This window comes from Pantoea sp. Mhis (assembly GCF_009830015.1).
The window spans coordinates 115343-173013 of sequence record NZ_SZZX01000001.1 but is presented as its reverse complement, the minus strand read 5'-3'; the positions used below and the strand labels follow the sequence as shown (position 1 = coordinate 173013).

At 24.8% G+C, this 57671-nt stretch carries 38 protein-coding genes, 2 tRNA genes and 3 pseudogenes (1 of these 43 cut by a window edge); 24 read left to right on the top strand and 19 right to left on the bottom strand.

Annotation, left to right across the window (positions count from 1 at the left end; genetic code table 11):
* Both FD727_RS04120 and galU read right to left on the bottom strand, forming a co-directional pair.
* Positions 1–12, bottom strand: a pseudogene (locus tag FD727_RS04120) (hypothetical protein); it reaches 435 nt to the left of the window's first position.
* 34 nt (positions 13–46) lie between these two features.
* Positions 47–961 (bottom strand): UTP--glucose-1-phosphate uridylyltransferase GalU, encoded by a 915-nt coding sequence (galU, locus tag FD727_RS00670; RefSeq protein WP_159938246.1) that lies wholly within the window; start codon positions 959–961, stop codon positions 47–49.
* 1300 nt (positions 962–2261) lie between these two features.
* Between galU and gap the strand changes: the two genes are divergently transcribed.
* The 5 genes from gap to minE all read left to right on the top strand — a co-directional run bounded on the left by gap (position 2262) and on the right by minE (position 8291).
* Complete coding sequence (gene gap, locus FD727_RS00665) at positions 2262–3260, top strand: type I glyceraldehyde-3-phosphate dehydrogenase (protein ID WP_159938245.1); 999 nt, start codon at positions 2262–2264, stop codon at positions 3258–3260.
* A 776-nt stretch (positions 3261–4036) separates the two neighbouring features.
* Positions 4037–5764, top strand: coding sequence for a potassium/proton antiporter (locus FD727_RS00660; protein WP_159938244.1), 1728 nt, complete (start codon positions 4037–4039; stop codon positions 5762–5764).
* 686 nt (positions 5765–6450) lie between these two features.
* A complete protein-coding gene (gene minC, locus FD727_RS00655) occupies positions 6451–7158 on the top strand; it encodes a septum site-determining protein MinC (protein WP_159938279.1) in 708 nt (235 codons plus the stop codon).
* A gap of 34 nt (positions 7159–7192) precedes the next feature.
* A complete protein-coding gene (gene minD / locus FD727_RS00650; RefSeq protein WP_159938243.1) occupies positions 7193–8005 on the top strand; it encodes a septum site-determining protein MinD in 813 nt (270 codons plus the stop codon).
* Between the two features lie 4 nt (positions 8006–8009).
* Entirely contained in the window at positions 8010–8291 is a 282-nt protein-coding gene (gene minE / locus FD727_RS00645) for a cell division topological specificity factor MinE (RefSeq protein ID WP_159938242.1), read from the top strand.
* Between the two features lie 118 nt (positions 8292–8409).
* Here minE and tsaB read toward each other — a convergent pair whose 3' ends face one another.
* The 8 genes and pseudogenes from tsaB to aspS all read right to left on the bottom strand — a co-directional run bounded on the left by tsaB (position 8410) and on the right by aspS (position 25493).
* Positions 8410–9111, bottom strand: a complete 702-nt coding sequence (tsaB, locus tag FD727_RS00640; protein ID WP_159938241.1) for a tRNA (adenosine(37)-N6)-threonylcarbamoyltransferase complex dimerization subunit type 1 TsaB — start codon at positions 9109–9111, stop codon at positions 8410–8412.
* Positions 9112–10113: 1002 nt separating this feature from the next.
* A pseudogene (locus tag FD727_RS00635) lies at positions 10114–11397 on the bottom strand (CBS domain-containing protein); the annotation flags it as partial.
* 4714 nt (positions 11398–16111) lie between these two features.
* Positions 16112–17578 (bottom strand): glucose-6-phosphate dehydrogenase, encoded by a 1467-nt coding sequence (gene zwf / locus FD727_RS00630; RefSeq protein ID WP_159938239.1) that lies wholly within the window; start codon positions 17576–17578, stop codon positions 16112–16114.
* Positions 17579–18225: 647 nt separating this feature from the next.
* Entirely contained in the window at positions 18226–19179 is a 954-nt protein-coding gene (gene lpxM, locus FD727_RS00625) for a lauroyl-Kdo(2)-lipid IV(A) myristoyltransferase (RefSeq protein ID WP_159938238.1), read from the bottom strand.
* Positions 19180–20774: 1595 nt separating this feature from the next.
* Positions 20775–21779 (bottom strand): Holliday junction branch migration DNA helicase RuvB, encoded by a 1005-nt coding sequence (ruvB, locus tag FD727_RS00620; RefSeq protein ID WP_159938237.1) that lies wholly within the window; start codon positions 21777–21779, stop codon positions 20775–20777.
* A gap of 8 nt (positions 21780–21787) precedes the next feature.
* Positions 21788–22399 (bottom strand): Holliday junction branch migration protein RuvA, encoded by a 612-nt coding sequence (gene ruvA, locus FD727_RS00615; protein WP_159938236.1) that lies wholly within the window; start codon positions 22397–22399, stop codon positions 21788–21790.
* Positions 22400–22481: 82 nt separating this feature from the next.
* A complete protein-coding gene (gene ruvC, locus FD727_RS00610; RefSeq protein ID WP_159938235.1) occupies positions 22482–22955 on the bottom strand; it encodes a crossover junction endodeoxyribonuclease RuvC in 474 nt (157 codons plus the stop codon).
* A 780-nt stretch (positions 22956–23735) separates the two neighbouring features.
* Positions 23736–25493, bottom strand: a complete 1758-nt coding sequence (aspS, locus tag FD727_RS00605; RefSeq protein ID WP_159938234.1) for an aspartate--tRNA ligase — start codon at positions 25491–25493, stop codon at positions 23736–23738.
* 657 nt (positions 25494–26150) lie between these two features.
* Between aspS and cmoA the strand changes: the two are divergent.
* The 3 genes and pseudogenes from cmoA (at position 26151) to argS (ending at position 29989) form a co-directional block, all read left to right on the top strand.
* Positions 26151–26878: pseudogene (gene cmoA, locus FD727_RS00600) on the top strand (carboxy-S-adenosyl-L-methionine synthase CmoA).
* Positions 26875–27846 carry a tRNA 5-methoxyuridine(34)/uridine 5-oxyacetic acid(34) synthase CmoB gene (gene cmoB / locus FD727_RS00595; protein WP_159938233.1) on the top strand — a complete coding sequence of 324 codons (972 nt, stop codon included), beginning with the start codon at positions 26875–26877 and terminating at the stop codon, positions 27844–27846. Before cmoA ends, cmoB begins: the two are co-directional and overlap by 4 nt.
* 412 nt (positions 27847–28258) lie before the next feature.
* Positions 28259–29989: an arginine--tRNA ligase gene (gene argS / locus FD727_RS00590; RefSeq protein WP_159938232.1), complete on the top strand. Its 1731-nt coding sequence runs from the start codon at positions 28259–28261 to the stop codon at positions 29987–29989.
* 307 nt (positions 29990–30296) lie between these two features.
* Here the strand turns inward: argS and kdsA are convergent, their stop codons facing one another.
* The 3 genes from kdsA to prfA form a co-directional block, all read right to left on the bottom strand.
* Positions 30297–31148 carry a 3-deoxy-8-phosphooctulonate synthase gene (gene kdsA / locus FD727_RS00585; RefSeq protein WP_159938231.1) on the bottom strand — a complete coding sequence of 284 codons (852 nt, stop codon included), beginning with the start codon at positions 31146–31148 and terminating at the stop codon, positions 30297–30299.
* Positions 31149–31455: 307 nt separating this feature from the next.
* Positions 31456–32289 (bottom strand): peptide chain release factor N(5)-glutamine methyltransferase, encoded by an 834-nt coding sequence (gene prmC, locus FD727_RS00580; protein ID WP_159938230.1) that lies wholly within the window; start codon positions 32287–32289, stop codon positions 31456–31458.
* Positions 32289–33374: a peptide chain release factor 1 gene (prfA, locus tag FD727_RS00575; RefSeq protein WP_159938229.1), complete on the bottom strand. Its 1086-nt coding sequence runs from the start codon at positions 33372–33374 to the stop codon at positions 32289–32291. Before prfA ends, prmC begins: the two co-directional genes overlap by 1 nt.
* A gap of 794 nt (positions 33375–34168) precedes the next feature.
* Between prfA and lolB the strand changes: the two genes are divergently transcribed.
* The 16 genes from lolB (at position 34169) to hisIE (ending at position 49788) form a co-directional block, all read left to right on the top strand.
* Complete coding sequence (gene lolB, locus FD727_RS00570) at positions 34169–34801, top strand: lipoprotein insertase outer membrane protein LolB (protein WP_159938228.1); 633 nt, start codon at positions 34169–34171, stop codon at positions 34799–34801.
* On the top strand, positions 34798–35649 hold the full coding sequence (ispE, locus tag FD727_RS00565; RefSeq protein ID WP_159938227.1) for a 4-(cytidine 5'-diphospho)-2-C-methyl-D-erythritol kinase: 852 nt from the start codon (positions 34798–34800) through the stop codon (positions 35647–35649). Before lolB ends, ispE begins: the two co-directional genes overlap by 4 nt.
* Positions 35650–35732: 83 nt before the next feature.
* Positions 35733–36680 (top strand): ribose-phosphate pyrophosphokinase, encoded by a 948-nt coding sequence (locus FD727_RS00560; RefSeq protein ID WP_159938226.1) that lies wholly within the window; start codon positions 35733–35735, stop codon positions 36678–36680.
* A gap of 231 nt (positions 36681–36911) precedes the next feature.
* Complete coding sequence (pth, locus tag FD727_RS00555) at positions 36912–37502, top strand: aminoacyl-tRNA hydrolase (RefSeq protein WP_159938225.1); 591 nt, start codon at positions 36912–36914, stop codon at positions 37500–37502.
* Between the two features lie 97 nt (positions 37503–37599).
* The gene (gene ychF / locus FD727_RS00550; RefSeq protein WP_159938224.1) at positions 37600–38691 is read left to right on the top strand and encodes a redox-regulated ATPase YchF; all 1092 of its coding nucleotides are present in this window, start codon (positions 37600–37602) and stop codon (positions 38689–38691) included.
* 31 nt (positions 38692–38722) lie between these two features.
* Positions 38723–38807: transfer RNA gene (locus tag FD727_RS00545), tRNA-Ser, on the top strand.
* A 1146-nt stretch (positions 38808–39953) separates the two neighbouring features.
* Positions 39954–40026: transfer RNA gene (locus FD727_RS00540), tRNA-Asn, on the top strand.
* Positions 40027–40457: 431 nt separating this feature from the next.
* Complete coding sequence (gene sbcB, locus FD727_RS00535; RefSeq protein ID WP_159938223.1) at positions 40458–41891, top strand: exodeoxyribonuclease I; 1434 nt, start codon at positions 40458–40460, stop codon at positions 41889–41891.
* Positions 41892–42690: 799 nt separating this feature from the next.
* Positions 42691–43590 carry an ATP phosphoribosyltransferase gene (gene hisG / locus FD727_RS00530; RefSeq protein WP_159938222.1) on the top strand — a complete coding sequence of 300 codons (900 nt, stop codon included), beginning with the start codon at positions 42691–42693 and terminating at the stop codon, positions 43588–43590.
* Between the two features lie 6 nt (positions 43591–43596).
* On the top strand, positions 43597–44904 hold the full coding sequence (gene hisD / locus FD727_RS00525; RefSeq protein ID WP_159938221.1) for a histidinol dehydrogenase: 1308 nt from the start codon (positions 43597–43599) through the stop codon (positions 44902–44904).
* 2 nt (positions 44905–44906) lie between these two features.
* Positions 44907–45977 (top strand): histidinol-phosphate transaminase, encoded by a 1071-nt coding sequence (gene hisC / locus FD727_RS00520; RefSeq protein ID WP_204162632.1) that lies wholly within the window; start codon positions 44907–44909, stop codon positions 45975–45977.
* Entirely contained in the window at positions 45977–47041 is a 1065-nt protein-coding gene (gene hisB / locus FD727_RS00515; RefSeq protein ID WP_159938219.1) for a bifunctional histidinol-phosphatase/imidazoleglycerol-phosphate dehydratase HisB, read from the top strand. The genes hisC and hisB overlap by 1 nt, the downstream gene beginning before the upstream one ends.
* Entirely contained in the window at positions 47041–47631 is a 591-nt protein-coding gene (gene hisH, locus FD727_RS00510) for an imidazole glycerol phosphate synthase subunit HisH (RefSeq protein ID WP_159938278.1), read from the top strand. Before hisB ends, hisH begins: the two co-directional genes overlap by 1 nt.
* The gene (hisA, locus tag FD727_RS00505) at positions 47631–48368 is read left to right on the top strand and encodes a 1-(5-phosphoribosyl)-5-[(5-phosphoribosylamino)methylideneamino]imidazole-4-carboxamide isomerase (RefSeq protein WP_159938218.1); all 738 of its coding nucleotides are present in this window, start codon (positions 47631–47633) and stop codon (positions 48366–48368) included. The genes hisH and hisA overlap by 1 nt, the downstream gene beginning before the upstream one ends.
* Positions 48350–49126, top strand: a complete 777-nt coding sequence (hisF, locus tag FD727_RS00500; protein WP_159938217.1) for an imidazole glycerol phosphate synthase subunit HisF — start codon at positions 48350–48352, stop codon at positions 49124–49126. The genes hisA and hisF overlap by 19 nt, the downstream gene beginning before the upstream one ends.
* Positions 49120–49788, top strand: a complete 669-nt coding sequence (hisIE, locus tag FD727_RS00495; RefSeq protein ID WP_159938216.1) for a bifunctional phosphoribosyl-AMP cyclohydrolase/phosphoribosyl-ATP diphosphatase HisIE — start codon at positions 49120–49122, stop codon at positions 49786–49788. The genes hisF and hisIE overlap by 7 nt, the downstream gene beginning before the upstream one ends.
* Before the next feature lie 87 nt (positions 49789–49875).
* Here hisIE and gndA read toward each other — a convergent pair whose 3' ends face one another.
* The 6 genes from gndA to thiD all read right to left on the bottom strand — a co-directional run bounded on the left by gndA (position 49876) and on the right by thiD (position 57242).
* The gene (gene gndA / locus FD727_RS00490) at positions 49876–51294 is read right to left on the bottom strand and encodes an NADP-dependent phosphogluconate dehydrogenase (protein ID WP_159938215.1); all 1419 of its coding nucleotides are present in this window, start codon (positions 51292–51294) and stop codon (positions 49876–49878) included.
* Positions 51295–51567: 273 nt separating this feature from the next.
* Complete coding sequence (glf, locus tag FD727_RS00485; RefSeq protein WP_159938277.1) at positions 51568–52683, bottom strand: UDP-galactopyranose mutase; 1116 nt, start codon at positions 52681–52683, stop codon at positions 51568–51570.
* A 396-nt stretch (positions 52684–53079) separates the two neighbouring features.
* Positions 53080–54093, bottom strand: a complete 1014-nt coding sequence (gene galE, locus FD727_RS00480) for a UDP-glucose 4-epimerase GalE (protein WP_159938214.1) — start codon at positions 54091–54093, stop codon at positions 53080–53082.
* A 467-nt stretch (positions 54094–54560) separates the two neighbouring features.
* Positions 54561–55145, bottom strand: a complete 585-nt coding sequence (gene dcd / locus FD727_RS00475; RefSeq protein ID WP_159938213.1) for a dCTP deaminase — start codon at positions 55143–55145, stop codon at positions 54561–54563.
* 118 nt (positions 55146–55263) lie between these two features.
* The gene (locus FD727_RS00470; RefSeq protein ID WP_159938212.1) at positions 55264–56229 is read right to left on the bottom strand and encodes an aldo/keto reductase; all 966 of its coding nucleotides are present in this window, start codon (positions 56227–56229) and stop codon (positions 55264–55266) included.
* Positions 56230–56441: 212 nt separating this feature from the next.
* On the bottom strand, positions 56442–57242 hold the full coding sequence (gene thiD, locus FD727_RS00465) for a bifunctional hydroxymethylpyrimidine kinase/phosphomethylpyrimidine kinase (RefSeq protein ID WP_159938211.1): 801 nt from the start codon (positions 57240–57242) through the stop codon (positions 56442–56444).
* Positions 57243–57671 lie beyond the last annotated feature (429 nt).

Sequence of the window (57671 nt, the reverse complement as noted above, 5' to 3'; positions counted from 1 at the left end):
TAGACCAAATATAGTAACTTTTATTTAATTATCCTATAATTTATAATTAATCTTTATTATTGTTGATAATACTATAATTAAGCCATTGATAAAAATCTGTTCCTAATATCGGATGATGAATTCCATATTCAACAAATGCTTTCATATAACCTATTTTATTACCACAATCATGGCTTATGCCTTTTAAATAATAAGCTTCAACTATTACTTTTTGCATCATCATTGCAATAGAATCAGTTAGTTGAATTTCTCCATTATTGCCTGGACATGTTTGTGCTAAAAAGGACCAAATATCTGAAGATAAAACGTAGCGTCCTACTACTGCTAAATTAGATGGTGCTTCAGAAGCTTTTGGTTTTTCAATTATACCAAACATTGGTGTACTTTCGCCTGGTTTTAAATTCATACTTTGACAATCAATAATACCGTATTCTGTTACATCGACTACTGGTTTTACCATTATTTGACTATATCCATTTTCCTTATAACGGAATATCATTTCTGCTAAATTGTCTTTTGTTAAATCAGAAGTATACTCATCAATAATAACATCAGGTAAAATAACCGCTACAGGATCATTACCAACAAGTGGATGAGCGCACATTACAGCATGTCCTAAACCTTTGGCAATTCCTTGACGCACTTGCATTATGGTGACATGTGCCGGACAAATAGATTGAATTTCATCTAGTAATTGGCGTTTTACACGTTTTTCTAACATAGCTTCTAGCTCAAAACTAGTATCAAAATGATTCTCTATAGAATTTTTCGAAGAATGCATAACTAATATAATTTCATTAATACCAGCAGCAATACATTCATTTACAACGTATTGAATTAATGGTTTATCAACTAAAGGTAACATTTCTTTTGGAATTGCTTTAGTTGCAGGAAGCATGCGTGTACCTAACCCAGCAACCGGTATTATAGCTTTTTTTAATTTTGATTTATGAGTAGACATTAATTACCTCTTTTTTAATAGATAATTTAAATTACTCCTTAACATTCCATATTAAAGTAAATATACCGCTCGGTATTAAACAAAGCTTTTATATAGAGGTATCTGTGTTTATTGGTATGCTATTAGAATGTAACTATGTTTTTAGTCTATTAAAAACATAAGTCAAATGAACTGAAATATAATTTTCAATATTTTAAAAAAACTTATAGTGTTTTTAACTATACTCTTGTTATAAAGATTATAAAATCTTATTATTTAATCTTAATTAAATTTGTTAATAAAACTTAATATATTGATTATTTTTAAATAAATATGTAAGATGCTTAATAAGCAATAAATTTTAACTGTTACGTTAATAACGTAAGTAGATAAACAATTTTAATATTTTTATTAAATAAGTTAGTAACTATATATGATTCAATTTTAAAGATATTTATTCTCTTTTTTATTTTTTATAATGTAAATATATATTAATAATTCTACTTTTAAAATTAGATAGTAAATTTATTTACTTCAAGATATTTATCTTAATAAGTAAACGATATTAAACGTTTTTAAGCAAAAATATTAAATACACATGTATTTAATATTTAAAATTTTTAAACATAAATCATATATTTAAAATTAAATCTTATATTTAAGTTAAGTAACTTTAAAGTTTATTTAAGTAAAATATCAATATAATTATTTAATATATATATATATTAAAATTTATTTTAAAAAATGGTTTTTAATTTATTTAAAATAAATTTTATTACTATAATGTTTTAAGATTATAATTAAATTAATATTTAAGTGAATGGTAAAATTAATATATTAAATATATATATATATGTTTAAGAATAGACACAATTTTCTTGTCAATTTTATATGTTATTATTATATTTATAAAAAATAAATATAATAATAACATAAAGTCATTTATTTAAATACTTTACTTAAAAGATAATTATAATTAAATTTATATGTTGATATAACATAGTTAATTATTGTTTGTTAGTATTAAAATTAAGTATAGTAGTTATTATATTTAATAAATTTTAATTATTTCTTTTGATATATATAAATAAATAATACATAATAAATATTATTAACTTATTAAATTAAAAAAATTATTATTTTAAGTATCTCTTAAAAAATGAACTATAATTTAAGTAAATTCTTATAACTATAATGTATAAATTATATAAGTACTAAGATCAAATTATTAACATATTCGAATTATATAAAATGTTTAAATTTATATTTAACATAAGTATATAATTTAATGATTAATATCAATTATTATAAATGGTATTGTATGACTATTAAAATAGGTATTAACGGTTTTGGCCGTATTGGACGAATGATTTTTCGAGCAGCACAGCAGCGTTCTAATGTGCAAATAGTTGCAATTAATGATTTATTGAGTCCTGATTATATGGCATATATGTTGAAATATGATTCAAACCATGGTCGTTTTAACGGAAGAATAGAATCAGCAGATGGTATCTTAGTTGTGAATGGTCAAAATATACGCATTACTTCAGAAAAAGAACCAATCAAAATAAAATGGGAAGATGCAGAAGTTGATATTGTTGCTGAAGCAACAGGTATGTTTCTTACTGATAAAACAGCTCGCGGACATATCACTGCTGGAGCTAAAAAAGTAGTTATAACAGCTCCTTCTCAAGATAACACACCAATGTTTGTTCGTGGTGCTAATTTTGATAAATATATAGGTCAAGATATTGTATCTAATGCTTCTTGTACTACTAACTGTTTAGCTCCTTTAGCCAAAGTTATCAATGACAAGTTCGGTATTATCGAAGGACTAATGACTACTATACATGCCGCTACTGCAACTCAAAAAACCGTAGATGGTATATCTCAAAAAGATTGGCGAGGAGGACGTAGTGTATTTCAAAATATCATTCCTTCCTCTACAGGGGCAGCTAAAGCTGTTGGTAAAGTGTTGCCAGAATTAACTAATAAATTAACAGGAATGGCATTTCGTATTCCAATCTCAAATGTATCTGTTGTAGATTTAACCATACATTTAGAAAAATCAGCTTCTTATAAAGAAATTTGTGAAGAAATTAAATATTCATCTCAAAATGAAATGAAAGATGTAATTGGATATATTGACGAAAATGTTGTTTCTACTGATTTTAATGGTGAAACTTTAACTTCAGTATTTGATTCTCATGCAGGTATTGCGTTAAATGAAAATTTTGTTAAATTAGTTTCGTGGTATGATAATGAAACTGGTTATTCACATAAAGTGTTAGATTTAATTGAGTTTATTGCTGATCGATAAATTACATTATATCACATTAAAGATTGTTTAATGTTTAACTCAATAACGTTGAATTTATGAAATATCTGTTAAAATTTATACATATAGTATATGTAATTTAATTTATGTTTAAAACAATATGAGTTTTCTATGAAAAACTTTAAATTTTATTTATGATAAATAAATCATTAACTCAATAATAATAATAAAATTTAAAATAATATTAATTTTTTTCAGTAAATGTTTTTTAAAACTTTTAATTTAAATATATAAATTAAAAGTTATTTATATCAATGATAAAAACTTTAAACTTATATTCATAAAGTACATATATAACAAATATGTTTAATATTTATTATATTATAAGTAGCTTTTTTATAAACATATCAATTTTATTAACAAGATTTTATTTTAAAAGATTGTTTTATGATAACAATTATCAAATTTTAAATTTAAATATATTTATATGTATAAATATATTTATTAACTAGTAATGGATATTTAAAAAATATATATATTATTTCCATTAAATATTTTATATAAAAATATTTATATGTAATAACATATAAAATATCAAATTTAAAATTTTTGCTAATGACCGAATTTTTTAATGTTGATATTTTAATAGTTTGGAATAAACTCAAATATACCAAGTATATCTGAATATTTAGATCACATAATTCAAGCTTATATTTATATATGTATTTAATTATTATTAAACTATTAAAATCACATATTTTTTATTAATATTTGATTAATTTTTAAAAATTTTATGTGACTGTAATAGGAGAATATCATTGAATGTCAGCTTGATTTATAGTTTGTTAATTATGGGTTCTACATTAGTTGCAGCAAGTATTTTGCTGAGTTCTTTATCCTCGCGTCTTGGCATTCCAATTTTAGTTATTTTCCTCGCATTAGGTATGTTAATAGGTATTGATGGTATTGGTGGTATTGCTTTCGATAATTATCCTATAGCTTATTTAGTTTCAAATCTTGCTCTAGCTATAATTTTACTCGATGGAGGAATACGCACTAAAGCTAGTTCTTTTAAAGTAGCATTAGGACCAGCATTATCAATGGCTACTATCGGTGTATTAATTACTGCAGGTTTAACAGGAATAATAGCCTCTTGGATATTTAAAATTGATTTAATTCAAGGTTTTTTAATCGGAGCTATTATTGGTTCAACCGATGCAGCAGCTGTATTTTCTTTATTAGGCAATAAAGGATTAAATGAACGCGTAAGTTCAACATTAGAGATTGAATCAGGCAGTAATGATCCAACTGCTGTTTTTTTAACTATTACTTTAATAGATATGATTCAAAAAGGAAAAACAAAATTAAGTTGGATATTTATCGAACATTTATTACAACAATTTGGTCTCGGCATTATTTTAGGATTAAGTGGTGGTTGGGCATTACAGCAATTAATTAATCGAATTAATTTAGCACAAGGTTTATATCCTTTATTAGCTTTAAGCGGTGGAATTATTATTTTTGCTTTAACAACGATAATGGAAGGTAGTGGTATTTTAGCAGTATATCTCTGTGGTTTTTTATTAGGCAATAGTCCTATTAGGAACCGATATGGAATTTTGCAGACTTTTGATGGAATGGCTTGGTTAAGTCAAATTGGAATGTTTATTGTTTTAGGATTATTAATAAATCCATCAGAATTATGGTATATTGCTGTTCCAGCGATGATCTTATCTTTATGGTTAATTTTAATAGCAAGGCCTATATCAATTATTATAAGTTTATTACCATTCAAAAGTTTTACTAATCGTGAACGAATCTTTATAAGTTGGGTAGGTTTGCGTGGTGCAGTACCTATTATTCTTGCTGTATTCCCAATGATGGCAGGATTAGAAAATGCTAAACTCTATTTTAATATTGCTTTTTTTGTAGTACTGGTATCCTTGATGTTGCAAGGAATGTCGCTCAGTTATGCAGCACAAAAAGCTAAAGTTATAGTACCTCCTACAGCTTCACCAATTAGTAGAGTTGGATTAGATATCCATCCAGAAAATCCATGGGAACAATTTATATATCAATTAAATGCCGATAAATGGTGTATTGATGCTGCGCTACGTGATCTACAAATGCCCAAAGAAACACGTATTGCTGCATTATTTCGAGAAAATACCTTAATACATACGAATAGTCATACTCGATTAAAAGAAGGTGATGTTTTATGTGTTATCGGACGAGAACGAGATTTACCAGCTTTGGGTAAAATGTTTAGTCAATCTCCATCAATATCACTAGATCAAAGTTTTTTTGGTGATTTTATTCTTGATGCAAATACTTGTTTACGTGATGTTGCACAAATTTATGGCCTTGAATTGGATAAAAATACTGATGATCAACAGTCATTAAATCAATTGATGATAAGTGTATTAGGAAATAATCCAGTAGTAGGTGATCAAGTAGAATTAAATCAACTTATTTGGACAATTGCCGAAAAAGAAAATAATCAAATTATGAAAATTGGCGTACGTATCGTTAATAATACCGAATGATTTAAACAATGAATAATAACAAACTTATACAATAATATATGTATTATTATAATTAAATTAATAAAAGAAAACCATAAATGTTTAATTCAAATTAAATGAGTATTAAGATTTATATCTGGATTTAAATATTAATTTATATATAATTATATGTAACTATATAAATTACAATGGGTTATATATGTATATAAGTTATAGTTTACAATGATATAAATCATTTACCAAGATATGAATTATTTATTTGATATAATAATAAAATATTAACGAATAATCTACATTAAATAATAAATAGTAAACTTATTATTCTAATAAATTATTTATAATAGATAATATTTATTAATTGAATAAACATAAAATATCCTTAATTCTATAAAGAATGTGTATTAGCATTAATATTTTATTAATACTTAAATGCTGATAATATCATTATTAATTGTGACATGTTAAAATGATTCAAAATTTTCTTAGAAACTTTTGAATCATTTTGATTTTAATCACAAGATAAATTTAATTACGTTTACACCTCTTCTATAAAAAATAAAAAAATATATTTTGATCCTAAAATAATTAATGATTTAATGATTTATTAATATTGATAACTATAATATGTTAATAGAATTTTATATTCAACGTTTGATGTTAATAAATATTAATTAAAAGATCATAAATATAGGAATAAGATGGGAAAGATACCGCAATCTCCAATTGAATTCAAAGGGAGTAATTTTACACTATCAGTTATTTATTTAAACCATCCGCAACCTGAAGTAATACGTCAGGCACTACAGGATAAGATCAATCAAGCCCCAGAATTTTTACATCATGCACCTGTTATCATCAACATATCTAGATTACAACAAAATATTAATTGGAAACAAATACAAACAGCTGTTAATGCAACAGGTTTGCGTATTATTGGTGTTAGCGGTTGTAAAAATGAATTTTTAAAAAAAATAATTAGTTGTATGGGATTACCAGTATTATCTGAAGGAAAAGAAATAAATAAATGGGAAAATATTAATATAGAAATTACAAAAAAAAATAAAATTCCCTTTACTAAAAATAACAATAAAACTGTTATCTTTAATGAGCTTGTGCGTTCAGGGCAACAAATTTACGCTCGCAATACCGATCTAGTAGTTACTAATAATGTTAGTGCTGGTGCGGAATTAGTAGCTGATGGTAATATTCATATTTACGGAATCATGAAAGGACGTGCATTAGCTGGAGCTACCGGAGATATAAAATCTCAGATCTTTTGTACAAATCTTTTTGCTGCTTTGTTATCTATTGCTGGTAAATATTGGATTATGGATCAAATTCCAGAAGAATTTCTTGGTAAAGCGGCATGTTTATACCTAAAAAAAGGTATGCTTAACATACAAGCGCTTAATTAGTAAACTTTTCTTTTTATTAAGGAAATTAATTTTTATGTCACGTATTATTGTAGTAACATCAGGTAAAGGAGGTGTTGGTAAGACCACATCAAGCGCAGCTATAGCTACAGGACTAGCACAAAATAATAAAAGGACTGCAGTAATCGATTTCGATATTGGATTAAGAAATCTTGATTTAGTAATGGGTTGCGAACGTCGTGTTGTATACGATTTTATAAATGTCATTCAAGGTGATGCTACATTAAATCAAGCACTTATCCGAGATAAACATACTGAACAACTTTACATTCTTCCTGCATCACAAACTCGTAATAAAGACGCTTTAACTCGCAAAGGAGTTGAAAAAGTAATTCAAGAACTGGAAGAAAATGATTTTGATTTTATCATTTGCGATTCACCAGCAGGCATTGAAGCTGGTGCGTTAATGGCATTATATTTCGCTGATGAAGCAATTATTATAACTAATCCAGAAGTTTCTTCAGTACATGATTCTGACCGTATTTTAGGGATTATTTCATCTAAATCTTATCGGGCAGAAAATGGTAAAACACCAATCAAAGAATATTTATTACTAACTCGTTATAATCCTAATCGCGTCACTCGTGGAGATATGTTAAGCATGGAAGATGTATTAGGAATTTTACGTATTCCATTATTGGGTGTTATTCCAGAAGATCAATCTGTGTTACGTTCATCAAATCAAGGCGAACCTGTTATTCTCGATACTAATTCTGATGCTGGTAAAGCATATTTTGATACTGTAGAACGTCTGCTTGGAAAAGAACTTCCATTCCGTTTTATAGAGGAAGAAAAAAAAGGCTTTATTAAAAGATTGTTTGGAGGTTAATTTTATGGCATTACTAAAATTTTTTTTATCTCATAAAAAAAACACAGCTAATATTGCAAAAGAAAGGCTCCAAATTATTGTAGCTGAACATAGAAAAGCAAGAAATGAACCTCATTATTTACCTCAACTTAAACGTGATATTCTTAAAGTAATTTGTAAATACGTAAAAATTAATCCAGAAATGGTAACAGTTCAACTTGAACACAAACAAGATAATATTTCAATATTAGAATTAAATATTGCTTTATTAGAAGTAAAAGATCTTTCAAACAGCAATATGATATAATTTATCACTTTAATATATTAAATAATATATTTTATTGTATATTACATTTAATCAAATGTTTACTAAAAGTAATTTAATTATAAATTAATCATAAATACAACTAATTTATAAATGTTAGTTAACGTCCGGGTAATTTTTTCCACTCTATATCCTTATGTAAATAAGTCAAATCCGCATAATCTACTTGCGTAATGTTATTATTTTGCCATGAATCAGAAGCTAGCGATAACATGTCTTCGGCAACTGAATTTAATACATTACTATTCAAAAATTGAACATTGGATGGTATTAATAAACTAGGATATGCTTGCCAAGCAGAACCAGCAATAGCCCATCTTCCGTATAAAGTAGCAATACGTTTTAGTGCTATCTCTAAAGAAATTAAACTTTCTGTTTCTATACCTAACCATTTTCCTGTTTTATCATCTCGTCTATATTCAGCCCAATAAATTTCTCCTATACGTGCATCTATAGCTACTAAAATTTGCGTAATTCCAGTTTGACACCAAGCTTTTTGTGCTATAATAAGCAATGATGAAATGCCCGTCATTGGTAAATTTGCACCAAAAGCAAGCCCTTGCGCAATACAGAATCCAAATCTTATTCCATTAAAACTACCTGGACCACGATTATACGCTATTAAATCTAAACAACTTAATTTTATTTTTTGTTCATATAATAAATCTTGTATTAATGCTAAAACACTACGTTTATGACTACATGACATTATCTTAAATCTAATACTAATATGTGTATTATTAAGTAATGCTACAGAACAACTATCCATTGTTGTATTTAATGCTAGAATTCTAATAGACATAATAATCTCATAATGATTATTTAGTTAAAAGATATACTTATTAAGTAATCAAGTGCTGTTCTAATTAATAATTAGATAATCAAGTAAATCAAATTTAAATATTTTTTAAAATAATAGCTACTACATAATTTATAAATAATATTTAGTATCGATAATACAACCTATCAGAGGTAACATAAATTTAATATAACAATATAATTTATTACATTTATTAATTATATAATCTTAAAATTAAGTAATTATTTATTAAATTAAATATTTTTTTAAAATTTACATATTATAAATTAATATAAATCTATTAAATCATTATTTTAAATAATGATTTAATAGAAGAATTTAATTTTTAAAATATCTTATTAAAGATAATCATTAAGATATAAGATATTCATGTAATAACCTTATCTCTTAGAGAGATACTTATATAAATATAAAATCCTCTATAAAATGAAGGTATTAATTTAATTAATTAATATATAATAATTTATGTATAAATTTAACCATTAAGATAAATAATCTTAATTAGAGAATAATAAATATAATTATTTATGTATATCTACATTAATTTTTTCTTTAAAACAAATAGATGTTATATAAAAAGACAATTACAAGAATACATATATAATAAAATATTTTGTAAATATCTTTACTAAATAATTAAATTAGAACATCTTATTTAATTAAGATGCTTATATTGTGTCATAAAGATCATCTAGGCTTAAATGATTCTATAATTTATCAGTTTCAAAAAAGAAAATACTAAATATTTAATAAATTAACTTTGATTTTAATAACTTAATTAATTTTAAGATCTAAACGATCATATTTTACAAGTTTATTAATCTATATTAATTAATACATTATAAAATGATTAACTATTAATGTTAGTTATATAAAAATATAATTTATTATCATATGATTTATTTAAAATTTTACTTTAACTGTAAATGTATTTTTCTAAAAAAGTTACAAAAATTTTTATTAATCCACTTATTAAATCTATGTAGTATTGTTAATATGATCAAATTTACCAATAATTGCTTTTAATACATCTGATGGACTAATTAATCCTCTTATTAAACCAACATCGTTATTTACAATAATTAAATTCACTTTAGCATTACGTAATATGCTAAGTAACATGATTGAATCTAGAGTTTCTGGTACCATAACAGCAGGTGATTTAGCTGCGAATTGCATTATATTAAAGCCATCTTCTACTGCAATCAATAGATTTTTAGCTTGTACTACACCTATTATATTATCTAAGGTATCACAACATACAGGCAAAAAATTATAAGATGTATTTAATAATTGTATTTTGATTTCGTCGACTGATTTTGAAGCATTAATCCAAACTATATTATCACGCGGAGTCATAATGCTATTAATTGAAAGTTGTGATAATGTAACTACACCATTAATTATATCTCTTTCATCATGTTTAAATGTTTCTTTTGGAAACATTTTGATTAACATTGAATCTTTAGTACTTATTGAATGATTACGTTGACATCCATCCATTAATCGTAAAATCACCTCAGCAGTACGTTCACGCATTGGACGTCTGGCCTGCTGACGAAGAAAATTACGTCGAGCAATTTGATTAAATAATTCAATAATAATTGAGAAACCAATAGAAGCATAAAGATATCCTTTTGGAACATTAAAACCCAAACCTTCTGCTATTAGAGATAAACCAATCATTAATAAAAAACTTAAACACAACACTACTACTGTTGGATGTGAATTAATAAATTGTGTTAATGAATTAGAAGCTAATAGCATAATGCTCATAGCTATTACTACTGCAGCTATCATAATGGGTAGTTGGTTCACCATACCTACAGCAGTAATTATTGCATCTAGTGAAAAGATAGCATCTAATACTATAATTTGTATTACCACTAACCAAAAATTAGAACAATTTTTATTTCTATGATGTTCAATATCGTGATTTTCTAAACGTTCATGTAATTCAGTAATAGCTTTAAATAATAAAAATATACCACCAATTAAAAGAATTAAGTCTCTCCCAGAACAGCTGAAATTTCCTACCTTAAATAAAGGTTGTCTAAGTGTTACTATCCAAGACATTAATGATAATAAACCTACACGCATAACTAAAGCAAACGATAGTCCAATTAAACGTGCTTTATATTGTTGTTTTGCTATTAATTTATCTGTAATAATTGCAATAAAAACTAAATTATCAATACCTAGAATTATCTCCAACACAATTAATGTAAAGAATCCAGCCCAAATTGGGGGATAAAAAAGTAATTCCATCAATGACTCCTTAAAGAAATCATGGACGAACAAAAATCGATATACATTATTGTATAATGAAACCATGAATTTTGAACTGATAGGAATATATCTAAGAGCATTAGAGCATTAAAAAATATATTAGGTAACATTAGAATAGATTAGAAACTAACACTATAGATTTCACACAGATTAAAAGAGATCCCATTTTACTATATTGGTAAAATTTCATATAAAATCTATAGATAAATTAAATAGGTAAAATAATTTTTTAATTTTTATAAAAATTAAAATAATCTCAAATATATATTGAATATTATTTTTTCTTAAAAATGTTAAACATAAATACTTTATATTTTGATTATAAAAAATTCATTAAACTTACATTATTTAACTACAAATTATTGAATATATTTATTAATTTGTTATGTTTTAATAAAAATATTAGAACAAAATAAAAATGGAATTTTATTTTTAATATGTTATAAAATCTTCTTCGTAAGAAGAAACTTATAAATAACTTTTAGTATTGTAGATAAATACATATTTAATTTACAATGTAATAAGTTGAAATAATTAAGATAATTTAAGAAAAATAAATGAATATTATATAGATAAACTTTTTATTTATTAAATTGAATTTATCTACAAATTGATATCAATTTTTAATTGATACTTAGAGAAGTATTTTATTAAATTGGCTTTAATGATATCGTAATCAATGATTTAAATCATGAAGTTATCAACTATGTCAATATTCAATGTTATTATAATTTTAATTATTCTAAATACTTATTAAGTATTCAACAAGTGTATTTAAATACAGTTTCAAATTTTTTATATTTTATATATATTAAATAAAAAGATATATTTTTAATTGTAACTAAACATATTTAAATCATTTTTGTACATCAGTATTTTTGATACTAAATTATCTCAATAAGTAGCTTTAATTAAAGCAAAGAAATTGTATAGCAAATATTTATTATTTTGGTGAGTAATTAATCAATCAATTATATATGAAAACTATTCATTTAGCTAGCTTATACACAAATAACTTTTAATAAAATTAATATTAATAAATTTTGATATTTTATATTTTTATAAAATATTAATATTTTGTTATGATAATTAACATAACGGTATAATTAAATGCTATTAATATTCGATGTGTATGACATTAATAATTTCATTAATTAAATTATTAAGTAGTTTGATTATTAATATCAAGTAAATTTATATAATTTAGTTAGTAAATTTTATGAGTATTTTAAAAACCTTTTAAAAAAATAATTATTTTACATTCTATTAATTTAACTCAATTAGTATAAGTATACATTTTATAAAAAATATAAATTTTATAGTAATAATGCTTATGTATATATCAAACATTAATTTTAAAAAATCTTTCATAGATTAAAATTAATTATTTATTTGTATATATTATATAATATTTATTATTAATTACATTAAAGCTACAGCTAATATATATTTATTTGCAAGATAAATAAGTTTATATATTTATATTTATATTTTATTTTATTAAATCTTTTATGATTTTAAAAATCAATGTATGTCTAAATTAATGAAAATATTACAAATGTCATTTATGAGAAAATTATTAGTACTTAATATAACATAAATAGTTAGTTAAGGTATTTTTCTAGCATTTTGCTTAAATAAGTAGATTGTACTGTTAGATAGTCAATGCTCGATTTAACTATTTAAATAATTAATAATCTTATCACTCATAATCCATCATATATTGATATTAATAATGAAATTTATATGGTATCAAATTAGAATTTGATAGATAAAAATATAATTTTAATTACTTATATATAATTCAGATATATTTATTTAGAAATATTTTTAGAATAAATATAAACTTACTTATTTGACTGCATATATTTAATTGTTTTGTATTTAATTTATTTATATCATTGCAAATATTTATTATTTAATATATAAAATTATCTAATTTTTATAGAAGAACAATTTAATTTTTTGTGATTTTTAAAAAATCTCACATGTGATATGCATAGATTATGAAAATTTAATACATTGTAGTATTATTGATTTTAATCCATCGGATTTTTTATAGTTATTTTATAGATATTATCTAATTATAATGCACTATCCTTAAATTTTCTCCAATTTTTATATTACATACATTATTAATTGTTAATTTATCTGATATTATAATTTAAATTTGTATACTCATACCATTAATATGTGTTTTATATAAAATACTATATTATCTATATAATAAATAAGGTCACTGGCATAGAATATATAATCATAAATGTGATTCATTTAAGAGTATTATTCTTTACTTTCTAAGTATAAATTAATTTATTAACTCTTATTCACCGAGTACTATTTCAGATAGTAGTCTTAAAGATCTTAAAAGCTAAATTATTAAGCGTATTTATCTAAATTACTAATAACACATTAAAGTATAGTGATATTTTTATATCTCATATGAACAGCTAATCCTTTTAAAATAAAAAGACAAGAGAGCAAAATATAGTCGCTAAGTATATATTTATTAATATAACTTAAATTAATTATTATATTCTTAACCTCTTATTTATGAAACACTGTTAATATTTTTATATTATTTATTAATACAATATAGGAAATAAAACATTTAAAACATCAAATTTTTCTTGAGCACATAATATACTGTAATCTTACGTTATAATAATCAATACTTAATTTTCATTTATCGAACTTATATTAAATATTTTGCTATAATTATCTATTTGTAAAATTTTAAGAAATAGTCTAAGATCTTGTAGATCTTTAAGGTTTTATATAAAAAAACTCGAACGCAATACAACAATATTTTCTAATAGTTAACTAACTAATAATTATTAATAATATATTCAATTATATTATTAATAATTTGTTATTATTCTTCAGTAATATGTGACATCCTCTAATAAGTTTTGTATAATTAAATAATTCTGTATTTTTTTTGCTATAAGTAATTATTAGATGATTAAATTTTATGAGATTACTTATGATAATAATCAACTCAAATATATTATAATCTAAAAATACATTAATCTATGAACATCTAACATTTAGTTAATATATAACAATACTAATATTACCTTTGCTTATTAATATTAGTTTCTATTATTTACATTTAATTTTTATAACTCCATACAAAATGTATTTTCATGCATAATCTTATATTATTTTTGATGAAATTTTTCATACAATATCTTAAATAATTTATAACAGTTAGTGCAAATTTTATAATTTTCATTCTTAAAGAATGTTAAAAATTTTAAAAAACAAATTACATTAATCAGTTAATTAGTTAATTAGTAATATAATTTTCTTTCATATTTATGAAGACATCACTCTATAAGTATATTGTATATATAGTTTACTAAATTTAATTAGCATATATAATATGTATATAAAATCTTTGTTTAATTTAAATATTAATAGTAAATATAAGCACATAATGAAATTATATTTTTACTAATTGGCAAAATTTTAGGATTCTCATTTAAGAAAATAATTTTTAGGATAAAGTAAATAATCTATATGAAAATTATATGATTTAAATATAAATATGATAATTATAAACATCGAAAAATTTTGTATGACAAATACATATCTTATATTTAATAACAAATAACATTTTCTTAATTAAACTACTAATAATTTATGTAAATATAAATAATTTTTATGTTAAATATATTGGTCAGCATTTTATTAAAATTAATTATCTTTAATATAAATAAAAATAATTCAATCTTAAATATATTTTTGTTATTTAAAATTATGTATATTTACATGAATTTTAAATAAATGCTTTATTATTTTATAATTTTTATATTTATTCATATAGGTTAACTATTATTTAAATACAAAAGATTTATATTAATATACAATATATATATTATATATTACAAAATGTATTTACATTAGATTTTGATTAGATATATCTATAAATAAAATTTTTCTTATTTATTAATATAAATAAACTTAATATCAATCCTAATAATTATAAAAAATCTTAGATAATAATAGTTATTAAATTATTTAATAAATAACTTAGAATTTTTTCTATAAAAATAAAAACAGTAATGAATTATTATTATTATTTTATATTTTAGATTGAATAATAAATATTCATATAATAAGAAGTTTGACTACTTATATTTTGCACATCAAAAATAAGTAGTTCATTAATAAAATCGTAATATATATATTAATTTTATCGTATATTGGATGAATAGATATTATTTAATAGTAGAGTTTATCTCTATATACTTTAGTTTAATTCAAACATATATTTAAATTAAATACATTAATTTAAATATATGTTTATTTATATACATCATATGAATATGTATTAGTATTTTGTTACTAACAAAATACAATAAACATCAAAACACAAAATTTTACTTTATTATTAAATTTAGAAAAATCTAATTATTAGATACTAATTTAGCAACTAATGCTATAGTGTTATTGAACAATAATAGACTTAAATAGTCATTAATATAAAATTAATTCAAGTTAAATAATTACAATAAATACGTAAATTATCTTAATAGAATTTAAAATTCTGTTATAAATTTTTAATGAGATTTAATTATTACACTAATATATTTAAATAAAATATCTACATTTTTAAAAATACACTATTATACTACAAATATTAGATTATAATGTAAAGTAGATATTATATATAGATCTATATCTATTAGTGCCATATACGATCATCTTGAGTAATCATCAACACAGATTCAATAGGACCCCAAGTTCCAGCTGGATATGGAAATGGAATGTTTGATTCCATATTCCATGCTTTAATAATTGAATCGATCCATAGCCAAGCTGCTTCTACTTCATCATATCGTACAAAAAGTGCTTGGATACCACGCATATTTTCCAATAATAATCGTTCATAAGCATCAGCTAGATGTGAATGATTAAAAATTTTTGAATAAGTTAAATCTAATTTAGTAGTTTGCAATTTATGCTTATGGTCAAGACCAGGTACTTTGTTTAAAATTTCAATATCCACTCCTTCATCTGGCTGTAGACGAATAGTTAATTTATTATGTGGTAATTTACTATAAGAATCCTTAAATAAGTTTATTACAGGTTTTTTAAAATAAACTACTACTTCAGAACATTTTATAGGTAATCGTTTTCCAGTACGAATATAAAATGGTACACCCATCCAACGCCAATTATCAATGTCAACTCGTATAGCTACAAAAGTTTCCGTAATACTTTGTTTATTTGCATTTATTTCTTCTAAATATCCTCTTACTTTTTTACCATCTATAAAACCAGCAGTATATTGGCCACGTACTGTTTTTTCTTTTACATTAGTTTCATCTATAATACGCAATGACCGTAATACTTTCAATTTTTCATCACGTATTGCATCAGCACTTAAATCAGATGGAGGAGACATAGCTATGATGCTAAGAATCTGTAATAAATGGTTTTGAACCATGTCACGCATCTGTCCAGCTTGATCAAAATAACCCCAACGACCTTCGATACCTACTTGTTCAGCTACAGTAATTTGAACATGATCAATAGTACGATGATCCCAGTTATTCACAAATATTGAATTTGCAAAACGCAATGCTAAAAGATTCAATACGGTTTCTTTTCCAAGATAATGATCGATACGAAATACTTGGCTCTCTTCAAAAAATTTTCCAACACTATTATTTATTTCTCGTGAAGTCTGTAATGAATTACCAAGTGGTTTTTCCATAACTACACGTGCTGGTTTAGCATTAAGTTTAGCAGCTCCTAATCCTTCACAAATTTTTCCAAAAGTATTAGGGGGCATTGCAAAATAATTAATAGTAACATGATTTTTCTGATCAAGCATTTTACTTAATTTAAAAAAATGCGACGTATAATTAACATCAAGGTTACAAAAATTAAGACGACAAGCAAGCCTATTCCATAATATTTCATTGATATGTTCTTGCATAAATTTTTCTAATCCTTCACGTACTATTTTGATATAGGTTTGTTTATCCCATTCTGCACGTCCTACACCTATTATACGCGTATCTTTATGAAGTTGAGCTGCTTTTTCTAACTGATATAAAGAAGGTAATAATTTACGTTGTGCAAGATCACCTTTTGCGCCGAATATTACTAGATCGCAGGCTTGCGATACTTGTATTGCACTCATTTCTTTCTCCTTGTAATGTAATATATCTACTATAAAACTTTTAACAAAGAAAAATATTCATTGCATTAATTTTATAATTATATATTAATATAATTTAAAATAAATCTTGATAATATCAATATATTAATATTATCAAGATTAAACATAAATTATTTTTTAATTTTAGATATAGTATTGATTTTCTATTTAAAATAACTAGATTTATATGCTTAATTTTGCATAAAAATACTATTTTTATGGTAGTTTTATAAACTATTTTTTTAAAAAAAAGAGTTTATATATAGAATACTATAGTGATAAATATCTAAATATATAATTAATATTAATTAATTATACTATATATAAGTAATGGCAGATAATTAAATAATAGTTATTATTAACTGATAAATGTAAAATTAAACTATTTTAAAAAGATAAAATTAATCAAATAATCTATTTAAAAGTTTGTAGGTTAAAATATAAATAAATATTATTGTTATATTCTAAATTTACTATCTTTTAATAAGAATTATCCTAAGCATCAATAACACTTTTCTAAGAATATAAACTGTTAATTATCAATCATATATTTAACTTATTAAGTTAATATTTAATTATTGTTAAATAACCAATTAATCATTTCATATTACTATAAAATGAATCAAACTTTAATATCTATAAGGTTCAATATCTCCTTGTTTACGTGTTTTAAGTAGTTTTAAAATCCACGTATATTGTTCCAAATGAGGACGTACAAATATTTCTACTTCTTCATTTATACGACGTGCTAAAGATTTAGAATCAGCACTTAAAAGATTTTTCATTGGAGGACGAACGTAAATTTCCAAACGATGAATAGTACTATTATATACTGCGAAAAGTGGTACTATACGTGCTCTACATACTTTCATTAAACGACCTATTATAGGTAAAGTAGCTTTATATGTAGCAAAAAAATCTACAAATTCACTATGTTCAAATCCATGATCTTGATCAGCAAGATAATAACCATAATATCCTTGACGAACAGAATTAATAAAAGGTTTTATTCCATCGTTACGAGCATGCATTCGACCACCAAACCGGCGTCTTACACTATTCCATATATAATCCATTAATTTATCACTTTGATGATGAAACATTGCAGCTATCATTTTCCCTTCAGATGCCAATAACATAGCTGGAATATCCATACTCCAACCATGAGGTACAAGAAAAATAACATTTTCTTTTTCAGATTGAAGTTCATCAATAATTTCACGACCATACCAATCTACACGTTGACGTACGTATACTGGATTTCTTATACCTAATTCCACCATCATTACAATTACTTGTGAAGCAGTTGCAAACATACTATCAACTATTTTTTGATACTGTAATGCATTTAATTCTGGGAAGCAATAATATAGATTGATTAATGCTCGATGTCGTGCAGACTTTGCAAGTCTACCAATAAATTTTCCTAACTTCCCTAAAATTGGATCCCGTATTTTAATAGGTAACATAGCCATACTTGCTAATATAGCTAAAACCATCCAATTAATCCAATATTTAGGTTTTAAAAAAGAAAGTTGAAATACAGGAATAAACTCAATCTTATCTTGTTTTTTAGTATTCATCTTTTCCTTGGTGATCATTATCATTACGTTGTATTTTGTTCTTTTACGTATTATATATTAATAAATAAAGTTTATTTTTAATAACTTACAATGATTGAAAATCAAAAAAATAGATAAATTATATTAATTAACTATCTATAAATACATTGATTTTTATATTTTCCGCTTTTTTTATTTAAGATTTCAACAAATAACGTATTATTTTAATAAATATCAAAAAATAATATTTATTTGAATTAACTTAATTTTAATAAATTACAAATCACTTTATATAGTTTAGTTTATATATGTATTCAACACTAAATAATAAAATTATATGATGAACTAAACATTCAAACTATAATAAAATATTTTAATAATAATACATTCTGATATATTAGATGTTATCTATATTAATAATATAATATTTTAATATTTTTATTGTATATAGATACAAAAAAATATTATTTTTCTTTCTAAGAATTTAAACATTAATGTTTATAATTATTAAATTTTAAATCACCATTTAACAATAACTGTATATCGTTTCTATACCTTTGATATATATATTTATATTAACAATATATATGCTAAATCAAAAAAATTAAATATTTTGCGTATTTAATTTTAAAAATATAAGTTTTATATTTAATATAAGTAATCCATAATTATATTATGTTTTTTAATAAAATGATTAATGATCATATGACATATAAATATTACGTATTAAATAAATAATATTTAATTAATTTTATAACTTAATTAATTTTATAACTTAATTAATTTAATATAATATTTATAATAAATATTATTAGGATAATATTAATATAATAATAAAATTATTACTACTAAACAAATTATATCTAAAAGGATAAAATATTAAAAAAATTATATATTATAAAACATATATATTACTTTTATAAGTATTATTAATATATAGAATATTATATATTCTCTAAAACTTTAAATATTAATTTAATTATATATTTATAAAAACTATATAACTATGTTTTTTAGTAATCATAAATATATATATTGACCATACAATAATTAAAATTAATATACAATAATGTTTAATGTGTTAACACAATATTCTATTAAGTATTAATATAATATATATCTTAATTTATAAATATTAATATTATTTATAATATATCAATTATTTTATATAATCTATATTTAATAAATATACGTATATATTATAGATATATTAAACAAAGTTAATAAAAAATATTAATTTTTGTACTAAGCAAAATAATCATTATTATAGTAATAAAAAGTAATTTATAATAATTTAAGTATTGTCAATTCAGGATCTAGTAAATAAACAATAACAATAAATATTTATTTTAAAATATTAGTATTATTTAATCTTATTTATTAAATTTAATTAAAAATATTAATTTTGTTATTTTCATAGGATTTTAAATAAATATAATATATCTTATATTTATTATTAATTTTGTATATAATACAGGCAGTGAATAATTGATTTTTTTATTTTAAAATTTTAGAATAAATACTAACTGAACTTTAATTAAGCATTTTATTTAAATCATTAATTGATCATCTTATATCTTTATTACATTAATAAATAAATTATTATTAATATCAATTTATCTATTACAATTAAAACCAAAATGATAATAAGCATGACGAGTAGCTATACGGCCACGCGGTGTACGCTGAATAAATCCTTCTTGAATAAGAAATGGTTCGATTACATCCTCGATAGTTTCACGTTCTTCTCCTATTGCAGCAACTAAATTGTCTAATCCTACAGGTCCTCCTGTAAATTTAGTAATAATAGTTAATAACAATTTACGATCCATATAATCTAAACCGTGATTATCTATATTAAGCATATCCAGCGCACTTATCACTATTTCCCCACTCATATTACCATTAGCTTGTACATCTGCAAAATCACGGACACGACGCAATAGACGATTAGCAATACGCGGTGCTCCTCTCGCACGACGAGCAACTTCTAAAGAAGCTTCCTGGCTTAAATTTAATCCTAAACAAGTTGCACTACGATTAACAATATGTTGTAGAGCTGTGACATTATAAAATTCTAAACGTTGTACTATTCCAAAACGATCACGTAATGGAGATGTAAGTAAACCGGCACGCGTAGTTGCACCAATTAAAGTAAAGGGAGGTAAATCCAGTTTAAGAGCACGAGCGGCTGGTCCATCTCCAATGATAATATTTAAATGATAATCTTCCATAGCAGAATAAAGTACTTCTTCTACCATTGGTGATAATCTATGAATTTCATCAATAAACAATATATCACAAGGTTCAAGATTAGTTAAGATTGCAGCTAAATCACCTGCTTTTTCTAAAATTGGACCAGATGTTGTACGTAGATTAACATCCATTTCATTCGCAATAATATTAGCTAATGTGGTTTTACCTAATCCCGGAGGACCAAAAATTAATACGTGATCTAATGCATCACCACGTAATTTTGCTGCTTTAATAAAAATTTCCATTTGTTCTTTAACGCTGGATTGTCCAAAATATTCTGACAAATATTTTGGACGTATAGTACGGTTAATAATTTGTTCTTTCATACATATATTATTGAAGCTCAATTGATTTTTTTCAATCATGTATTACCTCAAATAGTTGCACATAATGCCTCTCGAATCAAGGTTTCACAATTTGCTTCTGGTTTTTTAAGATTATGGATCATTGTATTAGCTTCTTGGGGTTTATATCCTAAAGATATTAATCCAGCAATAGCTTCTTTTTCGGCATCTGTTTTTTTAAGAGGAAACAATATTGAAGTTGAATTAATACATTTATTAATAAATGAATCATCAATTTTATTTATAAATTGATCTTTGATTTCTATCATGATACGACTAGCTATTTTTAGCCCTATACCAGGTACTTTAACTAATAATTCAAATTGTTTATTATTTATCATATTGATAAACTGTTGTGCTGATATTGCAGATAGAATTGTTAAAGCTAATTTAGGTCCGATTCCGCTAATTTTAACCAACTCACGAAATATTGTACGTTCATTTTTATCATTAAAACCAAATAATAAAAGCATATCTTTACGTACTATAAATTCAATAAAAACAGCTACTTCCTCATTAATTTCAGGTAATTTATAAAAACAAGTCATAGGCATATAAACTTCATAACCAATACCATTGGTTTCAATTAAAACTATTGGTGCTTGTTTTTCTAAAATTTTACCTCTCAAAAAACTAATCACTTAAATAACCTATTTTAGGTAAAAATAAATACTTACAATAATTTAAATTACTTTTTATTAACAGTAATGTATTATCTCTAATCTATATATGTTCAGTAATATGACAATGAGTAATAGCAATTGCTAAAGCATCAGCAGCATCTGCTTTTAAATTAGTTGATATCTTTAATAAATTACATACCATATATTTTACTTGTTTTTTTTCAGCGTTACCCATACCAGTAACAGTTTGTTTAACCTGACGAGCGGCATATTCAAATACAGGTAAATTATGACTAACTGCAGCAACAATAGCTGCTCCACGTGCTTGACCAAGTTTAAGAGCTGAATCTACATTCTTAGCCATAAATACTCGTTCGATTGCAAAACGATCAGGCGTATATTTACTAATAATATCATATATTCCAAAATAGATTACTTTAAGTCTTGAAGATAAATCATTCATATTAGCATAAATACAACCGCTAATTATATAATTTAATTTATTTCCTATTTTACTGATAATACCATAGCCAGTAATGCGTGAACCAGGATCAATTCCTATAATTATTGACATATCACGCACCTTGTATACGATTATTAATAATCGTATTGAATTATTGATTATACTATATTATATATGTATATTATGATATTATCATAAATAATCGTTTATTATATTATTTAATAACTTTAATTTTTTAAACAATTTGTTATTCTATGTAGATGTTTAATATAAAATTATAGTATTATATACTTTTATAAATTAATTAGTATTTAAAATTTTATATTATTTTAACTTGAATTAAGTTAAAATAATATAAAATTAATTAACAGAAAATAAATCTATATTAATTAATATTAAATTAGACATGCATTTTAACTGTTAAATTAATTCTAGTAATATCTAAAGATTAATAATCAATGCAATATTAGAATTAAATGTTTATTATAAAAATATAATTTGTTATATCAAAATTATATTATTAGAAAACATATATAATTTTGAAATAATTATTTTAACGCAAATAAATAAACAGATTTTTATAATTAGTTATTAAGCATTATTTTAATAATTTAATCATTAAAATAACTTATATTAAATATTCAACCTATTATATATATAGACTTTTATAAATTGCAAGTAATTATATGGTTATATTTAAATCTTACTATTATTAGTTATAATAGATAAAATATAAATATGTATGAAGATTTTAAATTACTTATTTTGTTAAGAACTTCTATTTTTTATAAAAGTTGAATGGCAATATTTTAAGAGAAAACTTTATTTTATATATAATTTCAAACATTAAATATGAATAAAATATCCAACAATTATTAAATTTAAAAATTTTTATTTTTTTATATTAATTCCTAGATCAGATAGAGTTATCGGATTAATTTCATTTGGTGCTTTAGTCATTAAACAAGATGCTGAAGTACTTTTAGGAAATGCAATTACATCACGAATATTATTTGTGCCAGTTAATAACATCGTTAAGCGGTCTAAACCAAGTGCTATTCCAGCATGTGGCGGCGTACCAAATTTTAATGCATCTAATAAAAATCCAAAATTTTCATTTTGTTCTTGTTTAGTTATGCCTAAAATGGTAAATATTAGCTGTTGCATTTTATTACTATGAATACGTACAGATCCACTACCAACCTCATAACCATTTATAATGATATCATAAGAATTAGCAATTGCTTGCATTGGATTGTTTTCTAATTCTTCTATGCTCATAGATTTAGGAGAAGTAAATGGATGATGAATTGTAGATAAAGTACCGTTATCATTTTTTTGAAACATTGGAAAATCAATAATCCATAAAGGAGCCCAAATATTTTTATTGGTGATATTAAGTTCATTTCCTAATTTAAGACGCAATGCACCTAATGCATTAGTTACTATTTTAGAATGATCAGCGCAAAAGAAGATGAGATCTCCATCTTGTACAGAGATACGCTGTAATATACATTCAACAATATTATTAGGTAAAAATTTTTTTATTGGACTATCTATTTCTTTAAAAGTTTTATCATATTTTTTTACTTTCATCCAAGTTAAACTTTTAGCACCATAACTTTTAACAAAATTGGAATATTCATCAATTTTTTTACGGCTTAATAATATACCATTGGGTACTTTTAATGTTGATATCATACCGTTAGGATTATTAGCTGGTATAGAAAAAAGTTGAAAATCTACTGTTTTTAATACATCTGTAACATCTACCATTATCATTGGATTTCTTAGATCTGGTTTATCAGAACCATAATAACTTATAGCGTCTTTGAATGTCATTGTAGGAAATGAACCAAGATCTATATTTTTAAAATTAAGCCATAATGCACGAATTAAATTTTCTATTAACTCACGTATATGATCCGCTGTCATAAAAGATGTTTCGATATCTATTTGCGTAAATTCTGGTTGGCGATCAGTTCGCAGATCTTCGTCTCGAAAACATTTAACAATTTGATAATAACGGTCGAAACCAGCTATCATAAGTAATTGTTTAAATAATTGTGGTGATTGAGGTAACGCATAAAATTTACCTTTATGTAAACGACTAGGTACTATATAATCACGTGCACCTTCTGGTGTAGCTTTAGTTAGTATTGGAGTTTCAATATCAATAAAATCATTTGTATCCATAAATTTTCTGATAAAACTAGTAATTTTTGCACGAATTTTTAAACGTTCCATCATTTCTGGTCGTCGTAAATCTAAATAGCGATATGTTAAGCGCATTTCTTCACTATTAATGTGATTAAAATCAATTGGTAATAAAGCAGCATAGTTAATAATATTAACTGTATTTGCACATACCTCTACTTCTCCTGTATCAATATTTTTATTTTTATTTTTTTGTTCTCTAGAACATACAATTCCCTTAATTTGAATACAGCATTCATTATGTAATCTACCGGCTAATTCGAATGCTTCTTGATAACATGAATTAAAATATATTTGAATAATTCCTTCACGATCTCGCATATCAATAAAAATTAGATTTCCTAAATTTCGATGATTATTTACCCAACCACAAAGAGTCACATGTTGACCTACATCAGATAAACTAATTTTTCCACAATATTTTGTACGCATAATATATCCTTTAATTTTTTTGCCTTACAACATAAGAAATAACATTTTTATATATGTTTTGTTTTTTTTAAAATATAAAAAATTGATTCTTATTATAATTTAAAATAAAATATTTTTAATTAAATATTTTTCATATATTAATTAGATTAATCTAAATAAATTTAGTTATAATTATTTAATTGACTTTTTGAAGTTATTTTATTTCTAAAGAAATAATTATATCTATAATATTAATCTGCTTAGTTTCAAATTAATATTTAATCATTTTATTTTGAATATGAAAGTGAACGATATGTATCATATCTTGTCTTTAAATTTTAGTAAAAATAATGATAATAATCATTATATAACTAAAGTAAATTATTATTTTAATTTACAAACATAAAATTATAATTAACATTATATTTTATAATTAGTTAATTAAATATTTTAAAATATTTAATTTTACTTAATACGTTAATCTATTTTTAAAGACGTATTGTATATATTAATTCAACTCAATTAGTTTAATAATAGATTTAAATGAAACATTCAAATTATTTTAAATTATTTATGTATGTGATAATATCTATTTATATTAATTTTATATTATTAGCATTATAAATAATTGCAAATTTATTGATAAATCATATTTTTATTATATTCTTAGGAAGAGCAATGTCTAATCGTGATGTACTATTCTGTGACCCTATTGATAATTTAAATAAATGGAATTTTGATGAGAATATAGCTAAAGTTTTTCCAGATATGGTTCATCGATCTATTCCAGGTTACTCTAACATTATTTCTATGATTGGTCTATTAGCAAAGCAGTTTGTACAAACTAACAGTTATATATACGATCTAGGTTGTTCTCTGGGAGCTGTTTCCCTTTCAATACAGAAAAATATTCAAGTGCCTGGATGTCAAATTATAGCTGTTGATAACTCTCCAGCAATGATTAAACGTTGTCAGAATTTTATAAAAAAAAAAAAATAATTACTCCTATTAAATTAATAGAGGCAGATATTTGTGATATTCCTATTAGAAATGCTTCATTAGTAATACTTAATTTTACACTTCAATTTTTAAAAGTTAATAGACGTATGGCATTATTAAAGAAAATAGCACAAGGTCTTAATCCAAACGGTGTTTTATTACTATCAGAAAAATTTAAATTTGAAGATATTGATTATAATTTTTTGGTTTGTAAAATGCATCATGAATTTAAACGTACTAATGGTTATAGCGAATTAGAAATAAATCAAAAAAATATTATGTTAAAAAAAGGTATCATTATTGATACTGTAAGATTACATAAAATACGTTTAAAAAAAGCTGGTTTTTCTCATACAGAATTATGGTTTCAATGTTTGAATTTTGGTTCATTAATATCATTTAAATGACTAAATTTAATGAATTTTATCATCAAATAGCTCTAACTCCTCTTGCTAAATGGTTGGAAATATTACCAGCTCAATTGTCTTTATGGGAAAAAAATAATGAATTTAATCGCATTTTTTATAAATGTAATCAAATTATAAAACAATTACCATTATTAATTCCACAAAAATTAGACTTACTTCATGGTATATATGCGCAAAAATACAATGATATATGTACTCATCAACTTAAAAATATTGAAAGATTATTAATTAATCTTAATCCATGGCGTAAAGGACCTTATTTTATTGATACAATAGAGATTAATGCTGAATGGCGTTCTAATTTAAAATGGCAACGTCTTTTTCCATATATTTCACCTTTATCGGGACGTACAATTTTAGATGTAGGGTGCGGAAACGGTTATTATATGTGGCGTATGATTGGTGCTGGCGCAAAATTAATCATTGGTCTTGAACCAATGCAACTTTTATTTTATCAATTTGAAGCTATACGTAAATTATTAGGCAATGAACGACGTTTACATTTATTACCCCTAAGAATTTCGCAATTACCTGCATTACAAGCATTTGATACAGTATTTTCTATGGGAGTGATTTATCATTGTCGTTCACCATTTGATCATTTATTACAGTTAAAAAATCAATTAAAATATGAAGGTGAACTTATTTTAGAAACACTTGTTATTGATGAAAATCAAAATAATATACTTGTACCAACTAAATCTTATGCTAAAATGAAAAATGTTTATTTCATTCCCTCAGTTTCCGAACTTAAAAAGTGGCTTCATAGATGTGGTTTTATAAATATACGTGTTATTGATATTAATCAGACATCAATGGATGAGCAACGTCGAACTAAATGGATGAATAGAGAATCATTAGCTGATTTTCTTGATTTTAATGATTCTAGTAAAACTATAGAAGGATATCCTGCACCACTGCGTGCGATATTAGTAATGAATAAATAAAAAGATTTATAAAATTATTAATTTATAATAACTAGCTATTGATTTTAATTTTCATAGTTAATAATAATTAGATTTTAATCATTTAATTAAGTTGTATTAATTTTAAATTAACAAATTAATTAAAATTAATTTTATTTATTTTAATTATTTATATTACATACGGTTCAACTAATATTTACAATTGTAAATATATATGAATTATATTATTTATACTAGTAAATAGTATAGATAATACAATTTACAATAAATAATAATTAATTATTTATTATTAAAATAATTACATCTAATTTATCCTCTTTCTAAAAGATATGAGATTAATATGTTGTATTTCATATAACATAAAATTATGAAATAAAATTCATGTATTTTTATATCTATATTATTAATAAGTTATGCAAGGTTATAATTTAGAATGAATATCAAAAGTGTTCTTTCGAACAGGATTAATCATGCAATGATATTAGCAGGTATATCTGCTAATTGCGATCCCCAGATACATCGATCTTCTAAAATGAAATTTGGAAATTATCAAGTAAATGGAATTATATCTGTGGCAAAAAAAAACGGACAAATACCATCTGAATTAGCTAAATTAGTAGTTAACTACTTAGATTTAGATGATATTGCGAATAAAATAGAAATTGCTAATCCAGGTTTTATTAACATTTTTCTAAAAAGAACTTGGTTAGAACAACAAATTAATAAATTACTACAATTACCATGTCTTGGTATAGATAGGGTATCACCTCAAAACATTGTTATTGATTACTCTTCACCCAATATGGCTAAAGAGATGCATGTTGGTCATATTCGATCTACTATTATAGGTGATGCTGTTGCTTGTACTTTATCTTTTCTTGGTCATAACGTAATTCGTGTTAATCATATAGGTGACTGGGGAACACAATTTGGTATGTTAATTGCTTATTTAGACAAAAAGAAAAATAAATATCAGGAAAATATGATTTTATCTAATTTAGAAAATTTCTATCGTGAAGCTAAAAATATTTATGATAAAGATCTAAATTTTGCTAAATGTGCTCAAGAGTATGTAATAAAATTACAAAATGGTGATGAATATTGCCGAGACCTATGGCAAAAAATAGTGAATATTAGTATTGCACAAAATCAAAAAATATATGAACGTTTAAATGTTAGTTTAATGCCTAATCACGTAATGGGAGAAAGTAGTTATAATGAAATGCTGCCTGAAATTGTAGCTGATTTACGTAAGAAAGGTTTAGCAGTGATTAGTGAAGGAGCTACCGTAGTTTTTCTTGATGAGTTTAAAAATAAACAAGGTAATCCTATGGGAGTCATTATTCAAAAAAAAGATGGTGGTTACCTTTATAGTACCACTGATATTGCTTGTGCTAAATATCGATATGAAAAATTTCATGCTGAACGTATAATTTATTATATTGATTCACGTCAACATCAACACTTACAGCAAGTATGGAGCATTGTTCGTAAGGCTGGTTATGTACCAGAATCTGTATCTCTAGAGCATCATGCATTTGGAATGATACTCGGTAAAGACGGTACTCCATTCAAAACTAGATCTGGAAATATTATTAAGTTATCTGATTTATTAGATGAATCGGTTGAAAGAGCGTTAAAACTAATTAGCAAAAAAAATCCTAAAATGTCGCAAGAAAAATTAAAAATTTTATCTGAAATTGTGGGTATTGGAGCTATAAAATACGCCGAATTATCTAAAAATCGTATCTCTAATTATATTTTTAATTGGGATCAAATGTTAAGATTTGACGGTAATACTGCACCCTATATACAGTATGCTTATACGCGTATACTTTCTGTATTTCGTAAAGCAAATATTAATATCAATCATCTAATTGATGATATTACATTAACAGAAGAGTATGAAGTACGATTAGCTATACATCTGCTTCAATTTGAAGAATCACTTATTCAAGTCGCATATGATGGTACTCCACATATTATGTGTTCTTACTTATATGAACTTGCTAGTTTATTTTCAAATTTTTATGAACATTGTCCAATTATTTTAAATAAAAATAATCAAACATGTAAGAGTCGTCTTCAATTAGCGGCTTTAACAGCTAAGACTTTAAAACAAGGATTAAATATATTAGGTATTCAAACTGTTCAGTATATGTAAGTAAATACATCTAAATTACATCCACTTGTTAACATATTTTTATACTTTAATAAAAGTAATTTTCGTACTATTAAAGTCCCTTTTCTAGAGAATTTTATTTAACTAAAGATTTGATCTATATATCCATTAAAATCTATAATTTATGGTAATTCAAATAGTCTAAAATGACTAAAATATTAACAATTAATTAATATTAATACGGTGAAAATTAAAAATCTAATAATTAATCTTATTACTGAAAAGTTAAATCTAATAAAATAAGAAAGTTAAAATAAAAGATCATCTAAATATCAAAGTCATTAAATGTTTAATTAGTATTTATGTTAGTAAAGCTTTTTACTAAGTCATCTATTGCTTTTATTTGCTTTAAAAATAATTCTAATTTATCAAGTGGTAATGCAGATAAACCATCACATTTAGCAATATTAGGTTCTGGATGAGCTTCAATAAATAAACCAGCAATACCAATTGCTACACCAGCACGTGCTAATTCAGTTAATTGTGAACGACGACCACCAGAAGTAATTGCAAAAAAATCTCTCTTTTGTAAAGAGTGGGTAACATCAAATATAACTGGAGAATTATTTGATACTCTTTTCATTATTGAAAATCCAAGCATATCTACAATTAAATTGTTATAACCGAAAACACTGCCTCGTTCACATAATATGATTTTATCATTGCCATTCACAATAAATTTATTTACTATACTACCCATTTGTTCTGGACTAATAAACTGAGGTTTTTTAATATTTATTACTGCATTAGTTTTTGCCATTGACTCTACTAGGTTTGTTTGTCGTGCTAAAAAAGCAGGTAACTGTATTACATCTACTACATCGGCTACTGGTTGTGCTTGCCATGGTTCATGTACGTCCGTAATAATTTTTACATGAAATTTTTGTTGTAATTTTTGAAAAAGTTTTAATCCTTCCTTTAATCCTGGTCCACGATAAGATTTTATAGAAGAACGATTTGCTTTATCAAAAGAAGCTTTAAAAACATAAGGAATTCTCAGTTTATCAGTAATATTAACATATTGTTCACAAATTTGCATAGTGATGTCATATGATTCTAATACATTCATTCCACCAAAAAGTACAAAAGGTAAATTATTTGCAATCTTAATATCTTTAATATTTACTGTTTTATGTGTCATACATATCACCTATGTGATAATCAATATGTTTCATTTAAATATATATAATTTTCTTAAAAAATAAAATAATCTTTTATAAATTATTTTATTTTAAAAATATTTAATTTGTTAAAATTTTTATGATATATAATATAAATTTATTAGTTATTCATCAGTTTAATAAACTAATTATGTTTTTAAAGTCATTTAAAATTTAAATTAAATATTTTATAAAAAAATTGTAATTTAAAGTGACAGATATTCTGTTTTTTATTTAATGTAGTTATTATTAACTCATTAGTATTATTAATAAGGTAAATATTTAATTTTAATGAATAAATTGACCTAATGTAACACGTGCTAATCCACTATAATCTTTGACAGTTTTAACATTTAGATAACCATGTTTAACCATGATTTTGTTTACTATTTCCCCTTGATTCCATCCATGTTCTAATAACAGCCACCCTCTAGATTTTAACCATTTAGATGCTGTTAAAATAATAATACGTAGGTCTGCTAAACCTTCATCCTCTGATACTAATGCGCTAAACGGTTCAAAACGTATATCACCTTGTTGTAAATATTCATCATTAATGCCAATATAAGGAGGATTACTTACAATAAGTTCAAAACGTTGAAATACTAAATTGCTAAACCAATCGCTTAGTTGAAAATTAACATTAAGAATATTAAGTTGTTTTGCATTTTTTTTTGCAAGTAAAATAACATCAGGAATATAATCACATCCTGTAATAATACAGTCTTTACGTTCACTAGCTATTGCTAGTGCGATAGCACCTGTTCCCGTACCTAAGTCTAATATTAAAGAAGAAGTTGCAGGAAGGTATTCTAAAGATTGTTCTACTAATACTTCGGTATCTGATCTTGGAATTAATGTAGTGTCATTAACAAATAAAGAAAATGACCAGAATTCACTCTTACCTATTAGGTAAGCAATAGGTTCTCCTTTTATGCGATGGGCTAATAATTGATTTAAGTATAACAATTGTATTTTTTCAAGTTGATTTTGTTCAAAAGCTAGTAACCAACTACGCTCTTTACCTGTAACATGAGAAAGTAATGTTTCTACATCATTTTTTGGACTTTCACTGTTAAAAAGCGTAGAAATAGCTTGTTGTTTCCATTGTTTAATATTCATTAATTTTTTTCATTAACTAAATTAGATAATTGTTCAGCTTGATATTCTTGTGAAATTGGTTTGATTAATATATCTAGTTTACCTTCCATAGTTTCTTCAAGTCGATAGACAGTTAAATTTATACGATGATCAGTAATTCTACTTTGTGAAAAATTATAGGTGCGTATACGATCAGATCGATCGCCGGTACCTAGTAAATTACGTCGTGTACAATTTTTAATTGTCTGGTATTTTTCTTTTTCTGCAGCATGAATACGAGCCCCTAATACTGCTAATGCTTTAGCTTTATTTTTATGTTGAGACCTTTCATCCTGACATTCAGCTACAATCCCAGTAGGTAAGTGTGTAATACGAATTGCTGAATCCGTTGTATTAACATGTTGACCACCAGCTCCTGAAGAACGAAAAGTATCAATTCTTAAATCACTTAAATTAATTTTTGATAATTCTGCTTCTGGTAATTCAGGAATTACAGCTACACTACATGACGAAGTATGAACTCGCCCTTGTGATTCAGTTTCTGGTACACGTTGTACCCGATGACCGCCTGATTCAAATTTTAGAGCTCCATAAACACCATTGCCAATTATACGTGCAGTAATTTCTTTATAACCACCTTGTTCACCTTCATTATAAGTTATAATTTCTACTTTCCAATGTCGCATTTCAGCATATCGATTATACATACGGAATAAATCACCAGCAAAGATTGCTGCTTCATGACCACCAGTACCAGCATGTATTTCAATAAAACAAGATCGTTGATCATCAATATCTTTTGGTAGTAATAAAAGACTTAACTCTGTTTCTAACAATGCTAATCTATCCTGAAATAACTTCAATTCTTCTTGTGCCATATTATGCATTTCATGATCATCAAGTAATACTTTTATATCTGTTATATTTTTATTAGTTTTTTTCCATTGATAAAAACAATTAATGATTTTAGTAAGTTGTGCATGTTCACGTGATAATATACAGAAAGTTTCTTGATTATGGATCATGTTTTTGTTACTTAATAAACTTTCAATTTCTTCGTAACGTTCCTGGAGTGTTTCCAGTCTAATAAAGATAGATTGTTTCATTCTTATAATGACTTTTATATAAATTCATACTAATTATTTAGTACTAAAATTAATTAATTTAACATAAATATATTACTAGATAAAAAATAACTTATGTAAGTTATTTTTTATCTAGTAATATATAATTTTGCTACGTGACGATAACACAACATATTTTAATATTAATATTTTAAAAAATTTAAAGATTATAGATTTAATTATATATCTAAAGTAGGTTTGTTTAATAATTTTTATTAATCATTTGATACTTCAGCATCAATTAATAATGTATTTGCAATGAAAAATTTATGAATATATAATTATATATTCTAAATAGAAAATATTTTCTAATAATTTTTTGTAGAAAATTATTTTATAATACAATGATTAATAATATTTAGATTGTTTCTAATAGAATGTTAGGTATTATATTTTAATTTAAGTTTTTAAAATAACTATATTTATTTATCATTATATTTAATTATATTGCAGTAAAATAACTTTTTTAAAGTATTTAAATTTAAATTAATTTTAAATACTTTAATTTATATAAATAATCAGAATAGGTTTATTTGTCTAGTATAAGTTACTTTCATTATTTAATTGAGTCTTATTCTAGCATAAGACATTATAAAAAATACATATTTTTTATATAATGTGTATTTGGATAACATTTTGTTTGGGCTTTATTAAATATTAATTCTATATATCAATATTAAATATTTATAATTATTTAAAAATCTATAATATTAATTATCTAATAATTAAGAATTGATGCTTTTACTAGATTAAAATACATCTAAAGAGATAAATACATGATGTTATCTTCATCTTTACATAGAGTATTATGCATTCTATACTTAGTCAATTTATTAATTAGTGGTTGTAGCGCTCATAAATCTAAAAATATAAATATTTGTGTTATATCAATGCCACAGTGGCAAAAGTATCAACAAAATTTAAAAAAGATTAATAAATATCGAATTAAAGGAACTTTTTTATATTTATATAAACATAAAAAAATTTATGCACATTTTTATTTACAACAAAATTCTATAAATTGTTATAGATTGTTATTGACTAATATTTTAGGTTCTACTTTGTTAGAAGTGAATTCAAAAAATGGCTTTGTACAAATTTTAGATAATAATGGAAATCAATATATTAGCAATAATATTCAAAAGATAATTTTTCAACTTACTGGAATTAATATTCCATTTAATGATTTACATTCTTGGATTTTAGGTTTACCAAGTAATAATGCAATTTATCAATTAAATGATAAATGTCTACTAAAAAAATTAATGCTTAGCTATAATCAACAAATATGGCATATTTATATAATAAATTATGATATTAAACTTAATCCACCAATGCCTATAGATTTACAGTTAATTAAAAATAACCAAATAATTAAATTACATATAAGCAGTTGGTCTATAAAATGACTATTATTTGGCCATCTCCGGCAAAATTAAATTTATTTTTATATATTACAGGTCGTCAATATGATGGATATCATCGTCTCCAAACATTATTTCAATTTTTGGAATATGGCGATCGATTAAAAATTATTCCTGATAATAGTGGAATAATAAAATTATTAACGCCTGTTGTAGAAGTACCATTACAAAAAAATTTGATTTTACATGCTGCTCAAGCATTGAAACAGATTGCAATTACACGTAAGATATTATCTGTTCAAGCTGGTGCTAAAATTAGCATAAATAAAGTATTACCAATAGGAGGTGGTTTAGGGGGTGGTTCATCAAATGCTGCAACTGTATTAATTGCACTGAATTATTTATGGGGTACTTCACTAAATGAACATGAATTGATTTCTATTGGTTATCAGTTAGGCTATGACATTCCAATATTTATACGTGGTCGAAATCTTTTTGTAAATGGGACAAAGATACAGCAAGTAGAATTGATGGAAAAATGGTATTTAGTTCTTTATCCAGGTATTAATATTAATACCCATAATATTTTTCATGATCCAGAATTAACACGCAATTCACCAATACGTTCATTAGATGAACTATTACAACTTCCTTTTCATAATGATTGTGAATTAATAGTACGAAAACGTTTTCCTGAAGTTAATAAGTTGCTTTTATGGTTATTAAAATTTGTCCCAGCTCGCCTAACAGGAACAGGTTCATGTGTGTTTTGTCAATTCAATAGTGAAGCTGAAGCACATCAGATTCTGGATTTATGTCCAAAATGGATTACTGGTTTTGTTACACGGGGAGTTAATCATTCACCATTACAGCAAGTTGTGTCTAAATTATAATTATTTAAAAAATATAATTATATTATATTACATAGTAAAATAGAAGTTATGTTATTTTATAAATTAAATTTGAGGTTTTTCTTGTGCCTGATATGAAGATATTTTCTGGTAATGCAACGCCTAAACTTGCGAAATGTATTGCTAATCATCTTTACACTCATTTAGGAGAAGCTTCTGTTGGTCGTTTTAGCGATGGTGAAGTAAGTGTTCAGATTAACGAAAATGTACGAGGTGGTGATGTTTTTATAATTCAATCTACATGCGCTCCTACTAACGATAATTTAATGGAATTAATAGTAATGGTTGATGCTCTACGTCGAGCTTCAGCCGGTCGTATTACTGCTGTAATTCCTTATTTTGGTTATGCTCGCCAAGATAGACGGGTCCGTTCTGCACGCGTTCCTATTACTGCTAAAGTGGTTGCTGATTTTCTTTCTAGCGTTGGTGTTGACCGTGTATTAACAGTTGATTTACATGCTGAACAAATTCAAGGATTTTTTGACGTTCCAGTTGATAATGTATTTGGAAGTCCAATTTTATTAGAAGACATGTTACAGATTGATCTAGAAAATCCAATTGTGGTTTCACCAGATATTGGTGGTGTCATACGTGCTCGTGCTATCGCTAAATTACTTAATGATACTGATATGGCTATTATTGATAAAAGAAGAGCACGTAGTAATGTTTCTCAAGTCATGAATATCATTGGTGATGTTGCTGGTAGAGATTGCGTAATTATTGACGATATGATTGATACGGGCGGTACTTTATGTAAAGCTGCTGAAGCTTTAAAAGAACGAGATGCTAAACGAGTTTTTGCTTATGCAACTCACCCTATTTTTTCTGGAAATGCAGTAGAAAATTTAAGTAAATCTATTATTGATCAAGTCATAGTGTGCGATACAATTCCATTATCTGAAGAAATCAAAATCTTACCAAATGTACGTACTCTTACATTATCTGGCATGTTAGCTGAAACTATTCGCCGCATTAGTAATGAGGAATCTATTTCTGCTATGTTTGAACATTGATTTAATAAATTAAAAATTAAATTTTCTTATTTTGTTTTATTATTATTTAAACTTTATTACTGTATATTGTAGATATTTAATTTAAATTACTTAATAACATTATATGACAAAGATCGTGTAGTTACCAATTAATAATTCATTTTATAAAATGTACTAAATTTTTACTTAATTTTAAATCTTAATTAATCAAATTGAAATTTTCAAGTTGATTTTTTTAAAAAGACAATAATTGTGACAAATATTAAATTAATTGTAGGATTGGAAAATCCAGGTTCAGAGTATTTCTTAACTCGTCATAATACTGGTGGCAGATATATTAAACAATTAGCTATTTACTATAATCAAAGTTTTAAAATGTCATTAAAATTTTTTGGTTATACTACACGAATCTCGTTAAATCAAAGAGAAATACATTTATTAGTACCCAATACTTTTATTAACTTAAGTGGCAAAGCAATTGAAACTATTGCAACTTTTTATCAAATCAATTCTGAAGAAATTTTAGTAGCACATGACGAAATGCATTTACATCCAGGAATTGTTAAATTTAAACAAGGTGGAGGTCATGGAGGTCATAATGGTGTAAGAAATATTATTGAACGGCTAAAAAATAATAATTTTTATCGCTTACGTATTGGTATTGGACATCCTGAGGATCGCAATAAATTAATTGATTTTGTGCTAGGTAAACCAACAAATAAAGAACAAAAACTTATTGATGATGCTATTAATGAAGCGGTATGTTGTACCATTTTATGGTTAGAGGATAGTAAAAATAAAGCTATAAATCGTTTAAATGCATTTCAGGCATATTTAAATTGATTTAAATCATTTTTTTAAAGTTTCTATTTCATAATATATGAAAATACAGTCTATTTACGATAATAAATTACTTATTTTAGGAGAAGTATAATTTAATATGGGATTTAAATGTGGTATTGTAGGTTTGCCTAATGTTGGAAAATCAACTTTATTTAATGCTTTAACAAAAATGAATGTTGAAGTAGCTAATTTTCCATTTTGTACTATCAAACCTAATATAGGTATAGTTGCTGTACCTGATTGCCGTCTAGATGAACTTGATAATATTGTTAGATCACAAAAAATCATACCAACAACTATAGAATTTGTTGATATTGCTGGTTTAGTACAAGGAGCATCCAAAGGTGAAGGATTAGGTAATCAATTTTTATCTAATATTCGTAAAACTGATGCAATTTGTCATGTAGTACGTTGTTTTGAAGACCAAAAAATTATACATATTCCAGGTAGGGTAAATCCAGATAAGGATATTGAATTAATCAATACTGAAATGCAATTAGCCGATATTGATATTTGTGAACGAGCTATGCAACGTGTACAAAAAAAAAATAAATACAATAATAAAGATATCAATATTGAATTAATTACATTAGAAAAATGTTTTTTGCATTTACAACAAACAAAAATGTTACATTCACTTAAGCTAAATCATTATGAAAAATCTTCTATTCATTACCTGAATTTTTTAACACTTAAACCTATTATGTATATTGCTAATGTTAATGAAGATGGTATAAACAATAACTTTTATATCGATCAAGTACGTAATATTGCAAAAATAGATAAATCTATAGTTATTCCAGTTTGTGCTTTTATGGAAGAAAATATTTCTAAACTAAAAAACGAGGAATGTAATGAATTAAGATGTGCATTTGGTTTAGGTGAGTCTAGCCTTAAACAATTAATCCGTATAGGATACGATATGCTAAGTTTGCAAACTTATTTTACTGTTGGAGAAAAAGAGATACGTGCTTGGACTATTGTAGCAGGTACAAATGCGCTACAAGCAGCTAATAAAATTCACAGTGATATTAAGAGGGGATTCATTCGTGCACAAGTTATATCTTTTAAAGATTTTATAACATATAAAGGTGAACGAGGAGCAAAATTAGCAGGTAAGTTATATTTAGAAGGTAAAAATTATATTGTTAAAGATGGAGATGTGTTAAACTTCTTGTTTAAATCGTAAAGTATAAAAATTTATGTAATATATAAAATATGATGAGGTGTCTGAGAGGCTGAAAGAGTATGCTTGGAAAGCATGTACACGAAAACGTGTCGAGGGTTCGAATCCCTCCCTCATCGTAATCGATAAAAATATAACCTATGAATTTTAGATTGTATTAATATCATCTTTAATATAGTTTATTTATTATATAGATAATAAATCTTCATTAAAAATTACACTCAAATTTTGCTTATTTATTTTTATTTTAAATATTTAATAACATTACATATTTTATCAAATCAAATTATTTGATAACACATTATATATTTTGATTTTGATTGAAAATACTTTAATTTTATAATTTATATATTATTAGCATTTTTTATAAAAAGTAATAATAATTATCGAACGATATTTTAAAATATTAGTTTGAATAGTATGTATAGATTTTTAATCCACTTAATTAATAATAATATTTTAAATTTTTAAATAAGATACAAAGTTTATTGTTATATAATATAACGTTAATGTTTATAATTTAAGTTATTTTAATTAAGACAATCTATGTTTAGATTAGATAAAAATTTATATATTTATAATATCATGTCTAATTATGTATATTTAAAATATATAATACATTAATTTATTTAAATTTTATTTAATAATTTAATTAGTTAGTTTACGTATATACGATTCACTTCATGATACGATTTATTTATCAATGAATATTTAATAATTTAAAATTATTACTATCTATTAGATAGAATATTATTATTAATATATAATTATAAATTAATAATTTACAAGAATATTTATTAGATATGAATATTAAATTAATATAAGTTTTTGTTGGTTGTAAAATTAATTAATATTTAAGTATTTTAATATCAAATTGTTATTGTTTAGAAGTATTTAAAATTAAATAAAATGAAATAATTAATTAAGTTAATTAAGATATTGAGTTATTTTTTTAAATTTAAATTTACATTTACACAATTTTAAAAACTAGATATATAATCTTAATTATAGATAAAAAATAAAAAAGACATATTCTTAAATATATTTTTTGGATAAATTTAAAACTTTAAATTACTCTTAAAATTATTTATAATCATACAGTTATAATATAATTTATCATTAAATCAAATTTATTTAGGGTTACATCTATACAATTATAATCTATGTGAGCCTATGTTAATAACTTAATAAATAGGTCAATAATTTAAAAGACTTTATGTATTGACATATAAAATTATGTTGGTTAAAATTGTTACCTAAAATATTCCTCTGTAGTTCAGTTGGTAGAACGGCGGACTGTTAATCCGTATGTCACTGGTTCGAGTCCAGTCAGAGGAGTATAATAAATTTATGAGAATCATTTAGAATATTAAATATTTATTTAATTACTTAATATACTAATTAGTTATATCTTTTCATTTATATCCCATTATTAGTAATAAATTTTTAAAAAGACAATTCAATATATTATCCATTCAATATGTTTACTGCTATTCGATAATACAAGAGAAGTATTAATTCAATTAAATTAGAGTACAACATGCAATACTTTATTAATGATATAATGCTTTATAAAAACATTATTTAATGTAATATATATAATATTGTATATATACTGATATGTATTCTATTTATTTTAAAAAATATAAAGATATAAAATAAATAAAAGATAACTAAAATTTCATAATTATAAAATAATAATTAATGTTATTGTAAATTAATCGAATAATTTACATGTAACTATTCTTTTTAGAGATTGGGATAATATTGTGTCTTCTTCTAATTTTACTTTTCTATTTTATGATTATGAAACCTTTGGTAAAAATCCTTCTTTAGATCGTCCTGCACAATTTGCTAGTTTACGTACTGATCTATATTTTAACATATATGATGAAGAACATATTTTTTATTGTAAACCAGCAAGTGATTATTTGCCTCAACCAGAAGCTGTTTTACTCACAGGTATTACACCTCAGAAAGCTATAACTTATGGAGTAACAGAAGCGGTTTTTGCAAAACACATCTATGGGTTTTTTACAAAACCACAAACCTGTATCGTTGGCTATAATAATTTACAATTTGATGATGAAATAACACGTAATATTTTTTATAGAAATTTTTATGATCCTTATAGTTGGAGTTGGCAAAATCATAATTCAAGATGGGATTTACTTAATGTCATGCGTGCTTGCTACGCACTTCGACCAGAAGGAATTGTTTGGCCAAAAAATAATAATGGCTTTCCTAGCTTTAAACTAAAAGATTTAACTAAGGCTAATAATATTATACATAGACAACAACATGATGCAATGTCTGATGTTTATGCGACTAAATCATTAGCAAAATTAGTCAAAAACAAACAACCTAAACTATTCGACTTTCTATTCACATATCGCAATAAGAAAAAATTGATATCGTTGATTGATATTACACAAATGAAACCATTAGTACATATATCTAGTATCTTTGGAGCTTCATGTGGCAATACTAGTTGGATCTCACCAATAGCATGGCATCCAAATTATCGTAATATATTAATTATAATTGATTTAGCAAGCGATATTACAGAACTATTAGCATTGAAAATAGATAAATTAATTGAAAAAATTTATACATATTCTAATTCTAGTAAATTAGATATGTATCCAAAATTACCAATTAAACTAGTAAATATTAATAAATGTCCAATATTTATTCCAGCTAATATTTTAAATTTAGAAAATGCTAATCGATTAAACATTAGCCGTCAACATTGCTTAGATAATCTTAATATATTGCTTAAATGTAATAAATTACGAGATAAAATAATAAATATATGTACTGCTGCTGCAATGAAACCGTGTGCATATTCAGATAATGTAGATACACAACTATATAATGGATTCTTTAGTAATACTGATCGAGCAAAAATGCAAATTTTAAGACAAACTTCACCACAAAATTTATCAGATTTAAATTTAAAATTTGAAGATCAACGTATTTCTAAATTGCTTTTTCTATATCGTGCACGTAATTTTCCAAAAACATTAAATATTAATGAACAATATTATTGGCAACAGCATCGCTACAAAATATTAAATCCTAAACGAATGCAAACGTTTTTTTCAGAAATTGAATCATTAAAAATTTTATATAAAACTCAAAAAGAAAAAATATTCTTACTTAAAGAACTTGATTCATATGCACAAACATTACTTTTATAATAAATATTATAAATATTAATTGGTTAATTAATATTATTTAATCTGATAAATATCTCTTATAAACAAATAATTTAATATAATTAAATTATTTTACCTAGTTTATATAATGTAAATAAAACTAGTATGTGTATACTATAGAAGTATCTTGCATAAAATACAATAATTTATATTGTATAATACAATTGATTCTATATTTATAAAAAATAACATAGTTAATAACTAAATATTTTATTTATCAAATAATTATAACGAATATAATGAAAATTATATATATAATATTTTATTATTAATTCGATCTTATCTTTATATAATAAAGAATATAATTCACCGTATAGAAAATTTACTTTAAATGTTCTATAACAAGATTAATTAATTAATTATTTTATCTAAATTTAATTGAATAAACATTTTTATAAACTATAGAATTTATGGTTTTAGATAAATAAATATCATTTTTTATTATGATCTTTAAAAAACATATTCTAAAGTTAGTTATCTTAATTTCTTTAAGATTATTAAATATAACAATCTAAATTTAAAATATAAACAGTCTCTTTAATTTATTATTACCTAACGAAAATACGAACATATTGTTCATCTTAAAATATAATACTATTTTTAATATTATATATAAAAAAAGAATTTTCCTCAATAAAATTTTTATAATATTTTTATACATTAGTATAGTAATCAAATTAAATTATATCAAAATATACTTACAATACTATAAGTAGACGGAAAAGTTAAAATAAAATTTATTTAAAATAATGAACATAAAAATTAAATATTAGGATTTAATATGTTAAATAACAACCGTTTACGTATAGCTATCCAAAAAACAGGTAGATTAAATGACCATACACGAAAATTATTATTACATTGTGGTATTAAAATTAATCTTCAACAACATCAATTAATTGTATATTCTGAAAATATGCCTATTGATATTTTACGTGTACGTGATGATGACATTCCTGGATTAGTAATGGATGGTATAGTAGATTTAGGTATAGTAGGTGAAAATGTATTAGAAGAAGAGCTATTAACTCGCCAAGCGCAAGGTGGTAATCCATATTATCAAACTTTACGTCGGTTAGATTTTGGTTACTGTCGTTTATCAATAGCGATACCAGTTAATCAACAATATATTGACTATAAGTGTTTAAATAATTTACGTATTGCTACTTCTTATCCTCATTTGTTAAAAAAATATCTAAATGAAAAAGATATCATTTTTCGTTCGTGTTTACTCAATGGTTCAGTAGAAGTAGCTACTAGAGCAGGTTTAGCTGATGCCATTTGTGATTTAGTTTCTACTGGAGCTACTTTAGAAGCTAATGGATTACGTGAAGTAGAAGTAATATACCGATCCCAAGCAATATTAATTCAACGCGATGGAACATTAAAAGATGTTAAACAAAAATTAGTAGATACAATGATGAGACGTATTCAAGGAATTATAAAAGCACGTGAATCTAAATATATTATGTTACATGCTTATAAAGAAAAATTAGAAGAAATTATCGCTTTATTACCAGGAGCAGAGCGTCCAACTGTATTACCATTAGCAGGTGAAATGGAGCGTGTAGCGCTACATATGGTAAGTAGCGAAACATTATTTTGGGAAACTATGGAAGGATTAAAAGCATTAGGTGCTAGTTCTATTCTTATTATACCCATTGAAAAAATGTTGGAGTAACTGAAAATGGATACAATCCTAACACCTATTCATTGGCAATCCTGTAATAAAAAAGATAAATATAATTTATTACAACGTCCAGTAAGATTAAATTCCGAAGATATTTCTAATATTGTATACGATATTATAATGCAAGTTAAAGAATTAGGAGATAATGCACTACATAAATTTAATATGCAATTTGATGAAATAAAAGTAAAAAATTTACGTGTTACATCAGAAGAAATAACTAAAGCAAGTTGTCGTTCAAGTAATATGCTGAAAAAAGCTATAAATATGGCTATTGATAACATCAAAACCTTCCATAATGCACAAAAAATAAATATGGTTGATATAGAAACTCAACCTGGTGTACGTTGTCAGCAAATTACCCGAGCGATAAAATCAGTTGGCTTATATATTCCAGGAGGAAAAGCGTCATTATTTTCTAGTGTATTAATGTTAGCTATTCCAGCAAATATAGCAGGTTGTGAACGTATTATTTTATGTTCCCCACCTCCTATTAGAGATGAAATTTTATATGCAGCACATCTATGTAATGTAAAAGAGATTTTTCGTGTTGGAGGAGCACAGGCAATTGCGGCGCTAGCTTTTGGAACCAAAACAATACCTAAGGTAAATAAAATTTTTGGTCCTGGTAATATTTATGTAACTGAAGCTAAACGCCAAGTTAATCAATATTATTCTGGTCCAGCTATTGACATGCCGGCTGGTCCTTCTGAAATATTAGTAATTGCTGATGAAAATGCAAATCCAAAATTTATTGCATCAGATTTATTAGCACAAGCAGAACACGGATTAGATTCACAAGCAATTTTATTGACTCCATCTGAACAATTAGCTCAGCATGTAGCTACTGAAACTAAAATACAATTATTAGAATTTTCTAAATCAGATACGATTCGCCAAGCTTTAATAAATAGCAGATTAATTATAGTCCAGGATTTACAACAGTGTATAGAAATTTCTAATTACTACGGTCCAGAACATTTAATGATTCAAACACAGGAACCAAGAAAATTATTAAATTATATCAATAATGCTGGTTCAATTTTTCTTGGAGATTGGTCACCTGAATCCGCAGGGGATTATGCTTCTGGGACTAATCATGTATTACCAACTCATGGCTATACTACAACTTATTCTAGTTTAGGTTTAATAGATTTTCAAAAACGTATAACAATACAAGAACTAACACCAGAAGGATTGCTTAATCTCTCTGAATCAATAAAATGCTTAGCAGCTGCTGAACAACTTGAAGCACATAGAAATTCTATCACTTTACGTGTTGTAGCACTAAAGGGGAAAATATGAGCATGAATATTGAAGAGTTAGCACGTACTAATATACGAAAGTTAACTCCATATCAATCTGCACGACGTCTTGGTGGTCAAGGCCATATATGGTTAAATGCTAATGAATTTCCATTACCTGTTTCATTTAAATTATCTCAAAAAACTCTTCTTAATCGATATCCAGAATGTCAACCAAAGTTACTTATTGAACGCTATTCATCTTATGTTGGACTAATGCCTGAACAGATATTAATTAGCCGAGGTGCAGATGAAGGTATTGAGCTTATCATGCGTACTTTTTGCGAACCAGGTAAAGATGCCATCTTATTTTGTACGCCGACTTATGGAATGTATCGTGTGATTGCTAACACAATAGGTATTAGATATATATCTATTCCTATGTTAGATAATTGGCAACTTAATTTATCGGCAATAGTGAACAATCTAGATGGTGTTAAGGTAATTTACATTTGTCGACCAAATAATCCAACTGGTAATTTAATTAATTTACAAGATATTAAACAATTATTATTAATTACTATGTATAAAACATTAATTGTTATTGATGAAGCTTATATTGAATTTTGCTCATTTGCTACTTTAACAAATTGGTTACATAAATATCATAATATCATTATATTACGTACTTTATCAAAAGCTTTTGCACTAGCAGGATTACGTTGTGGTTTTACATTAGCTAATAAATCAATAATTGATTTATTACTAAAAGTAATTACACCTTATCCAATAGCTATACCTACAGCTGATATTGCAAGCAAAGCATTAAGTAAATATGGAATTCATTTAATGTGTAAACGTGTTGTTGAATTAAACCATAATCGAAATTGGTTATACAATCAGTTATTACAAATTCCTTATATTACGCATGTATATCCTAGTGAAGCAAATTATATTTTAGTACGATTCATAAATTCATCAAAAGTTTTTGATACTTTATCAAATGAAGGTATCATATTACGAGATCAAAATAAAATACCTAAATTAACTGGATGCTTACGTATCTCTATTGGTACTAGTTATGAATGCGAATATATAATAAAGTCATTAAAAAATTTATCAATGGAACAATAATGAGCCAAAAATTTTTATTTATAGATCGTGATGGTACTCTTATTTCTGAACCTCAAGATTTAAAAGTTGATAGTATAGAAAAATTGTTATTTGAGGAACATGTTATTCCTGCATTATTAGCACTACAAAATATGGGTTATAAATTAGTAATGATAACTAATCAAGATGGTTTAGGTACTGATAGTTTTCCTAGCGCTAATTTTTTTACCCCACATAATTTAATGATGCATATTTTTAATTCACAAGGTATACAATTTTTTGACATTCTTATTTGTCCCCATACGCCACAAGATTTGTGTAAATGTCGTAAACCAAAAGTTTACTTAGTTCGAACATGGTTAGTTACAGGAGTATTAGATAAAATTAATAGCTATGTTATCGGTGATCGCCTTACTGATATGCAATTAGCTAAAAATATGGGTATTCAAGGAATACGGTATGGTATAAAGGGAAAAAATTGGAATTCAATTAAAACTCTTTTAACTAAACGTGATCGTTACGCTATAGTAAATCGCATTACTAAAGAAACACAAATTAAGATTAAAGTTTGGTTAGATCGAGAAGGTACTAGCAAAATAACTACTGGTATAAGTTTTTTTAATCATATGTTACATCAAATTGCAGTACATGGTGGTTTTAGGATGCATATTAACGTAAAAGGTGATCTTGATATTGATGATCATCATACTATAGAAGATACAGGTTTAGCATTAGGTGAAGCGTTATTGAAATCGCTCGGAGATAAATATGGTATTGGTCGTTTTGGTTTTGTTTTACCTATGGATGAATGTTTAGCTCATTGTATTCTAGATATATCTGGTCGTCCATATTTTAAATATAAGGCAAAATTTAAATATCAATATATTGGTGATTTCAGTACAGAAATGGTTGAACATTTTTTTCGTTCACTTTCATATTCTATGATGAGTACTTTATATTTAAGTACTAAAGATGGTAATGATCATCATTCCATAGAAGCTTTATTTAAAGCTTTTGGTCGTACATTAAGACAGGCAATTAGGAGTGAAGGTAATATCCTACCAAGTTCAAAAGGGATGATATGATGAATGTAGTAATTTTAGATACCGGTTGTGCAAACTTAGCATCGTTAAAATGGGCGATCAAAAGATTAGGTTTTATTTCGAAAATCAGTAAAGAATATAAGGTAATATTAAAAGCTGATAAATTATTTTTACCTGGTGTAGGTACCGCAAAAACAGTAATGCAACAGTTAAAAAGATGTAATTTGATACCTTTAATAAAGTCATATACTAATCCAATGTTAGGAATTTGTCTTGGTATGCAACTATTTGGTCATAGTAGTTGTGAAAATAATGGTATTAAAACACTTAACATTATTAATGAACCAGTTACTATAATAAAAACACAAAATCTTCCATTGCCTCATATGGGATGGAACAAAGTTTTTATAAAAAATAAACACTATCTCTTTCGTGATATTCCAAATAAAAGTTATTTTTATTTCGCTCATAATTATATTATGTCAGTAAATATTAATACAATTGCACAATGTGAATATAGTTTACCATTTAGTGCTGCTTTACAAAAGGATAATTTCTTTGGAGTACAATTTCATCCCGAACGTTCTGGAGAAATTGGTGCACAATTATTAAAAAATTTTTTGGAAATGTGATGATTATTCCATCTTTAGATTTGATCGATGGTAAAGTTGTACGTCTGTATCAAGGTAATTATAATCAACAATGCAATTATGGTAATAATCCTCTATTGTATTTAAAAAATTATAAAATTCAAGGTGCTAAGATGCTACATATAGCAGATCTAAGTGGTGCTAAATTTCCAAAAAAACGCCAAATTTATTTATTAAAAGATATATTACAAGATATAAAAATACCAATTCAAATAGGGGGTGGATTACGTAGTAGTAATGAGATATCTTCGCTGCTTGCGGCAGGAGCTACGCGAGTTATAATTGGTTCTAGCGCAATACAGACAAGGGAAGAAACTAAAAGATGGTTTCATAAATTTGGACCAGAGGCAATTGTTTTAGCATTAGATATACGTATTAATGCTAATAATGATAAAAAAATCGCAATTGATGGTTGGCAAAAAACAGTTGACTTTACATTAGAAGAAATAATTAAATTATATCAGCCATTAGGACTTAAATATGTTTTATGTACTGATATTTCTCGCGATGGAACATTAAATGGAGCTAATGTTAAATTATATCAAGAAATATCTAATATATTTCCTAATATTTCATTTCAGGCTTCCGGTGGTATTGGTACTTTAAATGACATTGCAGCGTTACGTGGTAGTGGCGTGAAAGATGTAATTATAGGAACAGCTTTATTAAAAGGTAAATTTACACTTTCGGAGGCAATTGAATGTTGGCAAAAAGGATAATTTCTTGTCTTGACATACTTAATGGAAAAGTTGTTAAAGGAAAACAATTTCGTAATCATGAATTAGTTGGTAATATAGTACCATTAGCACAACGTTATGTAAAAGAAGGTGTAGATGAATTAGTTTTTTATGATATAACTGCTTCTTGTGAAAATCGCTTAGTGGATAAAAGTTGGATATCTCGTGTGGCAAGTGAGATCGATATTCCTTTTTGTGTTGCAGGTGGTATTAGAAATGAACAAGATGTTTCACATATTCTTAATTTTGGTGCAGATAAAATTTCTATTAACTCTCCAGCCCTAGAAGATCCATCACTAATTAGTCGCTTAGCTGATAGATTTGGTGTACAGTGTATAGTAGTTGGTATTGATAGTTGGTTTGATAAAATCAATAATAAATATAATGTTAATCAATATACTGGTAATATATCAAGTACTCGTGTTACTAAATGGGAAGTTTTAGAATGGGTAGAAACAGTGCAAAATTTAGGTGCAGGTGAAATAGTATTAAATATGATGAATCAAGATGGTTTATGCATCGGCTATGATCTAATCCAATTAAAAAAAGTTCGCAAAATATGTAATGTACCCTTAATAGCTTCAGGTGGTGCTGGTAAACCTCAGCATTTTTTAGATGCTTTTAAATTAGCAAATGTTGATGGAACGTTAGCAGCTTCCATATTTCATAAACAAATTCTTAACATTAAGGAATTAAAAAAATTTTTATCTAATAACGATGTGGAGATTCGTAAATGTTAAATAAAGAGCAAATAATAAAATTAGATTGGAATAAAACATCAGGTTTATTACCAGTTATTGTTCAACATTATGTTTCAGGTGAAGTATTAATGCATGCTTATATGAATAAGGAATCTTTGGAAAAAAGTCTTGATGAAAAACGTTTAACATTTTTTTCGCGTACTAAAAATCGTATATGGACTAAAGGAGAAACGTCTGGGTTTTTTCTTAAAATTATAAATGTATCACCTGATTGTGATAACGATACGTTATTATTTATGGTAAATCCTATTGAGGGCCCGACTTGCCATCTTAAGAGGTCTAGTTGTTTTGTATCTAATACATTATCACATTGGACCTTTTTATATCAACTTGAATCATTACTTGCTAAGCGCAAAATTTCTTCAACAACGACTTCTTCATCCTCCTCCTATACTGCTCAATTATATGCTAGTGGTATTAAACGGATTGCCCAGAAAGTTGGTGAAGAAGGATTAGAAACTGCATTAGCGGCTATAATTAATAATCGTCAGGATCTAATCAACGAACTATCCGATCTAGTTTATCATATGTTAGTATTAATGCAAAGTCAAGATATTAATCTTAGTGCTATAATTAACAATTTACAAATACGTAATAATAAAGTATTATCTAAACCAACAAAAAATACAAGTTTTAAATAAGATTTAATATCTTATAAATTAAATCTATTTATATAGATTTAATCTAAATAGATTTACTAAGATTATTTTTTATATATTGATATTAATTTAATTATTTATTAACCATTCAGTATGAAATGAACCTTCTTTATCTATACGTTTATAAGTGTGAGAACCAAAATAATCACGTTGAGCTTGAATTAAGTTAGATGATAACAGTGCTGAACGGTAAGCATCGTAATAAGAAATTGCTGCAGAAAAGGTGGGTGTTGGGATACCATTTTGTATAGCATATATGATGATATCACGTAATGCTTCATGATATTGTGTAGCTACTTTTTTAAAGTAAGGAGTTAAAAGTAAATTAGTAATATTTATATTGTTTTCATAAGCATTTGTAATTTTTTGTAAAAGTTGAGCTCGAATAATACAACCAGCACTGAAAATTTTTGCGATATTACCATACTGTAGATTCCAATTATAATGGATCGAAGCGGTACGTAATTGGGAAAAACCCTGAGCATAAGAAATAATTTTACCTAAATATAATGCACGTCGTACTTTTTCGATAAATTCTAATTCATTATTTTTTATTATTTTTTTAATACTTGGACCATTTAATAGTTTAGATGCAATAACTCTTTGATCTTTTATTGAAGATAAGTAACGTGCAAATACAGATGCAGTAATAAGAGATAATGGTTCACCAAGTTCTAAAGCACTTTGACAAGTCCATTGGCCTGTACCTTTATTAGCTGCTTCGTCTAAAATTACATCAATTAAGTACTTATCATTTTTATCTTTTTTAACTAAAATATTTTTAGTAATTTCAATTAAATAACTATTTAATTCACCATTATTCCAATTATTAAAAATTTGTGCTAAGTCTTCATGACTTAAATCAAGTCCGCTTTTTAAAAGCATGTAAGTTTCTGCAATGAGTTGCATATCTCCATATTCAATACCATTATGAACCATTTTTAAATAATGACCAGCACCATCTGGCCCAATATAAGTTACACATGGTTGATTATCTGGTGTACGAGCAGCAATTTGGTTTAAAACTGGAGCGATAAGCTCATAAGTTTTTTTATCACCACCAGGCATAATACAAGGACCTTTTAAAGCACCTTCTTCACCACCAGATATACCTGTACCAATAAAATTAAATCCTAGATCAGATAATTCTTTATGTCGACGAATAGTATCTTTGTAAAAAGAATTACCACCGTCAATTAAAATATCCCCTTTACTCATATGCAGGATAAGTAATTTTATAATTATATCTGTAGGTTTACCTGATTTTACCATAAGTAATATACGACGTGGTTCTTCTAAAGAATTAACAAATTCTTTAATAGAATAATATGGCATAAGTTTTTTATTTATATTTTTATTCATAACTTCATCAGTTTTTTCACGTGAACGATTAAATATCGATACAAAATACCCACGACTTTCAATATTAAGAGCTAAATTATGACCCATTACACCCATTCCTATAACACCAATTTGTTGCTTAAACATTCTTTTTTCCTATTTAATTGTAAAATTATATAAATTAATATCAATTTTAATTAATACATCTAAGTAATCTAAAAAATAAATAATTTTTTATTATAAGGTAAAATACTTGATGTACATAAAGTACATGGGTTTAAATAAAATAACCTAACATTTAGTATTAATGCTAAATATATTTTTATCTATCTAATATTTAATCAGTATAGTTGTAACTTATAAATACATAATATTCAATTAGTTAAATTTTAAATTTAAATAAATATAGGCATTAATATACTATTTAATTTTTTTTACAAAATAACGAGTTATTGTTAATGCTTCAGATATCGTTGTATCCATATCCAAATAACGATATGTTCCTAATCTACCGACAAATGTAATATTTTTTTCTTTTTTAGCTTTATCAACATATTTATTGAATAAATTTATTTTACTAATTTGTCCTATAGGATAATAGGGGATATCATTTGGAGTACATAATCTGCTATACTCTCGGTAGCAGACTGACGATGAATGTGTTTCCCATGGGGAAAAATATTTATGTTCAGTAATGCGTGTAAAAGGAAATTTCATTTCACAATAATTCATTACTGCACATCCTTGAAAATCATCAAAAAATATGAATTTTTCAAAATCTAAAGTTCTATAACCTAAATAGCCAAATTCATAATTAAAATATCCATCTAAGGATCCAGTATAAAAAATATGTTGATATTTATCCTTAGTACTATGATCATAATTAGTATTAAGTTTAATATTTATATTTTCATGATTCAAAATAGATTTGACTATTGAAGTATATCCGTTTTTAGGTATAGCTTGATATTTATCATTAAAATAGTTATCATTATAATTAAAACGTATTGGTAATCTATTTAATATAGATGTTGGTAGTTCTTTTGGGTCCAAACCCCATTGTTTAATAGTATACTCTTTTAAAAAGGTTTTATAAAGTTCTTCACCAATTAGACATAAAGCTTGTTCTTCAAAATTTTTTGGTTCAATGATTTGTTTATGAGATTTTAATCTGATGATTGTTTTAGCTTCATTTGGTGAATATGTTTTTTTAAAAAACTGATTAATAGTATGAAGATTGATGGGTAGTGAAAATATTTGTTCTAAAGCAACTGCTTTTACGCGATTAATATATGGTATCATTTCACTATGTAATGAAATATAGTTCCAAACTTCTTCATTATTTGTATGAAAGATATGTGGTCCGTATACATGCACCAATATATTTGTTTTAATATCTCTTTCAGTATAGCAATTGCCTGCTATATGATTACGTGAATCAATTACTTCAATAATATAATCTTTCTCTGCTAATTCACGAGCAATCACAGCACCAGAAAGACCAGCTCCTACAACAAGAATTTTTTTATTCATAATATAGCCTTATGCTTTCATAACATTTTATCTATAATTTATTTATTATAAAAAATAATGTCTTTAGATATATATATAAGCTATATAATATTATAATGAACGATTTATTCATGTTTATTTATTTTGCAATATTATTATCTTTAAATTAAGATATTTAAATTTTATGCAATTAATTATTAATATAAATAAATGTTAATTATCATTAACAATAATATACTTATTATTGTTAATGTAATAAATTAAATGTGATAAATATGTTTTTATTTATTTTAAAACATATAATAAAAAATTTCCTTTTAATTAAATTAAAATTCATAATAATTTTATAATATTTTTACTAAAATATTTTCATAAGATCTTATAAAGTTTAAATGAAATATAAATTATCTTTAATTGATTTTAATTTAAACCATTTGGATTTTTTATATACCAGTTCCACATATCACGTATCATAGTATAGATATCACGTTTTGCTTGCCAACCTAATTCATTTTTTGCTAAAGATGTATCTGCCCAAAATGATGGTAAATCTCCTTCACGTCGTGGTTTATATTCAAATAATATTTTTTTACCAGATATTTTTTCGAAAATCTTAATTACTTCAAGTACTGAAAAAATTTTACCACTACCAAAATTATAAACTTTATATCCTTTAATTTTAGGTAAGTGATTTAATACATTTAAGTGACCTTCTGCTAAATCAATAACATGAAGATAATCACGTTGCGCAGTTCCATCAGGAGTATTATAATTGTTACCAAATATATTTAGTTTTTTTAAACGACCTAGTGCTACTTGAGCTATATAAGGAAGTAAGTTATTAGGAACACCCGTTGAATTTTCTCCAAGTTCACCAGATTCATGTGCTCCGACTGGATTAAAATAGCGTAATGCAACAGCTTTAAATGATGGATTTACCTTAACAAAATCACGAATAATAAATTCAATCATTAACTTAGAAGTACTATAAGGATTAGTTGTATGACCAATAGAGTTAGTTTCACAATAAGGAATTGGAGAATCTATACCATACACTGTTGCTGATGAACTAAAAATAAAATTTCGTATGTTTGCTGATAACATTTCTTCTAATAATATTATAGTACCTGTTACATTATTACTATAATATAGTAATGGTTGATGTAATGAGTCATTGATTGATTTTAACGCTGCAAAATGCATTACAGTAGAGATATCATATTTTTTAAATAAATTTTTTAAGCAAATTCTATTAACTATATTATTTTCTATAAAAATTAGCTTTTTATTAGTTATTTTTTCTAAACGATTAATAATCTTATGAGATGCGTTACAAAGATTATCTAAAATTACAACTTCTATACCATATTTTAATAATATAAGTACTGTATGTGATCCAATATATCCTGCACCTCCTGTTACTAAAATAGCCATACGTATTCCTTTAATATTTTAATAATAAAAAATTAATTTTTAACATTTTAATTAAAGTCAATTAATTACTTTAATCTTATATATGTTTAAAAACATAAGGTTATTAGCTTTTAATTATTTTAATTTTTATGTATAAATATATTTATACATACTTTAAGTATTAATACGTATTAAGATATTCATCTTAGTTATTAAAACTAATAAAATTATTAGTAGACAAAGTATATGATTAGTTAATCAAAATAAAATTAATTTGGTTAATTATTATATAGATAAAATCTTGTTTATATTATATGTAATATAATAATTTTATTAGTTAGGTATTTATCTATATCAATAATTTTCAGATCCTTAAATAAGATTAATAAAAAATTATGTTATTTATATAAAAATCATAAAATGTATATTAAATGGTATTTAAATTCAATTTAATAATAGTTGTAGATTAATAATATGATAAATATAATTTAATTATCTTTATCTATCCTACTAGTGGTAACACCTTGCTGATCAAAATATTTTGTATTTTTACGAAGATTATAAGGACGTATTGATGGAGATGATAACAATTCAAAACTTAATGCTCCAATTAACATACCTGGTCTCAATGCTAAAGGTAATTTACCGGAATTATAGCATTCTAGTACAATATGTCCTTTCCAACCTGGATCGATTCGATGTGCAGTAACATGGACCATTAAGCCTAATCGTGCTAGAGACGAACGACCATCTAACCAACCTACTAAATTATTAGGAATAATTAACGATTCTAATGTTACAGCTAACGCTAATTCATTTGGATGTAAAAAAAAAGATTCTCCTATTGGTAACTTAATTTCATCACTCATTACACGATCTATAGCAAGATTCACATCATATTTAGTTCCACTTAAATCAATATAAGGTAAAGTATATCCATTAAAAGTACGAAATTTATCACCAAGACGTATATCTACTGTAGCACCATTAATATAATTTATTTCAGGTTTTGGTTCTATAACTAATTTACCTTTATTTAACCAGACTTCAATATCTCGGTCAGATAATTTCATTCGTAAAACTCCATACTTTAAATGTTAATAATAAATACTTATAAAATTTGATCTTTAAATCAATGTTAAATATAATTACTTTATAAAAATTTTAATAAGCTTAAAAAGCTATAAAAGATTAAATAGATTTACTTATAGTATCAATTGCTTGAATTTCGTGATTACTTAAATTTAAAGTAATTGACTTAGCTAATTCATCAAGTTGTATTAATGAAGTAGCACTAACAATAGGTGCAGTAATGCTAGATTTACTAATTAGCCAAGCTAAAGCGACTTGAGCTACTGAAGCAAGATGTAAATTTGCTATTTTTTCTAAAGTTTCAATGATGAGTTGTCCTCTTCGATTTAAATATTTATTTATAATTTCTTGTCCACGTTTACTTTTTTTAGCGTCTTCTGGTTTTTTATATTTACCAGTAAGAAAACCACTTGCTAACGAATAATAATTAATTACAGTTAATTTATTTTTTACTGCAACAGATTCAAGATCTCCTTCATATTTTTCACGAACATATATATTATATTCTGGTTGTAAAGTTTCATAACGTGCTAAATTTTCTTTTTTACTTATATTTAAGGCTTCTTGTAAACGATTAGCTGAATAATTTGAAGCACCAATAATGCGAACTTTACCTTCTTTTATTAATTTATCAAAAATCTGCAATGTCTCTATTAATGATGTTTCTTGATCATCAAAATGTGCTTGATAAAGATCAATTCTATCAGTTTGTAAACGACGTAGTGAGCCTTCTATTGCTTTTCGGACGTATGTAGGCGTTAATCCACTTGTTTCCGAAAAAAAGCTCATACCAACCTTGGTGGCTAAAATAACACTATCACGTTTACCACTTTTTTTTAACCACTTACCAATTATAGTTTCTGATTCACCACCATTATTACCTGGAACCCATCGTGAATAAATGTCTGCGGTATCTATAAAAAATAAACCTCTTTCTAATGCTGCATCTAATAATGAAAATGAAGTTCGTTCGTCAACAGTCCACCCAAAGACATTACCACCTAAGATGAGATATGGAATTTCAATATTACTGTTACCAAGTAGACGCATTTTTCTTTGTTCCATATTATTACCCTATGATAATATATTAATATATATTAATAATTTTTATATATAAAAATATACTATCTATATTTAATATTTATTCAATATGATGTAAATCAAATTAAAAATTTGATAATTAATTAATATGTAACAAATAAATTTTATATATATAAATATTTATTTGCAATAATTTAAGTCTAAAAAGTGAATATTTAAATTTAAAAATTAATATTTTACCACCATTTGTATAAATGATGAATTGGTCTTTTACCATTGCCAACTTTTAATGAATCAGAATGTAATAATGCTTGATGTAACCAAATTTTTGCTTCAGTTATGGTAGAATTCCAACTATCATGACTAGGGCGCAAGGCCGCTAGTGCTGCAGATAGAGAACAACCAGTTCCATGGGTATGACGTGTATTTAATCGAGGTGCAGTAAAACGTTGATGACCATTACAAGTAATCAACCAATCTGGACTTTCTATATGTTTAAGATGTCCACCTTTTATAAGTACTGCTTCACAACCAAATTTAAGTAATGCATATCCTTGGGATATCATTGTTTTTTCATCTTCTGCTACTGAACATTCTAATAATCTAGATGCTTCGAATAAATTTGGAGTGATAATTGAAACTTGCGGTAATAGCAAGTTACGCATAGTAACAACAGCATCCATAGATAATAGCAGATCTCCACTTTTTGCTACCATGACTGTATCTAACACTATAAATGGTAATTTAATTATTTTTAATTTTTCAGCAATAACTTGAATAATAGAACTTTCTGAAAGCATACCAATTTTAACTGAATCTATTTGAATATCATCTAATACTGAATTCAATTGTGCTTTGATAAAATCAGATTTAATTCGATATATTGATTGCACACCACAAGTATTTTGTGCTATTAGTGCAGTAACCACACTAGTTCCATATACTCCTAATGCTGCAAATACTTTAAGATCAGCTTGAATACCAGCACCTCCAATGGGATCAGTACCAGCAATTGTTAAGGCATTAATTTGCTTCATGTATTACCTATGTTCTTTAAACATATGCTTTTAAAATTAATTAATACATATAAGTACATAGTATTTAAATTTACTGACTATTTATAGAATTTAATTAATAAACTAAGACTTAAATTGTTAATAATTAAAATATTTTGCTATTTAAACATTATCATAATATATAATTAAAAAAGCGTGATACTATAATGTATTGATGAAATCAATATATTAGCAATAATACTCTATTATAGTAAATAATTTGTGTTATATATAATGTATATATTTAATCTAAAAGATTAGATTGATATTAAGTAAAGTTTAATTGTTTATATATATATACATAGAATTTTATGTAGCTAAATATTAGCTACATGTATAGAATCAAATAATTATAATTAATAATTTTTATTGAATATACAAGATAAAAATATTTTAATAATTTTAAATTGG

Coding starts and splice junctions, on each gene's coding strand:
- hisF (WP_159938217.1), top strand. CDS start 48,350: ATGTTGGCAAAAAGGATAATTTCTTGTCTTGACATACTTAATGGAAAA.
- kdsA (WP_159938231.1), bottom strand. CDS start 31,148: ATGACACATAAAACAGTAAATATTAAAGATATTAAGATTGCAAATAAT.
- ispE (WP_159938227.1), top strand. CDS start 34,798: ATGACTATTATTTGGCCATCTCCGGCAAAATTAAATTTATTTTTATAT.
- aspS (WP_159938234.1), bottom strand. CDS start 25,493: ATGCGTACAAAATATTGTGGAAAAATTAGTTTATCTGATGTAGGTCAA.
- lpxM (WP_159938238.1), bottom strand. CDS start 19,179: ATGAATACTAAAAAACAAGATAAGATTGAGTTTATTCCTGTATTTCAA.
- lolB (WP_159938228.1), top strand. CDS start 34,169: ATGATGTTATCTTCATCTTTACATAGAGTATTATGCATTCTATACTTA.
- argS (WP_159938232.1), top strand. CDS start 28,259: ATGAATATCAAAAGTGTTCTTTCGAACAGGATTAATCATGCAATGATA.
- hisC (WP_204162632.1), top strand. CDS start 44,907: ATGAATATTGAAGAGTTAGCACGTACTAATATACGAAAGTTAACTCCA.
- ychF (WP_159938224.1), top strand. CDS start 37,600: ATGGGATTTAAATGTGGTATTGTAGGTTTGCCTAATGTTGGAAAATCA.
- hisD (WP_159938221.1), top strand. CDS start 43,597: ATGGATACAATCCTAACACCTATTCATTGGCAATCCTGTAATAAAAAA.
- hisG (WP_159938222.1), top strand. CDS start 42,691: ATGTTAAATAACAACCGTTTACGTATAGCTATCCAAAAAACAGGTAGA.
- minE (WP_159938242.1), top strand. CDS start 8,010: ATGGCATTACTAAAATTTTTTTTATCTCATAAAAAAAACACAGCTAAT.
- dcd (WP_159938213.1), bottom strand. CDS start 55,145: ATGAAATTATCTGACCGAGATATTGAAGTCTGGTTAAATAAAGGTAAA.
- FD727_RS00470 (WP_159938212.1), bottom strand. CDS start 56,229: ATGGAACAAAGAAAAATGCGTCTACTTGGTAACAGTAATATTGAAATT.
- tsaB (WP_159938241.1), bottom strand. CDS start 9,111: ATGTCTATTAGAATTCTAGCATTAAATACAACAATGGATAGTTGTTCT.
- galE (WP_159938214.1), bottom strand. CDS start 54,093: ATGGCTATTTTAGTAACAGGAGGTGCAGGATATATTGGATCACATACA.
- hisB (WP_159938219.1), top strand. CDS start 45,977: ATGAGCCAAAAATTTTTATTTATAGATCGTGATGGTACTCTTATTTCT.
- hisIE (WP_159938216.1), top strand. CDS start 49,120: ATGTTAAATAAAGAGCAAATAATAAAATTAGATTGGAATAAAACATCA.
- minD (WP_159938243.1), top strand. CDS start 7,193: ATGTCACGTATTATTGTAGTAACATCAGGTAAAGGAGGTGTTGGTAAG.
- prmC (WP_159938230.1), bottom strand. CDS start 32,289: ATGAATATTAAACAATGGAAACAACAAGCTATTTCTACGCTTTTTAAC.
- gap (WP_159938245.1), top strand. CDS start 2,262: ATGACTATTAAAATAGGTATTAACGGTTTTGGCCGTATTGGACGAATG.
- gndA (WP_159938215.1), bottom strand. CDS start 51,294: ATGTTTAAGCAACAAATTGGTGTTATAGGAATGGGTGTAATGGGTCAT.
- cmoB (WP_159938233.1), top strand. CDS start 26,875: ATGACTAAATTTAATGAATTTTATCATCAAATAGCTCTAACTCCTCTT.
- ruvC (WP_159938235.1), bottom strand. CDS start 22,955: ATGTCAATAATTATAGGAATTGATCCTGGTTCACGCATTACTGGCTAT.
- hisA (WP_159938218.1), top strand. CDS start 47,631: ATGATTATTCCATCTTTAGATTTGATCGATGGTAAAGTTGTACGTCTG.
- ruvB (WP_159938237.1), bottom strand. CDS start 21,779: ATGATTGAAAAAAATCAATTGAGCTTCAATAATATATGTATGAAAGAA.
- zwf (WP_159938239.1), bottom strand. CDS start 17,578: ATGAGTGCAATACAAGTATCGCAAGCCTGCGATCTAGTAATATTCGGC.
- prfA (WP_159938229.1), bottom strand. CDS start 33,374: ATGAAACAATCTATCTTTATTAGACTGGAAACACTCCAGGAACGTTAC.
- thiD (WP_159938211.1), bottom strand. CDS start 57,242: ATGAAGCAAATTAATGCCTTAACAATTGCTGGTACTGATCCCATTGGA.
- hisH (WP_159938278.1), top strand. CDS start 47,041: ATGAATGTAGTAATTTTAGATACCGGTTGTGCAAACTTAGCATCGTTA.
- galU (WP_159938246.1), bottom strand. CDS start 961: ATGTCTACTCATAAATCAAAATTAAAAAAAGCTATAATACCGGTTGCT.